This window comes from Ruegeria aquimaris (assembly GCF_025751555.1).
Lineage (GTDB): Bacteria > Pseudomonadota > Alphaproteobacteria > Rhodobacterales > Rhodobacteraceae > Ruegeria_B > Ruegeria_B aquimaris.
In genome coordinates this window covers 338,379-394,217 of sequence record NZ_JAOWLB010000002.1, presented here as the reverse complement: position 1 = coordinate 394,217, position 55,839 = coordinate 338,379, and the positions used below count along the sequence as shown (strand labels likewise).

The 55,839-nt window shown below is 64.3% G+C and carries 54 protein-coding genes (2 of these 54 running past the window's edge); 35 read left to right on the top strand and 19 right to left on the bottom strand.

What is annotated here, in order from left to right; translation table 11 throughout:
• The 3 genes from OE747_RS04695 to OE747_RS04685 form a co-directional block, all read right to left on the bottom strand.
• Positions 1 to 886: the 5' portion of a gamma-glutamyltransferase family protein gene (locus OE747_RS04695; protein ID WP_263827444.1), read on the bottom strand. 692 nt of this gene lie to the left of the window's left edge; 886 of the gene's 1,578 nt are visible here — the first part of the coding sequence; the start codon lies at positions 884 to 886; its stop codon lies beyond the left edge, outside the window.
• A gap of 287 nt (positions 887 to 1,173) precedes the next feature.
• Positions 1,174 to 1,617: an ATP-binding protein gene (locus OE747_RS04690; protein ID WP_263827443.1), complete on the bottom strand. Its 444-nt coding sequence runs from the start codon at positions 1,615 to 1,617 to the stop codon at positions 1,174 to 1,176.
• Positions 1,618 to 1,637: 20 nt separating this feature from the next.
• Positions 1,638 to 1,976, bottom strand: coding sequence for an STAS domain-containing protein (locus tag OE747_RS04685; RefSeq protein WP_263827442.1), 339 nt, complete (start codon positions 1,974 to 1,976; stop codon positions 1,638 to 1,640).
• A 98-nt stretch (positions 1,977 to 2,074) separates the two neighbouring features.
• Between OE747_RS04685 and OE747_RS04680 the strand changes: the two genes are divergently transcribed.
• Complete coding sequence (locus OE747_RS04680) at positions 2,075 to 3,247, top strand: acetyl-CoA C-acyltransferase (protein WP_263827441.1); 1,173 nt, start codon at positions 2,075 to 2,077, stop codon at positions 3,245 to 3,247.
• Between the two features lie 42 nt (positions 3,248 to 3,289).
• Here OE747_RS04680 and OE747_RS04675 read toward each other — a convergent pair whose 3' ends face one another.
• The gene (locus tag OE747_RS04675) at positions 3,290 to 3,910 is read right to left on the bottom strand and encodes a LysE family translocator (RefSeq protein WP_263827440.1); all 621 of its coding nucleotides are present in this window, start codon (positions 3,908 to 3,910) and stop codon (positions 3,290 to 3,292) included.
• Between the two features lie 4 nt (positions 3,911 to 3,914).
• Positions 3,915 to 4,280, bottom strand: coding sequence for a hypothetical protein (locus OE747_RS04670; protein WP_263827439.1), 366 nt, complete (start codon positions 4,278 to 4,280; stop codon positions 3,915 to 3,917).
• A 101-nt stretch (positions 4,281 to 4,381) separates the two neighbouring features.
• Between OE747_RS04670 and OE747_RS04665 the strand changes: the two genes are divergently transcribed.
• Positions 4,382 to 4,978 (top strand): TetR/AcrR family transcriptional regulator, encoded by a 597-nt coding sequence (locus OE747_RS04665; RefSeq protein ID WP_263827438.1) that lies wholly within the window; start codon positions 4,382 to 4,384, stop codon positions 4,976 to 4,978.
• Positions 4,979 to 5,048: 70 nt separating this feature from the next.
• Complete coding sequence (locus tag OE747_RS04660; RefSeq protein WP_263827437.1) at positions 5,049 to 5,501, top strand: GAF domain-containing protein; 453 nt, start codon at positions 5,049 to 5,051, stop codon at positions 5,499 to 5,501.
• Here the strand turns inward: OE747_RS04660 and OE747_RS04655 are convergent.
• Positions 5,478 to 5,750: a DUF1294 domain-containing protein gene (locus tag OE747_RS04655; RefSeq protein WP_263827436.1), complete on the bottom strand. Its 273-nt coding sequence runs from the start codon at positions 5,748 to 5,750 to the stop codon at positions 5,478 to 5,480. The genes OE747_RS04660 and OE747_RS04655 overlap by 24 nt on opposite strands.
• Positions 5,751 to 5,964: 214 nt before the next feature.
• Here OE747_RS04655 and OE747_RS04650 point away from each other — a divergent pair, with 214 nt between their 5' ends.
• From OE747_RS04650 to OE747_RS04615, 8 genes are all read left to right on the top strand, one after another.
• On the top strand, positions 5,965 to 6,534 hold the full coding sequence (locus OE747_RS04650) for a helix-turn-helix domain-containing protein (RefSeq protein WP_263827435.1): 570 nt from the start codon (positions 5,965 to 5,967) through the stop codon (positions 6,532 to 6,534).
• Positions 6,535 to 6,544: 10 nt separating this feature from the next.
• Complete coding sequence (locus OE747_RS04645; RefSeq protein WP_263827434.1) at positions 6,545 to 7,168, top strand: LysE family translocator; 624 nt, start codon at positions 6,545 to 6,547, stop codon at positions 7,166 to 7,168.
• A gap of 3 nt (positions 7,169 to 7,171) precedes the next feature.
• Entirely contained in the window at positions 7,172 to 7,543 is a 372-nt protein-coding gene (locus OE747_RS04640) for a GFA family protein (protein ID WP_263827433.1), read from the top strand.
• A 9-nt stretch (positions 7,544 to 7,552) separates the two neighbouring features.
• Positions 7,553 to 10,000 (top strand): GcvT family protein, encoded by a 2,448-nt coding sequence (locus OE747_RS04635; protein WP_263827432.1) that lies wholly within the window; start codon positions 7,553 to 7,555, stop codon positions 9,998 to 10,000.
• Entirely contained in the window at positions 9,997 to 11,064 is a 1,068-nt protein-coding gene (locus OE747_RS04630) for an alcohol dehydrogenase family protein (RefSeq protein ID WP_263827431.1), read from the top strand. Before OE747_RS04635 ends, OE747_RS04630 begins: the two co-directional genes overlap by 4 nt.
• Positions 11,061 to 11,957 carry a homocysteine S-methyltransferase family protein gene (locus tag OE747_RS04625; RefSeq protein ID WP_263827430.1) on the top strand — a complete coding sequence of 299 codons (897 nt, stop codon included), beginning with the start codon at positions 11,061 to 11,063 and terminating at the stop codon, positions 11,955 to 11,957. Before OE747_RS04630 ends, OE747_RS04625 begins: the two co-directional genes overlap by 4 nt.
• 11 nt (positions 11,958 to 11,968) lie before the next feature.
• Positions 11,969 to 12,952: a GlxA family transcriptional regulator gene (locus tag OE747_RS04620; RefSeq protein WP_263827429.1), complete on the top strand. Its 984-nt coding sequence runs from the start codon at positions 11,969 to 11,971 to the stop codon at positions 12,950 to 12,952.
• Positions 12,953 to 13,039: 87 nt separating this feature from the next.
• Positions 13,040 to 15,490: a GcvT family protein gene (locus OE747_RS04615; RefSeq protein ID WP_263827428.1), complete on the top strand. Its 2,451-nt coding sequence runs from the start codon at positions 13,040 to 13,042 to the stop codon at positions 15,488 to 15,490.
• 59 nt (positions 15,491 to 15,549) lie between these two features.
• Here OE747_RS04615 and OE747_RS04610 read toward each other — a convergent pair whose 3' ends face one another.
• Entirely contained in the window at positions 15,550 to 17,019 is a 1,470-nt protein-coding gene (locus OE747_RS04610) for a M20 family peptidase (protein ID WP_263827427.1), read from the bottom strand.
• A gap of 421 nt (positions 17,020 to 17,440) precedes the next feature.
• On the opposite strand from OE747_RS04610, the gene rarD reads away from it, so the two are divergent.
• Positions 17,441 to 18,331 (top strand): EamA family transporter RarD, encoded by an 891-nt coding sequence (gene rarD / locus OE747_RS04605; RefSeq protein ID WP_263827426.1) that lies wholly within the window; start codon positions 17,441 to 17,443, stop codon positions 18,329 to 18,331.
• Here the strand turns inward: rarD and OE747_RS04600 are convergent.
• Positions 18,313 to 18,960 carry an SGNH/GDSL hydrolase family protein gene (locus OE747_RS04600; protein ID WP_263827425.1) on the bottom strand — a complete coding sequence of 216 codons (648 nt, stop codon included), beginning with the start codon at positions 18,958 to 18,960 and terminating at the stop codon, positions 18,313 to 18,315. The two genes, rarD and OE747_RS04600, sit on opposite strands and share 19 nt — an antisense overlap.
• 62 nt (positions 18,961 to 19,022) lie before the next feature.
• Positions 19,023 to 19,433, bottom strand: a complete 411-nt coding sequence (locus OE747_RS04595; RefSeq protein WP_263827424.1) for a nuclear transport factor 2 family protein — start codon at positions 19,431 to 19,433, stop codon at positions 19,023 to 19,025.
• Between the two features lie 103 nt (positions 19,434 to 19,536).
• Between OE747_RS04595 and OE747_RS04590 the strand changes: the two genes are divergently transcribed.
• Positions 19,537 to 20,184 (top strand): RluA family pseudouridine synthase, encoded by a 648-nt coding sequence (locus OE747_RS04590; RefSeq protein ID WP_263827423.1) that lies wholly within the window; start codon positions 19,537 to 19,539, stop codon positions 20,182 to 20,184.
• A gap of 95 nt (positions 20,185 to 20,279) precedes the next feature.
• Here the strand turns inward: OE747_RS04590 and OE747_RS04585 are convergent, their stop codons facing one another.
• Positions 20,280 to 21,125, bottom strand: a complete 846-nt coding sequence (locus OE747_RS04585) for an alpha-1,2-fucosyltransferase (protein WP_263827422.1) — start codon at positions 21,123 to 21,125, stop codon at positions 20,280 to 20,282.
• Positions 21,126 to 21,360: 235 nt separating this feature from the next.
• Here OE747_RS04585 and OE747_RS04580 point away from each other — a divergent pair, with 235 nt between their 5' ends.
• The 3 genes from OE747_RS04580 (at position 21,361) to OE747_RS04570 (ending at position 24,962) form a co-directional block, all read left to right on the top strand.
• Positions 21,361 to 21,795: a glyoxalase superfamily protein gene (locus tag OE747_RS04580; RefSeq protein ID WP_263827421.1), complete on the top strand. Its 435-nt coding sequence runs from the start codon at positions 21,361 to 21,363 to the stop codon at positions 21,793 to 21,795.
• A gap of 213 nt (positions 21,796 to 22,008) precedes the next feature.
• Entirely contained in the window at positions 22,009 to 24,153 is a 2,145-nt protein-coding gene (gene pnp, locus OE747_RS04575; RefSeq protein ID WP_263827420.1) for a polyribonucleotide nucleotidyltransferase, read from the top strand.
• Positions 24,154 to 24,251: 98 nt separating this feature from the next.
• A complete protein-coding gene (locus OE747_RS04570; RefSeq protein ID WP_263827419.1) occupies positions 24,252 to 24,962 on the top strand; it encodes a glycosyltransferase family 25 protein in 711 nt (236 codons plus the stop codon).
• A gap of 7 nt (positions 24,963 to 24,969) precedes the next feature.
• Here OE747_RS04570 and OE747_RS04565 read toward each other — a convergent pair whose 3' ends face one another.
• Positions 24,970 to 25,626 carry an FkbM family methyltransferase gene (locus OE747_RS04565; RefSeq protein ID WP_263827418.1) on the bottom strand — a complete coding sequence of 219 codons (657 nt, stop codon included), beginning with the start codon at positions 25,624 to 25,626 and terminating at the stop codon, positions 24,970 to 24,972.
• A gap of 54 nt (positions 25,627 to 25,680) precedes the next feature.
• Complete coding sequence (locus OE747_RS04560; RefSeq protein ID WP_263827417.1) at positions 25,681 to 26,334, bottom strand: peroxiredoxin; 654 nt, start codon at positions 26,332 to 26,334, stop codon at positions 25,681 to 25,683.
• A 229-nt stretch (positions 26,335 to 26,563) separates the two neighbouring features.
• On the opposite strand from OE747_RS04560, the gene OE747_RS04555 reads away from it, so the two are divergent.
• Positions 26,564 to 28,003 (top strand): aldehyde dehydrogenase family protein, encoded by a 1,440-nt coding sequence (locus tag OE747_RS04555; RefSeq protein WP_263827416.1) that lies wholly within the window; start codon positions 26,564 to 26,566, stop codon positions 28,001 to 28,003.
• Positions 28,004 to 28,163: 160 nt separating this feature from the next.
• On the opposite strand, the gene tmpB is transcribed toward OE747_RS04555, so the two are convergent.
• Entirely contained in the window at positions 28,164 to 28,754 is a 591-nt protein-coding gene (tmpB, locus tag OE747_RS04550; protein ID WP_263827415.1) for a (R)-1-hydroxy-2-trimethylaminoethylphosphonate oxygenase, read from the bottom strand.
• Complete coding sequence (gene tmpA, locus OE747_RS04545; RefSeq protein WP_263827414.1) at positions 28,751 to 29,887, bottom strand: 2-trimethylaminoethylphosphonate dioxygenase; 1,137 nt, start codon at positions 29,885 to 29,887, stop codon at positions 28,751 to 28,753. Before tmpA ends, tmpB begins: the two co-directional genes overlap by 4 nt.
• A 99-nt stretch (positions 29,888 to 29,986) precedes the next feature.
• On the opposite strand from tmpA, the gene OE747_RS04540 reads away from it, so the two are divergent.
• The gene (locus OE747_RS04540; RefSeq protein ID WP_263827413.1) at positions 29,987 to 30,841 is read left to right on the top strand and encodes a LysR family transcriptional regulator; all 855 of its coding nucleotides are present in this window, start codon (positions 29,987 to 29,989) and stop codon (positions 30,839 to 30,841) included.
• A 54-nt stretch (positions 30,842 to 30,895) separates the two neighbouring features.
• Positions 30,896 to 31,249, top strand: coding sequence for a dihydrodipicolinate reductase (locus OE747_RS04535; protein ID WP_263827412.1), 354 nt, complete (start codon positions 30,896 to 30,898; stop codon positions 31,247 to 31,249).
• Positions 31,250 to 31,262: 13 nt separating this feature from the next.
• Here the strand turns inward: OE747_RS04535 and OE747_RS04530 are convergent, their stop codons facing one another.
• Together OE747_RS04530 and OE747_RS04525 are read right to left on the bottom strand one after the other, a co-directional pair.
• Positions 31,263 to 32,432, bottom strand: a complete 1,170-nt coding sequence (locus OE747_RS04530) for a benzoate/H(+) symporter BenE family transporter (RefSeq protein WP_263827411.1) — start codon at positions 32,430 to 32,432, stop codon at positions 31,263 to 31,265.
• 87 nt (positions 32,433 to 32,519) lie between these two features.
• Positions 32,520 to 32,702, bottom strand: a complete 183-nt coding sequence (locus OE747_RS04525) for a DUF1674 domain-containing protein (RefSeq protein WP_234144378.1) — start codon at positions 32,700 to 32,702, stop codon at positions 32,520 to 32,522.
• Positions 32,703 to 32,796: 94 nt separating this feature from the next.
• On the opposite strand from OE747_RS04525, the gene OE747_RS04520 reads away from it, so the two are divergent.
• The 7 genes from OE747_RS04520 to OE747_RS04490 all read left to right on the top strand — a co-directional run bounded on the left by OE747_RS04520 (position 32,797) and on the right by OE747_RS04490 (position 41,257).
• The gene (locus OE747_RS04520) at positions 32,797 to 34,068 is read left to right on the top strand and encodes an RsmB/NOP family class I SAM-dependent RNA methyltransferase (protein ID WP_263827410.1); all 1,272 of its coding nucleotides are present in this window, start codon (positions 32,797 to 32,799) and stop codon (positions 34,066 to 34,068) included.
• Positions 34,069 to 34,137: 69 nt separating this feature from the next.
• Positions 34,138 to 35,877 carry a heparinase II/III family protein gene (locus OE747_RS04515; protein WP_263827409.1) on the top strand — a complete coding sequence of 580 codons (1,740 nt, stop codon included), beginning with the start codon at positions 34,138 to 34,140 and terminating at the stop codon, positions 35,875 to 35,877.
• 22 nt (positions 35,878 to 35,899) lie between these two features.
• The gene (gene purH / locus OE747_RS04510) at positions 35,900 to 37,489 is read left to right on the top strand and encodes a bifunctional phosphoribosylaminoimidazolecarboxamide formyltransferase/IMP cyclohydrolase (protein ID WP_263827408.1); all 1,590 of its coding nucleotides are present in this window, start codon (positions 35,900 to 35,902) and stop codon (positions 37,487 to 37,489) included.
• Positions 37,489 to 37,962 (top strand): signal peptidase II, encoded by a 474-nt coding sequence (gene lspA / locus OE747_RS04505; RefSeq protein WP_263827407.1) that lies wholly within the window; start codon positions 37,489 to 37,491, stop codon positions 37,960 to 37,962. Before purH ends, lspA begins: the two co-directional genes overlap by 1 nt.
• A 50-nt stretch (positions 37,963 to 38,012) precedes the next feature.
• Complete coding sequence (locus tag OE747_RS04500) at positions 38,013 to 38,531, top strand: DUF3035 domain-containing protein (protein WP_263827406.1); 519 nt, start codon at positions 38,013 to 38,015, stop codon at positions 38,529 to 38,531.
• A 78-nt stretch (positions 38,532 to 38,609) separates the two neighbouring features.
• Complete coding sequence (locus OE747_RS04495; protein WP_263827405.1) at positions 38,610 to 39,950, top strand: M16 family metallopeptidase; 1,341 nt, start codon at positions 38,610 to 38,612, stop codon at positions 39,948 to 39,950.
• Complete coding sequence (locus OE747_RS04490) at positions 39,947 to 41,257, top strand: M16 family metallopeptidase (RefSeq protein ID WP_263827404.1); 1,311 nt, start codon at positions 39,947 to 39,949, stop codon at positions 41,255 to 41,257. The genes OE747_RS04495 and OE747_RS04490 overlap by 4 nt, the downstream gene beginning before the upstream one ends.
• A gap of 34 nt (positions 41,258 to 41,291) precedes the next feature.
• Here OE747_RS04490 and OE747_RS04485 read toward each other — a convergent pair whose 3' ends face one another.
• Genes OE747_RS04485 through deoC form a run of 3 tightly spaced genes read right to left on the bottom strand, consistent with a single transcriptional unit; the run spans position 41,292 to position 45,465 of the window.
• Entirely contained in the window at positions 41,292 to 42,104 is an 813-nt protein-coding gene (locus OE747_RS04485; protein ID WP_263827403.1) for an SDR family oxidoreductase, read from the bottom strand.
• A gap of 27 nt (positions 42,105 to 42,131) precedes the next feature.
• Positions 42,132 to 44,465 (bottom strand): aldehyde dehydrogenase family protein, encoded by a 2,334-nt coding sequence (locus OE747_RS04480; RefSeq protein ID WP_263827402.1) that lies wholly within the window; start codon positions 44,463 to 44,465, stop codon positions 42,132 to 42,134.
• Positions 44,466 to 44,475: 10 nt separating this feature from the next.
• Entirely contained in the window at positions 44,476 to 45,465 is a 990-nt protein-coding gene (deoC, locus tag OE747_RS04475) for a deoxyribose-phosphate aldolase (protein ID WP_263827401.1), read from the bottom strand.
• Positions 45,466 to 45,665: 200 nt separating this feature from the next.
• Between deoC and OE747_RS04470 the strand changes: the two genes are divergently transcribed.
• The 9 genes from OE747_RS04470 to OE747_RS04430 form a co-directional block, all read left to right on the top strand.
• Entirely contained in the window at positions 45,666 to 46,619 is a 954-nt protein-coding gene (locus OE747_RS04470) for a metal ABC transporter solute-binding protein, Zn/Mn family (protein ID WP_404818292.1), read from the top strand.
• 3 nt (positions 46,620 to 46,622) lie between these two features.
• Positions 46,623 to 47,426, top strand: coding sequence for a metal ABC transporter ATP-binding protein (locus OE747_RS04465; RefSeq protein WP_263827399.1), 804 nt, complete (start codon positions 46,623 to 46,625; stop codon positions 47,424 to 47,426).
• A 4-nt stretch (positions 47,427 to 47,430) separates the two neighbouring features.
• The gene (locus OE747_RS04460) at positions 47,431 to 48,636 is read left to right on the top strand and encodes a metal ABC transporter permease (protein ID WP_263827398.1); all 1,206 of its coding nucleotides are present in this window, start codon (positions 47,431 to 47,433) and stop codon (positions 48,634 to 48,636) included.
• Positions 48,633 to 49,562, top strand: a complete 930-nt coding sequence (locus OE747_RS04455; RefSeq protein ID WP_263827397.1) for a metal ABC transporter permease — start codon at positions 48,633 to 48,635, stop codon at positions 49,560 to 49,562. Before OE747_RS04460 ends, OE747_RS04455 begins: the two co-directional genes overlap by 4 nt.
• 267 nt (positions 49,563 to 49,829) lie before the next feature.
• Positions 49,830 to 51,695: a DNA mismatch repair endonuclease MutL gene (mutL, locus tag OE747_RS04450; protein WP_263827396.1), complete on the top strand. Its 1,866-nt coding sequence runs from the start codon at positions 49,830 to 49,832 to the stop codon at positions 51,693 to 51,695.
• Between the two features lie 57 nt (positions 51,696 to 51,752).
• Positions 51,753 to 52,991: a DNA recombination protein RmuC gene (locus OE747_RS04445; protein ID WP_263827395.1), complete on the top strand. Its 1,239-nt coding sequence runs from the start codon at positions 51,753 to 51,755 to the stop codon at positions 52,989 to 52,991.
• 95 nt (positions 52,992 to 53,086) lie between these two features.
• Positions 53,087 to 54,271 carry a glycine C-acetyltransferase gene (locus OE747_RS04440; RefSeq protein ID WP_263827394.1) on the top strand — a complete coding sequence of 395 codons (1,185 nt, stop codon included), beginning with the start codon at positions 53,087 to 53,089 and terminating at the stop codon, positions 54,269 to 54,271.
• A 14-nt stretch (positions 54,272 to 54,285) separates the two neighbouring features.
• Positions 54,286 to 55,314 carry an L-threonine 3-dehydrogenase gene (gene tdh, locus OE747_RS04435; RefSeq protein ID WP_263827541.1) on the top strand — a complete coding sequence of 343 codons (1,029 nt, stop codon included), beginning with the start codon at positions 54,286 to 54,288 and terminating at the stop codon, positions 55,312 to 55,314.
• Positions 55,315 to 55,371: 57 nt separating this feature from the next.
• A protein-coding gene (locus tag OE747_RS04430; RefSeq protein WP_263827393.1) for a PLP-dependent cysteine synthase family protein crosses the window boundary here: on the top strand, positions 55,372 to 55,839 show its 5' end (the start). It continues 489 nt past the right edge of the window; 468 of the gene's 957 nt are visible here — the first part of the coding sequence; it begins with the start codon at positions 55,372 to 55,374; its stop codon lies beyond the right edge, outside the window.

The window sequence follows — 55,839 nt, the reverse complement described above, 5'->3', positions numbered from 1 at the left end:
AGGCCAGCTTGGCGGCCTCGGCCTCGATATGGACACGTTCGGCCCCCAGCGGGTCCATCCCGGCGATGTCGAAATGCGACAGGATGTTCAGCAACAGGATCGCGGTCGCGCCCTGGCCGTTGGGCGGATGCTCGACCAGATCGACCCCGGCATAGGACCCTGCCACCGGGTCTGTCGGGGTGCAGGCGGTGGCGGCGAAATCCTCGACCGTGTGCACTCCGCCCAGCGCGTTCAGCGCGGCGACCATGTCTTCGGCCACTTCGCCGGTGTAAAACGCATCGCGGCCGTCGCGCGCGATGCGGCGCAACACCTCTGCCTGCCCGGGCGCTGCAAACATCTGCCCCGGTTTCGGGATCGTGCCACCGGGCAGGAACCAGCTCCGGGCCGCGCCCTGCAACACCTCGGCATCGCTGACCCAATCCGCCGCCACACGCGGGGCCACCGGTACGCCCGCCTCGGCATAGCGGATCGAGGGTTCCAGCACCGCATCGAGGCCGATGCGCCCCTCGGTCGCGCAGAGATGACAGAAGGCGTCGATGGCACCGGGGACGGTGACCGCCTCGGGCCCGGTCAGCGGCACTGCTGCCAGTCCCCGCGCCCGCAGCGCGGCGGCGCTGGCCGCCGCAGGCGCCCGGCCCGACCCGTTCATCGCGCGGACCTTGGTTTCGCCCGGCCGGTTGTAAAGCACAAAACAGTCGCCACCGATTCCGGTCATCTGCGGCTCGCAAATGCCCAGCAGCACCGCGCCCGCAATTGCCGCATCCATGGCGTTGCCGCCGCGTTTCAGGATTTCGATCGCGGTCTGGGCTGCCAGCGGGTGCGAGGTGGCGCACATGCCATTGGTGGCAAAAACCGGCGATCTGCCCGGCAGATGAAAGTCGCGCATCTGTTTGATCTCCTTCAGGTCCCGCCGACACTAGTCTGAGCGCGGGCAAAGTCCAATCCGAAGAGCAGACAGCGGTCGGGACCGGTGCGGGGCAGGATGTCCGGAGGAGGAGAATGCGTCAGGGCGCGTGCGCCCCTTGCATATAGTCCTCGACGTTGCGCACTGGGTGGGGGCTGTAACGCGCAACGTCGAGGGAAGCCATATGCAGCTACAGGATCTGTATGCCCCCGCATTGCGGCATGAATTCGGATCAATTGCGGCCAAACTTGGGCATTTACAAATTTTCGTCAGGTCTCCGGCTTTTCCGGCAGGTCGAACCGGAGCCACAGCAGGTTCTTGTCGCCGCGGCGTTCGTATTTGATCTCGCTGGCCAGTTGCCGGATCAGAAACCAGCCGAAACCGCCCTCGGGCAGATCCTCGGGTTCGACTGGTTCGCCGCTTGGCAGATCTCCGCCCGGCATCGGGCGGCCGCGGTCGTGAATGCGAATCTCCAGCCTGTCGGCGCGCAGATGGCAGGTGACATGGATCTGCCCCGCCTCGACACCGGCATAGGCATGCTCGACCACGTTGTTGATCGCCTCGGCCAGCGCGATCTCGACATCGCCTGTCCGCTCTTCCGAAATGCCCTGCTGGCGCAATTGCCCGGCGATGGCGCAGAGTCCGTCTCGGGCTTCCAGATCGTTGGCGCTGAAAGTCACGAGGAACCCTGCCCGATCCGTGTCCAAAGTCACGCTGTCATTCTCCCAACAGATTACTTCTGCCGCGCGGTCAACGCCTCGTCGAGCGTGGCGAAAAGGTTAAAGACGGTATCCATGCGGGTCAGCCGGAACACCTTGTCGACCACCGGCGTCAGGCCCGCCAGTTCCAGACGGCGTTCGCCACCCATCTGCTTCATCGCCGCGACAATGGCACCCAATCCGCTGGAATCGATGAATTTCACCTGCGACAGGTCCAGCACGACCCGCTCTGGCCCGGCCTCGGTCTCGCTGCGCATGTCCTCCTTGAACTGGATCGCCATCGCCGCGTCGATCCGCTCGACATTGACGGCAATGATCCGTGTGTCACCGGATACGGTGCTGGTCAGACTCATACTCCCCCTCCTCGGGTGGCTACTTTTCGCCGCACGAGGGTAGACGGCAATTCTTACCATTCGGTATTCAGGCGCAGAGCTTTCCTCAGGAGGACAGGATGAAAGAAGTTGTCATCGCCGGTGCCGCGCGCACACCGATGGGCGGGTTTCAGGGCATGTATGACGGCGTCAGCGCCGCCGAACTGGGCGGCGCCGCGATTCGTGCCGCGCTGGCCGGGGCAGGGGCCGCCAGCGTGGACGAGGTGCTGATGGGCTGCGTCCTGCCCGCCGGTCAGGGCCAGGCCCCCGCGCGCCAGGCAGGCTTTGCCGGTGGCCTCGGCGAAGAGGTGCCCGCCACCACGCTCAACAAGATGTGCGGCTCGGGCATGAAGGCGGCGATGATCGCCTTTGACCAGATCGCGCTGGGCCACACCGACACCATGATCGCCGGCGGGATGGAGAGCATGACCAATGCCCCCTACCTCTTGCCCAAGATGCGCGGCGGCGCCCGCATCGGCCATGGCCAGGTGATCGACCACATGTTCCTCGACGGGCTCGAGGATGCCTATGACAAGGGCCGCCTGATGGGCACCTTTGCCGAGGATTGCGCCGAGCATTACCAGTTCACCCGCGAGGCGCAGGACGAATATGCGCTGCGCTCGCTGCAAAACGCGCTGGATGCGCAGGCGTCCGGCGCCTTTGACGGCGAGATCGCCGCCGTCACCGTCAAGACCCGCAAGGGCGAGGTGGTGACCGATGCCGACGAACAACCCAAAAGCGCCCGGCCCGACAAGATCCCGACGCTGAAACCCGCCTTCCGCAAGGATGGCACCGTGACCGCGGCCAATGCCTCGTCGATCTCGGACGGTGCCGCAGCCCTGGTGCTGGCCTCGGCCGAGGCCGCCGCCGCCCAGGGCCTGACCGTGCGCGCCCGTATCCTCGGCCATGCCAGCCATGCACAGGCGCCGGGATGGTTCACCACCGCCCCGGTTCCGGCCGCCAGGAAGCTGCTCGCCAATATCGGCTGGAGCGTCGAGGATGTGGACCTGTGGGAGGTGAACGAGGCCTTTGCCGTGGTGCCGATGGCCTTCATGCATGAACTGGGCCTGTCCCGCGACAAGGTGAACGTCAACGGCGGCGCTTGCGCGCTGGGCCACCCGATCGGCGCTTCGGGCGCGCGGATCATGGTGACGCTGCTCAATGCGCTGGAAAAGCGCGGGCTGAAACGCGGCGTGGCCGCGATCTGCATCGGCGGCGGCGAAGGCACCGCCATCGCCATCGAGCGGGTCTGATCCGTTCGACAGGACACGCGCCGGAGCGATCCGGCGCGTTCCTCAGACCTCGGCGCGGCGCATCAGGGCCAGCGACCCGGCAACCCCGATCATCGCCAACCCACAGAACCGGCCCAACCACTGCCCCACCACGCGCCTGCCCTGGTGCCGCGAACAGGCGCCAACAGCGGCATAAAGGCTCATCACCAGCAGATCCGTCGCCACGAAGAGCGCCGCCAGCACCAGATACTGCCGCGCCGCAGGCTGGGTGGGGTCGATGAACTGCGGCAACAGGGCGGCAAAGAACAGATAACCCTTGGGGTTGGTGACTGCGACCAGAAAGCTGCGGCGAAAGACCGTCGTGGCGCGCTCCTGCGGGGCGCTCTCCATCGCGCCGGGCCGGGCCGCCCCTCGTATCAGCCGGAACCCGAGATAGGCGAGATAGGCCACGCCCGCCAATTTCACCAACCCGAACAGCAGGGCCGAGGCACTCAGCACCGCCCCCAGCCCCAGCGCCGCCGCCGTGATCAGCAGGACATCCGACAGGGCGGCGCCCATGATCCCCGGCACCGCGCCGCGCATGCCGCCCCGCGCCCCGTTGCCCAGCGCCAGCAAGACGGTCGGCCCGGGGGTGGTGATGGCGGCAAGGGCGGTCAGCAGGAAACCGGCAAGCATCAGGTCCATCGGATCAGGCCCCTTGCCGCGACAGTGCAGGGAACAGGCGCACCAGCACGGTGATTGCGGCCAGTTGTGCCGCGATCACGGCGGGCCAGATCAGCGGGAACTGCGGGTCGAGGTATTTCTGCGGCCCGAACGAAACCAGCGCACCCAAAACGACGAGCAGGGCCATCACCCGCCCGGCGCGGCTATCGCCCAGCACAATCGCTGCAACCGCTGCCGAGACCGAGGCGCCGATAAACGGCCCGATGCCAAAGAGCGGCGTTGCGATGGGCGGGTGCGGTGGCACCCCGGCATAGAGCGCGGACAGCATGATCAGCTGCAACAGGATCAGCACCACAAGGGCGGCAAGGCTGGGGCGGTCGGTCTGGGTCATGTCATTCTCCTGAATCGGTGTCATTGAAATGCGTAATTGTGATTACGGTTGCTGGTATCCGTAATTTGAATTACGGTTCAGGTCAAGCGAAAGGATACGCAATGAAGGACAACAGCCGCGCCGACCGCCAGCAGCAGATCGAGGAAGCGGCCTATGCCCTGCTCGAACAAAAGGGCTATGCGGGCACCTCGATGCAGGGGATCGCGCGGCTTGCACGCGCCTCGAACGAGACGCTCTACAGCTGGTATGGCGACAAGCAGGGCCTGTTCCGGGCACTGGTGATCCGCAACGCCGCCGAGGTGCGCGCGCAGCTCGAGGCCGATCTGGCCGCCGCGCGCCCGCCCCGTGATACCCTGGCCGCGCTGGGGCCGCGCCTGCTGTCTCTGTTGCTGGGTGACCGGGCGGTGGCGCTGAACCGGGCCGCCGCCGCCGACCCAAGTGGCGAGCTGGGCACGCTGATCGCGCAATCGGGGCGTGACAGCGTGATGCCGCTGATCGTGCAGGTGCTAAAGGCGGCGCGGGACGAGGGCCTGTTGCGTTTCGACGATGCCGGTGCGGCGGCGGGCCTTTACCTCGATCTGCTGGTGGGCGACCAGCAGATCCGCCGGGTGATCGGGCGCCTGCCCGCCCCGTCCGAGGCCGCGTGCCAGTCGCGCGGCGTGGCGGCAGTCACGCATCTGTGCCGCCTGCTGGGCTAGCGCGCCTCTTGCCTTTGCCCGCGCGCCACGCGATAGGCTTGTTTCACGCCAGACCCAGCGGAGCCTCGCCATGACCGTTGACTACAATACCCTCGCCAAGACCATCGCCGCCCTGACCGAGGGCGAGACCGATCCGGTGGCGCTGATGGCCACGATCACCTGCGAGGTGCATCATGCGGATAACCGGTTCAACTGGACCGGTTTCTACCGGGTGACCGAGCCCGGTGTGCTCAAGATCGGCCCCTATCAGGGCGGCCACGGCTGTTTGCGCATCCCGTTTGAAAAGGGCGTCTGCGGGGCCGCGGCGCGGACCGGTCAGGTGCAACTGGTGCCGGATGTCGATGCCTTTCCCGGCCATATCGCCTGCGCCTCCTCGACCCGGTCGGAACTGGTGCTGCCGGTTTTTGATCGGACCGGCGCGCTGATTGCGGTGTTCGACATCGACAGCGACCTGCCGGATGCCTTCACCGAAGAAGACGCCACCGCGCTGGGCGCGATCCTAAAGCAGGTCTTTGCCCAGTAGGATCACCAAGGCGGTAATCTGAAACAGCACGATCGACCACAGCCAGCGGCCAAAGGGCTGCTTGCGGGTCTTGTGCTGGAACAGCCAGCGCGACAACAACGCCGCCGGGCTGCCCCCCAGTGCTGACAGCCAGAGCAGCAGATGCTCCGGCACCCGGCCCCGGTTCCAGCGCGCACAGAGCTTGTCCCAGGCAAACAGCGCCACCGTCAGCCCGTTGAGGACCCAGAGATAGAGGATCGCGTTCCACATGGACGGGTCTTAGCGTTTGCCCGGTTGGAGATGCAAGGACCCGGGGCAAAAGGGGGCTCTGCCCCCGCCGCCGCAAGCGGCGACTCCCCCGGAGTATTTGCTGCAAAGTGAAAGGGCCTTTTCTGGGTTTCGTGAAATTTATGTTGAGTTTTTCACGAGAATCACGTCATCATGAAATTCTACAGTGATTTTTCACGAAGCTTGGGAGGCGCCGGTGAATACGCAAGCCCCGTCCAGCGCGACGCTTGGCGCCGATCTGCGCGCCCTGCGCAAGGCGCGCGGGCTGACGCTCAGCGAGATCGCGACGCGGCTGGGGCGCTCGGTCGGCTGGCTCAGCCAGGTGGAGCGCGACATGTCCGAACCCTCGATTTCCGATCTGCGCCAGATCGCGGGTTGCCTGGGCGTGCCGATGTCGATGCTCTTTGCCCATGCCGCCGCCCCGGCCGAGGAACAGGGTTATGTGGTGCGGGCAGGCGCGCGGCGCCCGATGGGCTCGGGCGAGGAGGGACTGATCGAAGAACTCTTGTCGCCGGACCTGACCGACGATTTCGAGATGGTGCATTCCACCTTTGCCCCGCATTCGCGGATGCAGACCCCGGCCAACCGCCCGACGCAAGAGGTGGGCTACATGCTGTCGGGGCGGCTGGAGCTGACCATCGGCGGCCGTCAGTTCTCGGTCGGGCCGGGTGACAGTTTCCGCATCCGCCACGAACCCTATCAATGGGCCAACCCCCATGACGAGCCCGCCGTGGCCGTCTGGGTGATCGCGCCACCGGTCTATTGAGGGCGCGGTCATGAGTTTCGAAGCCTGGACCATCTTCGCGCTGTTCTGGATCCTGTTCACCGCCACGCCGGGGCCGAACGCGGTCAACTGCATTTCGAACGGGATGAGCCTGCCCTTTGGCAAGGCGCTCTTGGGGGTGCTGGCGATCCTGACCCAGGCGAGTGCCTTTCTGCTGCTCTCGGCCCTGGGGGTGACGGCGCTGATCACCGCCTCGCCCAGCCTGTTTCTGGTGGCCAAGCTCGCAGGCGCCGGGTTCCTGATCTGGCTGGGCATCCGGGGCTGGCGCAATGCGGCGAAACCCGTGCCCACGGCGGTGCGCCCGGCGCGCCATGTCTATCTGCACGCGCTGGCCGTTGCCACGATCAACCCCAAAAGCGTGGCGGGCTATCTCGCCGCATTCTCGCAATTCGTGCAGCCAGATGTGCCGATCTGGCAGCAGATGAGTGTGATCATGCCCACCGCCCTGATCATCACCGCGCTTTGCTACACCACTTTCACGCTCTTGGGCGCCCTCATGGGCCGCGCGGCGCTGGGCGCGGTGTTCAGCACCTGGCTGCGCCGGGCCATGGCGCTCTGTTTCATCATCTATGGCGTGTTGCTGGGCACCAGCAGCGCACCCGCAACAAGGGGTTAGAGCATGATCAAAGGTTCCTGCCTGTGCGGCGATATCCGCTACGCGACCGAAGCCGCGCCGCAGGGCGCCTCGATGTGCCATTGCGGCCAGTGCCGACGGCAATCGGGTGGCGTCTGGTCCTCGGCCTTTGTGCCCGAGACGGACCTGACCATCACCGGCCCGGTCAGCTGGTTTGCCGCCAGCGACAGCGCCAAACGCGGCTTTTGCGCCCGCTGCGGCGCGTTCCTGTTCTGGAAGGCCAATGACGAGGACACGATCAGCTTTTCGCTGGGCTCTGTCGATGGCCCCACAGGTCTGCGCCTGACCAAGCACATCTTTGTCGCCGACAAGGGCGACTATTACGACATCGCGGACGATGCGCCGCACAAGGACTAGGGAGTGAACATGTCCGATTTTCCCAACAAGGCCCGCGTGGTCATCATCGGTGGCGGTGTGGTGGGGGTGTCCTCGCTCTATCACCTGGCCAAGAAGGGCTGGACCGATTGCGTTCTGCTGGAAAAGAACGAACTGACGGCGGGTTCCACCTGGCATGCGGCGGGCAACGTGCCGACCTTTTCGACCTCGTGGTCGATCATGAACATGCAGCGTTACTCGACCGAGCTTTACAGCCGTCTGGGGGCCGAGGTCGATTATCCGATGAACTACCACCAGACCGGCTCGATCCGGCTGGCGCATACACGCGAGCGGATGCAGGAGTTCGAACGCGCCGCCGCCATGGGCCGTTATCAGGGGATGGATATCCGAATCCTCACCCCCGACCAGATCAAGGATTATTATCCGTTCATCGAGACCCACGACATCGTCGGCGCGCTCTACGACCCGCACGACGGCGATATCGACCCGGCGCAGGTGACCCAGGCGCTGGCCAAGGGCGCCCGTGACATGGGGCAAAAGATCATCCGCTTCTGTCCCGCAACCGGCGTCACCCAGCAGGATGATGGCAGCTGGATCGTGCATACCGACAAGGGCGACATCGCTTGCGAATACGTGGTGAACGCGGCGGGATATTATGCCCAGAGGGTCGGCGAATGGTTCAAGCCCCATGGCGGGCGCACCGTGCCGATGATGGTGATGAGCCACCAGTACCTGCTGACCGAACAGATCCCCGAGCTTGAGGCCTGGTCCAAGGAGAACGGCCGCAAGCTGCCTCTGCTGCGCGATGTGGACGTGTCCTATTACCTGCGGCAGGAAAAGAACGGCATCAACATCGGCCCGTACGAGCCCAACTGCCGTGCCCATTGGGACGTGGACAGCGACCCGATGCCGGACGATTTCAGCTTCCAGCTCTGGTCGGACGATCTGGACCGGATCGAGGATATCGTCGCCGACGCGATGGAACGCGTGCCCGTCACTGCCACCGCCGGTGTCAGTCGCATCATCAACGGCCCGATTCCCTATGCCCCCGACGGATTGCCGCTGATCGGCCCGATGCCCGGTGTGAAGAACGCCTTCGAGGCTTGCGTGTTCACCTTCGGCATCGCTCAGGGCGGCGGTGCGGGCAAGGTGCTGGCGGAATGGATCGTCGATGGCCAGACCGAATGGGACATGTGGTCCTGCGATCCGCGCCGCTATACCGACTACACCGATCACGACTACTGCGTGAAAAAGGGCATGGAGGTCTATGGCAACGAATATGCCATGCACTTCCCCTGGCACCGCTGGCCTGCCGCGCCCGACAAGAAACTCTCGCCGGTGCATGACCGGGTCAAGGCGCAGGGCGGAGTCATGGGCGTCTATAACGGCTGGGAACGCGCCAACTGGTTCGCGCAGCCGGGCGATGACACGTCCGAGGAAAGCACCCACACCTGGGGCCGCTCGGGCCCGTGGGAGCAGCGGATCAAGGAGGAATGTCAGGCCGTGCGCGACCATTGCGGCGTGCTCGACCTGCCCGGCTTCTCGCGCTTTCTGGTCAAGGGCGCAGGTGCCGCCGAGGCGCTGCGCGGCCTGATCACCGGCGGCCTGCCCAAGGTGGGGCGAATGAACCTGGTCTACATCTCCGAAAGCCGTGGCCGCATCCTGACCGAGATGTCCTGCATCCGGCTGGGCGAGGACGAGTTTGTGATGATCACCGCGGCCACCGCGCAATGGCACGACCGCGATATCCTCTTGGGTGCCATGCCCGCCGGTGTCACGGTCGAGGATGTCACCACCACCCGCGACACGCTGATCGTCACCGGCCCGAAATCGCGCGAGATCCTCGCCAGCCTGTCGGACGCTGACCTGTCGCAAGGCTGGCTGACGCATCAGGCCGCCACCGTCGCGGGCCAGCCCGCCTTCCTGATCCGGGTCTCCTTTGCCGGGGAACTGGGATGGGAGGTGCACGCGCTCAACGAACACATGCCCGCGATCTATGATGCGATCCTTGGTGCCGGGGCCAAACCCTTTGGCATGTGGGCGCTGAACTCGCTGCGCCTCGAAAAAGGCTATCGCGCGTGGAAGGGCGACCTGTCGACCGATTACTCGATGCTCGAAGGCGGGTTGGAACGCTTCGTCAAGTTCGACAAGCCACAGGATTTCCCCGGTAAGGCCGCGATCCTGGCCGAGAAACAGCGCGGGGTGAAGAAAAGCTTCGTCACCCTGCTGGTCGAGGCCGGAGATTGCGACGCGCCCTATATGTCCTGCCTCTGGCATGACGGGCAGATCGTGGGCGAGACCACCTCGGGCGCCTGGGGTTACCGGATCAACGCCAGCGTTGCGCTAGGCATGGTGCGCGCCGATCTGGCGGTGCCGGGCACCGAGTTGGAGGTCGAAATCTACGGGCAGAAATGCCGCGCCGTGGTGCAGCCCGATCAACCGCTCTGGGATCCCGAAAACGAGCGGCTGCGCGCATGACCATCCCCGCAACCATGTCCGGCGTCCAACTGACCCGCCACGGCGGGCCAGAGGCGCTGGCGTGGTGCGATGACATCCCTGTCCCGGCCCCCGGGCCGGGGCAGATTCTGGTCCGGGTGCTGGCCGCCGGGGTCAACAATACCGACATCAACACGCGGATCGGCTGGTATTCCTCGGATGTAACCGGCGCCACCGACAGTGGCGAGACGGGCGAGGCGGGCGGCTGGGCCGGGGCGCTCAACTTCCCCCGCATCCAGGGCGGCGACCTCTGCGGCCGCATCGTCGCTCTGGGCGCTGGCGTGACCGATTGGACCATAGGCCAGCGCGTCACTTGCCAGATCAACCTGCCGCGTCCGACACCCGACAACCCCTTCGGCTTCGTGGCGCTCGGATCGGAACTGGATGGCGCCTTTGCCGAATACTGTTTGCTTCAGGCGGCTGACCTCTTCGACGTCACTACCTCGTCGCTCTCGGACATCGAAATCGCCGCCATGCCCTGTGCCTATGGCACCGCCTGGAACCTGCTGGCGCGCTGCGGCGTGGGGCAGGGCGAGGCGGTGCTGATCACCGGCGCCTCGGGCGGCGTGGGGCTCGCTGCCGTGCAACTGGCCGCGTATCTGGGCGCCACGGTCACCGCGATGACCGCGCCGACCAAGGCCGAGGCCGTCAGTGCCGCCGGGGCAAAAGCCATCCTGGGCCGCGACGACACGCCCCCGCTCGGCCATTTCGACCGGGTGATTGACGTGGTCGGCGGCCCGCTCTGGCCCGACCTGATCCGCGCCCTGAAACCCGGCGGGCACTATGCTGTCTCGGGCGCCATCGCCGGGCCGATGGTCACCGCCGACCTGCGCCAGATCTACCTGCCCGACATCACCCTCCACGGCGCCACCTACCAGCCGCGCGCGGTCTTTGCTGACCTGATCGCATTGATCAATACAGGCGCCATTCGCCCGCTGGTCTCGGCCACCTATCCGCTCGACCGGATCGCCGAGGCACAGGCCGAGTTCATGACCAAACGCCTGCCCGGCAAGATCGTCCTCATTCCGCCACAGGAGCACCCATGACCGACATTACCCTGCTTGATGGCTCCATCGGCCAGGAACTGGTCAAACGCGCGGGCAAGCGCCCGACGCCGCTCTGGTCCACCTCTGTCATGCTCGAGACGCCCGACCATGTCGGCGCCGTGCATCGTGACTATTTCGACGCGGGCGCCACCATCGCCACCGCCAACACCTATGCGGTGCTGCGCGACCGGCTGGAACCGGCCGGGATCGGCGACCGGTTCGCGGCGCTGATCGACACCGCGCTGGCCCAGGCCGAAACCGCCCGCGCCGCGCATGGTTCGGGCCGCATCGCGGGCGCGCTGGGGCCGCTCGGCGCCTCCTACCGCCCCGACATCTGCCCGCCGCCCGCGGAAGCCGAGGCGTATTATGCCGACAGCGTGCGCGCGATGAACGACCGGGTCGACCTGTTCCTGATCGAAACAGCCGCCTCGGTCGCTCAGGCCGAAGGCGCGCTCCGGGGCGCGTCCCTCGGCACCAAACCCGTCTGGCTTTCGGTCACCGTGATGGATGACGATGGCAGCCGCCTGCGCTCGGGCGAGGGGGTGGGCGAACTTGCCGCCATCGTCGCCCAGTACCAACCGCAAGCGGTGCTGGTGAACTGCTCCCGGCCCGAGGCCATGGCCGCCGCCCTCGACATCATCGCGGGCTTCGGCCTGCCCTTCGGCGCCTATGCCAACGGCTTCACCCGCATCACCGAAGGGTTCCTCAAGGACCGCCCCACGGTCGAGGCGCTCACCGCCCGCGTCGACCTCACGCCCGAGGCCTATGCCGATTTCGCCATGGGCTGGGTCGATCAGGGCGCCACCATCGTCGGCGGCTGTTGCGAGGTCGGCCCCGCCCATATCGCGCATCTGGCCCAGCGGCTCCGCGCCGCCGGGCACAGCATCGTCTGAGGACCCCCGCCATGACGGCCAAACGCAACCTGCGTCTGGTGAACCCGGACAAGAAGACCTGGCAATTCGATGTGCTCGTCGCCCCCGGCTTCGTGCTGACCGAACTGGCGGGCCTTGTCGATGTGCTGCGCATCGCCAACCGGGTCTGTCCCAACCCGCCGTTTGCCTTCACCTACCGCTCCCTGCGCGGCGGCCTGATCGAAAGCAGCAGCGGCGCCGTGGTCGCGACCGAGCGGGTGCCAAGCCAGCCGCAGGCCGATTACCTCTTTGTCATCGGCAATACCGACCCCGACCAGCCCGACCTGTCGCTGGGCCGGGTGGTGCAGGACTATACCTTTCGCGGCGCACAGGTGTTTCTGTTGGCCGAGGCCGCCAGCCGCTATATCAACGAACGCGGCAGCGCCGATCTGGCCACCCATTGGGAAAACGCGGCCTTTCTGCGCGAACGCGGCGCGCGCTTCGACGCGCGCTTTTCCATCGCCACCCAGCAGGGGCCGGTGATCACCTGCGCCGGAATGGGCGCCACCGTCGACGTGGCGCTTTCGGTCATCGGACGGCATATCTCGGGACCGGCCAAGATGACCGTGGCCGACATCATGCTGCATGAACATATCCGCGATTTTGGCGCGATGCAGCCGATGTCCGGCCTCAAGACCAGCGCCACCGGCGACGATGCGCTCGACCAGTGCGTCAAGATCATGCAGGCCAATATCGAAGACCCCCTGCCGATCAACGAGATCGTCGCCGCCCTGGATCTGTCGAACCGCTCGCTGGAGCGCAAGTTCAAGACCTATCTCGGCACCACGCCCAACAACTTCTACCGCGAGATGCGGCTGGCCAAGGCCAATACCCTGCTCTTGAACACCACGCTCAGCGTTCGCGAGATCGGGCTGGCCTGCGGTTTCCCCAACGGCTTCTCGGCGGTTTACAAGAGCTTCTACGGCATCACCCCCTTTGCCCTCAGACGACAGAAGCGAACCGCCGCGCAGCGGTGATTTCTGCAAGTCGCGTGACGTTTTTGATGGATTTCCTGTCGCCCACCCGTGCCATTCTCGGGCAAATCCCAAGATCCGGAGACAAACATGGCTGATCTTCCCACCCAGGCCCGCGTGGTCATCATCGGCGGCGGTGTCGTCGGCTGCTCGGTCGCCTATCACCTGACCAAGCTCGGCTGGAAAGACGTCGTTCTGCTCGAACGCAAGCAACTGACCTCGGGCACCACCTGGCATGCCGCGGGCCTGATCGGCCAGCTCCGTGCCAGCTCCAACATGACCAAGCTCGCCCGCTATTCGGCCGAGCTTTATATGGGGCTCGAGGCCGAAACCGGCGTTGCCACCGGCATGCGGCAGGTGGGTTCGGTCTCGGTCGCGCTCACGGGTGAACGGCTGGAAGAGCTCTATCGCAACGCCGCCATGGCCCGCGCCTTTGGCGTCCCGGTCGAGGAACTGTCGCCTGCCGAGGTCAAGGAGCGCTACCAGCATATCAACCTCGATGGCGTCACCGGCGGGGTCTGGCTGCCGACCGATGGTCAGGCCGACCCGGCCAATATCGCGCTGGCCCTTGCCAAGGGCGCCCGCCAGCGCGGCGCCGTGGTCAAGGAGCGGACCCGCGTCACCGGCATCGCCAAACAGGGCCGCCGGGTCACCGGCGTCGACTGGATCAGCGACGATGGCTCCGAACAGGGCCATATCACTTGCGACATGATCGTGAACTGCGCCGGTATGTGGGGCCACCAGGTGGGCCGCATGGCGGGCATCAATGTGCCGCTCCAGGCCTGCGAACATTTCTACATCGTCTCGGAACCCATCCAGGGCCTGACCCAGATGCCGGTTCTGCGCGTCCCCGACGAATGCGCCTATTACAAGGAAGACGCCGGCAAGATGATGCTGGGCGCGTTCGAGCCGAAATCGAAACCCTGGGGCATGGACGGCATTCCCGACACATTCGAATTCGACCAGCTGCCCGAGGATTTCGACCATTTCGAACCCATCCTCGAGGCCGCCGTGAACCGCATGCCGATGCTGGGTAGCGCGGGTATCCACACCTTCTTCAACGGACCCGAAAGCTTTACCCCCGACGACGCCTATCACCTTGGCCTTGCGCCCGAGATGGACAATGTCTGGGTCGCCGCCGGGTTCAACTCGATCGGGATTCAGTCGGCGGGCGGCGCGGGCCATGCGCTCAGCCAGTGGATGGACAGCGGCGAGAAGCCCTTTGACCTGGGCGATGTCGACATCGCCCGCATGCAGCCCTTCCAGGGCAACAAGCGCTATCTGGTCGAACGCTCGACCGAGACGCTGGGCCTGCTCTATGCCGATCACTACCCCTACCGGCAGAAAGCCACCTCGCGCGGGGTGCGCCGCACCCCATTCCACGAACATCTCAAGGCACAAGGCGCCGTGTTCGGCGAACTGGCGGGCTGGGAACGCGCCAACTGGTACGCGCGCCCGGATCAGGAACGCGAATACCGCTACAGCTGGCGGCGGCAGAACTTCTTTGACAACGTGGCCGAGGAACACAAGGCGATCCGCACCGGGCTGGGCATGTATGACATGTCCTCCTTCGGCAAGATCCGGGTCGAAGGGCCGGACGCCACCGCCTATCTGAACCATATCGCGGGCGGTCAGTTCGACGTGCCCGTGGGCCGCATCGTCTATACCCAGTTCCTGAACGCACGCGGCGGGATCGAGGCCGACGTTACCGTCACCCGCCTGAGCGAGACCGCCTATCTGGTGGTCACCCCCGCCGCCACCCGCTATGCCGATCAGACCCGGATGATGCGCCTCGTGGGCGATTTCCGCGTGGTGATCACCGACGTGACGGCGGGCGAGGGCGTGCTGGCGGTGATGGGCCCCAAGGCGCGCGACTTGATGGCGCGGGTCAGCCCTAACGACTTCTCCAACGACGTGAATCCCTTTGGCACCGCGCAGGAGATCGAACTGGGCATGGGCCTCGCCCGCGTCCACCGCGTGACCTATGTGGGTGAACTCGGGTGGGAGATCTACGTGTCCTCCGACATGGCGGGCCATGCGTTCGAGACCCTGTTCGAGGCGGGCCAGGACCTGGGCCTGAAACTCTGCGGCATGCATGTGATGGATTGCTGCCGGATCGAAAAGGCGTTCCGCCATTTCGGCCATGACATCACGCCCGAGGATCACGTGCTGGAGGCGGGACTTGGCTTTGCCGTCAAGACCGACAAGCCCGATTTCATCGGCCGAGACGCGGTGCTGCGAAAGAAAGACGAGGGGCTCAAGACCCGTATGGTCCAGTTCCGCCTGACCGACCCCGAACCGCTGCTCTACCACAACGAGCCGTTGATCAGGGACGGCCAGATCGTCGGCTACCTGAGTTCCGGCGCCTACGGCCACCATCTGGGCGGCGCCATCGGCATGGGCTATGTCCCCTGCGAAGGCGAAAGCGCGGCGGATGTTTTGGCCTCGACCTACGAGATCGACGTGATGGGTACCCGCATCCGCGCCGAGGCCTCGCTCGCCCCGATGTATGATCCCAAATCCGAGCGGGTAAAGGTCTAAAACCAGCACTCAGAGGCAGCGGGCCACCCGCAAGGGGATCCGCTGCCTAAGTGCCAGGATCAAAGATCGTTCAGATTGTCCATCAACTGATAGAAGAATCCGATCGTCTTGCCGTATTCGTCCACCAGAATCCGTTCGTTGACGCCATGGAACCCGGCGAATTCCTTCATCGATTCCAACTGAATACCGGTGATGGTGAACACATCCGGTGCAAAATCCCGTGCCTGGAAGTGTTTTGAATCCGATCCGCCGATCACAAAGAACGGCGCCACGATCAGATCTTTACCCCAAAGCTGACGAATGGTCTTTTCCAGCGCCCTGTAGGCGTCGCTGTCGGGATTGGCGACATTTGTCGCCGGGGTCGAGGCCGAGATATCGCGGATGGTGATCCGGTCGTCGTCGATTGCCTTGCGGACATGTTCGATGATCACCTCGGGCGTATCGCCGGGCATCGGCCGGAAATTGACAACCGCCGTCGCCGAAGGTGGCAGAACGTTATCCTTGATCCCGGCGTTGAACATGCTCACCGCGATGGTGGTATGCAGCATCGCCCGCGTGACCTGGTTCCCCGCCATCTCGGCGATGAATTCCTTTTCCAGATCGGTCATCTCGCCGTCCTTGCCAAAGGCGACCGCCGCATACATCGGCTGTTTGGCCTCGTCCAGCTCGGGGCCCATATAGCGATACTGATGGCGCACCGCCTCGTGTATTCGATATGGAAACTGCGCCGCTTCCAGCTTGGTGATCGCTTTGGCCAGAATGCCGATGTTCGACTCTTCGGGTGGCTGCGACGAATGCCCGCCAATGCCGTGCATGGCCAGTTCAAGGCTTAGATACCCTTTTTGGGCGATACCGATCAGGGCCGTGTTGTCGGGGATACCCGGAAACACCCCGGGGATCAGCGGTGCGGATTCGTCCAGCACAAAGGCGAACCGCTCGATGCCGCGCTCTTCCAGAACATCGGCGACATATTTTGCTCCTTCCGGTCCACCGACTTCCTCATCCTGACCAAAGACGAAATAGATCGTGCGTTTCGGCTGCCAGCCTTCGGCGATCCGCATTTCGGCGGCTTCCAGCATGCCATGGATCTGGTTCTTGTCGTCCAGCACACCCCGGCCCCAGATATAGCCATCCGCCACCGCACCGGAAAACGGTTCCTGATTCCATTGGTCGCGCGATTCTTCTGGAACCGGAACAACATCCTGATGCGCATAAAACAGCGCAGGCGGCAGGTCCGGGTCCGTACCTTCCCAGGTGTAAAGCAGGCTATAGGGGCGCGGATCGCCCAGGATCTCTCGCTTCAGCACCTTGTGAACATTCGGGTAAGCCTCGACCAGGAAGGCGTGATAATCATCGAACGCCTTGGTGTCGAAATCATCGCGGTCCTGGTTCGAGATTGTCGGAAACTGCACTCCTTTCGACAGCCGATCCACCGCGCCATCCAGATCGACCTCAATGGTGATCTGCTCGACCCCTTGCATCTGGAGCGAGGAAAACCCGCTATCTTGCGCGATGCCCGGTCCAGACATGGATGCGATGATAAGACCTGAGAGAGCTGATGCAAAAATTCTGGGGCTCATGTCGTTACCTCTGAAAACAAGTGAAGCGAAGTTGATTTGAAGAAGCCGTAAACCCGCTTCATTCAAACCTGTTCGAGTGGCGATATCAAAGACAATAATGCGGCAAGGTAACATCATCTCGATTTGCCGGAACAGGGGCCGGGCAAGACCCGGATCGCATGCGCGTTCGGCCCTGTGCAACCCTGTACAAAACGGTCAATCAGGGGTCTCGACCGCGTACAAAACGGTCAATTCGCGGTACAAATCCGGTTCGGATGCTGCGCCCCGATCTGCGACCCATCACGGGTCTTGATAGTGCGCACGTGGTTTTGTCGCTTTCCTTTTCCCGCCTTCGCCTGCACAACACCTGCACAAGTGAAGGAGATTGCGGATGACCCAGACCCAGAACGTGGATACCCCGCGCGGCTTGGCACTGGCCATCACGGCCTATCTCCTCTGGGGGTTTTTACCCTTGTATATGAAGGCGTTATCCCACATTTCCCCGGTCGAGGTGGTGGCCCACCGCATCGTCTGGTCGGTGCCCGTGGCGGGTATCCTGCTGATCGCTCTGGGCCGGACACGCGATTTGCGCGCCGCGCTGCGTAACCCGCGCATGCTCGGCATGGCCTGTGTGACGGCGGCGCTGATCTCGGTCAATTGGGCCATCTATGTCTGGGCCATCACCACCGGCCACGCGCTAGATGCAGCGTTGGGCTACTACATAAACCCGCTTTTCAGCATCGCCCTCGCAGCCCTTATCTTGGGGGAGAGGCTGACCCGCATACAAGGTCTTGCGATCATTCTGGCCGCCGCAGGGGTTGCCGTGCTGGTCTTCGAGGCCGGTAAGCTGCCTTGGGCAGCGCTCAGCCTGACGGTCAGCTGGGGCTTTTACGCTTTGTTCAAACGGTCTCTGCCCATCGGTCCGAACCAGGGTTTCCTGCTTGAAGTGCTGATCCTGACACCCTTTGCACTGGCCTTTCTCCTGTGGCAATCGGCGCAGGGGTTGGGGTCGTTTGGTGTCACGACACAAGATACGGTGCTTCTGGCCGGGGCGGGTGTGGTGACGGCAGTGCCGCTGCTGGTCTATGCCAATGGCGCGAAACTGGTGCGACTGTCGACCATGGGTATCCTGCAATACATCGCGCCCACGATGATCTTTATCACCGCCATCACCCTGTTCGGAGAAGAGATCGACCGTGGCCGCATGATTGCCTTCCCGATGATCTGGGCCGCGCTGGTGATCTATTCCGTGCCGATGCTGCGTCAGATGCGCCGCGCCTGAGCCGCGATCACCCGCGCCAGCCCCTCGGCCCAATGCGCATAGGCCAGCGCGCTGGGATGGTAGCCGTCCCGCGCCGCCATCGCCGGGTCGGGCGGGATCTGCGGACGATGGTGGACCGCTTGCGGATAGCGTTTCAGAGTCAAGGCAAGTTTCCGGTCAAGCCTTTGAGATTGTTGACCTAATACCCATGACAGCGGTTGCGGCAGAGCCGGGAACAGCGCCATGTCCGGCACGGACGTGACCACCACCAGCCGTGCCCCCAGTGGCCCGGTCAACAGATCCATCAGTGCCGCCTGCCGCGCCACGAATTGCCGGGCCGAGGTCGCGCGGGTGGTGTCATTCACCCCCAACGAGGTCACCACCACGTCGAACGGGCCGGGCAGGGCGCCCAGCCGCGCCAGCGTATCGCGGGTGGTGTGGCCGGTGGTCGCCTCGAGCCGCCAGTCGACGGAGAACCTTCGCGCCAGCCGCAACACCAGTTGCCCGCTCAGCGCCAAGTCCTGACTGTCCACGCCAACCCCCGCAGCGGCGCTGTCGCCCGCAATCAGCAGGCGCAGCGCTGGGCCTGACCCCGCCCGTCCCGCGCGCGGCCCCGCTGGTTCGGCCAACAGCTGCGCCTTGCGCCGCACCGCCAGCCCCTGCGCCGCAAGGACCGGCAGCAGGGGAATACGCAGGATCTGGTCTATGCCAATCAGCTAAGTGCCTCGCGAAACTTGAGGAATCGCGCATCGGTCATTACCCGCGCGTTCATCGCATCGCGCAGGGCGCCCACGGTCTTGTAGGGGCGCATGACCACTTCGAAGTCCTGGATCAGCCCATTGTCGTTGAGGGTGATCAGGTCGACGCCCACCGCGTCCAGATCGCCGACCTTGCATTGGAACTCCAACGCCCAATCCTTGCCTCCGCCCATGACCCGGCGATAGCGAAAGTCGGAGAACACCTGGCCCACGTGACCCAGAACCGCTGCCACGGCGTCGCGCCCGGTCCAGGTCTTGTAATAGGTCGGCGGCAGGAAACGGACATCCTCGGCCAGCAACGCGTGGATCAGGTTTTCGTCGCCCTTGGCCACGACCTCCTGCATCCGGGTGATGGTGGGGTGCATCTGGTTTCTCCTCTCGATGGTTCGGCCTCAGCCTTGCGCTGCCACATCGCCAGCGCAAGCGCGACGTTGCGGGAACCCGCCGTCTGCGCTAGGGCATGCGGCCATGAGCCAAGACTATACGCCCCCCCAAGACCCGCTGGACGTGATCCACGAAGACGCCGAACTGATCGTGGTCAACAAACCCGCGGGCCTTTTGTCCGTGCCGGGCCGTGGCGAGCATCTGGCCGATTGCCTGCTCAGCCGGGTTCAGGCGGCGTTTCCCGGTGCGCTGCTGGTGCATCGGCTCGACCGGGACACATCGGGGGTGATGGTCTTTGCCCAGACCCCGCACGCGCAGCGCAACCTTGGCCGCCAGTTCGAAGAGCGCAAGACGAAAAAGACCTATGTCGCAAGACTTTGGGGCAGGCTTGAGCCCAAGACCGGTACCGTCGATCTGCCGCTGATTGTCGATTGGCCCAACCGGCCGCGCCAGATGGTCTGCCATGAAACGGGGCGCCCTGCGGTGACCGACTGGCGCGTCTTGCGCTACGAGGGCGACACCACCCGGGTTCGGCTGACGCCGCAAACCGGCCGGTCGCATCAGCTACGGGTGCATTGCCAGGCGCTCGGGCATCCGATCCTGGGTGACCCGTTCTACGCCACCGGCCCTGCGCGCGATTTCCCGCGCCTGATGCTGCATTCCGAGGAACTGCGCCTGAAACACCCCGAAAGCGGCCAGTCGATGAAGTTCCGCGCCTCGGCGCCGTTCTGATCCCGCCAAGCCTATTCACTTTGCCGAAAATACTCCGGGGGAGTCGCGCAAAGCGCGGCGGAGGCAGCGCCCCCTCTGACCGGTAAGACAAACGCTCAGACGGTGATCCTCATCCAGTCCGGCGGCAGGATGTCGGGGTTGCTCAACTTGGAGTCGCCGAACCAGCGGGTGGGGCCTGCGACCCGTTTTTCCGGGTTGCTATTGAGCCAGGCCGCCCACCACGAGAAAGAGGAATTGCCGATGATGTTGTGTCGGCACAGGCTCATCAGGCGCATGTCCTCGAAATCGGTCTCGGGTCCGTTGAAATCGACAACCACCTTTTCCACCGGCAAGGGCAGATTCGCCTTGGCCCAATCCGGGTCATCGGAAAACACATAGACCACCGGCTCGCCCCTGACATCGCGCATAACTGCGGCAAGCGCTGCTTCATAGTAGCGCTGGTCGCACAGCGCATGCGCGGCAAGGGCAACATAATCACCGCGCCGGACATGCAGCGAGATCGCCTCGGTTCCGGCGATACGTTCGGCCATGTCCTCGTTGCGACTGTCACTGAACGGGGGAAAGGTGAAATCCGACCGGATGCGGTGGCTGATATGTTCGAAATAGCGCTCGGATTGCCAGTACCCGTGCAGATAGGCGCCATCGCCCCAGGTCTCGATCTGGGGGTTGTAGCCAAGCCCGCGCTCGCGCCGGAACCTCGGGCGCGCGCCAAACGCGCGCCACAGGCCATAACGCAACGCCCCGTCCCGTTTCAGCGGCGGCAGGTGCTCGGGTTCGGCCAGATTCAGATTGAACACCCGGGTCAGCACACCTTCGCCGCGTGCCTCGGCCTCGCGGCTGTCGATGCCCACGCGCGTACAGAGCCGCGCCGCCAATCCGGCGGCGGCGGCGTATTGGAACATCTGGTTGCCGAGACGGCCGTGCAGGCGTGCTGTGATCATGAGGTCCCCGGGTTTCTTCGGCCTGTTTAGGGTCAAATGCCGCCCCGTACCAGCCTCGTTGACAGAAGGCCTGCGCGCACCTATGCAAGGTCCAGGTTCGGGTTCCCTGCCGCTCGCGGCCCTTGGGGCTATGGTGAAACCCGGTCTCAGACGATCCTTGCCCCTTTCCCGGCGCATGGATGGCAATGCGAGCCCCGTCCGATCTGATGCGCCCGTTTGGGAAAACGAGGCAATGATGAAAAACGATCAAGAGATTGCTCCGATCGGGGAGCTGAAGGCGCAGGCCAAGCGGCTGCGCGAAAAACTGCGTGATGCCGGTACCGGGTTGAGCCACGCACAGGCGCTGGAACTGGTGGCGCACCAGCATGGTGCGCGCGACTGGAACACGCTTGTGGCACGAGCGGGCAACCGCTTGCACCTGCGGGTTGGCGACCGGGTCAGCGGCGACTACCTGGGCCAGCCTTTCACGGGCGAGATCCGGGGGCTGACGGTGATCGGCGACGGTGCGCACAGACGGATCACGCTGCATTTCGATCAGCCGGTCGACGTGGTGACCTTCGACAGTTTCTCGGCCTTCCGGCAACGCGTCAGCAGCGAGATTGGCTGGGACGGCAGGTCAACCCGCTGCACATCGGACGGGCGGCCGCAGCTGGTGGTTCGCCCGGTCTGACCGGTTCCGACCCCGGCGCGCGCTGGTTCCCGCCAGCCGCGCCGGTTTCTCTTTCAATCCGCAGAAAAACACTGTATGCGCGCACAATCTGAGACGTGGTGCCCCGACCCCGGCACCGTGAAGGAAATGATAACGGGGTCGGCGGCAATGGGGCCGCCATTGAAACGGGAGACCCGGGATACGCCTGGGAGTGCTCCCATCTAGGATACGCACATGTTTGATGTAACGACGAAATCGATGCAGTGGGGCGAGGAAACGCTTACACTGGAAACGGGCAAGATTGCCCGTCAGGCCGACGGTTCGGTGATCGCCACCTTGGGCGAGACCCGCGTGATGGCCAACGTGACCTTTGCCCGCGAGCAGAAACCGGGCCAGGACTTCTTTCCCCTGACGGTTCACTATCAGGAAAAATACTATGCCGCGGGCAAGGTGCCGGGCGGTTTCTTCAAGCGCGAGGCGCGCCCGACCGAGAAGGAAACGCTGACCGCGCGTCTGATCGACCGGCCGATCCGCCCGCTGTTCGTGCCGGGCTTCAAGAACGAAGTGCTGGTGATGTGCACCGTGCTGAGCCACGACCTCGTAAACGATCCCGATATCGTTGCGATGATCGCCGCCTCTGCCGCGCTGACCATCTCGGGCGTTCCCTTCATGGGTCCGATCGCGGGCTGCCGCGTGGGCTTTGTCGATGGCGAATATGTCCTGAACCCGACCGTCGACGACATGCAGGACCTGCGCCTGAACCCCGAACAGCGTCTGGACCTGGTTGTTGCCGGGACCAAGGACGCCGTGATGATGGTGGAATCCGAGGCCTATGAGTTGACCGAGGCCGAGATGCTGGGCGCCGTGACCTTTGCGCATGAGCAGATCCAGCCGGTGGTCGACCTGATCATCGCCTTTGCCGAACAATGCGCCAAGGAACCGTTCGACTTTACCCCGCCGGACTATTCCGACCTCTACGCTGCCGTCAAAGCCGCCGGTGAAGAGCAGATGCGCGCCGCATTCGCCATCACCGACAAGCAGGAGCGCACCGCAGCGGTTGCCGCCGCGCGTGAGGCCATCAAGGCCGCCCTGACCGAGGAACAGCTGGCAGACGGCAACCTCGGCTCGGCCCTGAAGAAGCTCGAAGCCGGCATTCTGCGTGGCGACGTGGTCAAGGGTGGCAAGCGGATCGACGGTCGCGACACCACTACCGTGCGTCCGATCGTGGCCGAGACCGGCCTGCTGCCGCGCACCCACGGGTCTGCGCTGTTCACCCGGGGCGAGACACAGGGTCTGGTCGTGACCACGCTGGGCACCGGCGATGATGAACAGTTCATCGACGCGCTGCACGGCAATTTCAAATCGAACTTCCTGCTGCACTACAACTTCCCCCCCTACTCGGTGGGCGAGGTTGGCCGCGTGGGCTCGCCCGGCCGTCGTGAGATCGGCCATGGCAAGCTGGCCTGGCGCGCGCTTCAGGCGGTGCTGCCGGCGCCGACCGACTTCCCCTATACCATCCGCGTGGTGTCCGAGATCACCGAGTCCAACGGCTCGTCCTCGATGGCATCGGTCTGCGGTGGGTCGCTGTCGATGATGGATGCGGGCGTGCCGTTGAAATCCGCCGTTGCCGGTGTGGCCATGGGCCTGATCCTGGAAGACGACGGGTCTTATGCGGTTCTGACCGATATCCTGGGTGACGAAGACCACTTGGGCGACATGGACTTCAAGGTGGCGGGTACCGAAAACGGCATCACCTCGCTGCAGATGGACATCAAGGTCGCGGGCATCACGCCCGAGATCATGGAGAAAGCCCTGTCGCAGGCCAAGGATGGCCGGATGCACATCCTGGGCGAGATGAACAAGGCGCTGTCCGGCGCGGCCGACTTCTCGGTCCATGCACCGCGCATCGAGACCATGCAGATCCCCACCGACAAGATCCGCGAAGTGATCGGCTCGGGCGGCAAGGTGATCCGCGAGATTGTCGAAGTGTCTGGCGCCAAGGTCGACATCAACGACGATGGCATCATCAAGATCGCCTCGCCCAACGGCGACTCGATCAAGAAGGCCTATGACATGATCTGGTCCATCGTGGCCGAGCCCGAAGAAGGCCAGATCTATACCGGTAAGGTCGTGAAGATCGTCGATTTCGGCGCCTTCGTGAACTTCTTTGGCAAGCGCGACGGTCTGGTGCACGTGTCCCAGATCGAAAACCGCCGCCTGAACCATCCCTCGGACGTTCTGAAGGAAGGTCAGGAAGTGAAGGTCAAGCTTCTGGGCTTTGACGATCGCGGCAAGGTGCGCCTGTCGATGAAGGTTGTCGATCAGGAAACCGGCGAAGAGATCGTGCCGGAGAAGAAAGAGGCCTCTGAGGCGGAATAAGCCTCTGGTCTTGCAGAGACGGAAAGGCCCGGACATCCTGTCTGGGCCTTTTTCATTCGGGCCGCGTATTTGGACTGGCGGCGACAAGGAGGTCCGGCATGGATCTGATCGGTTTCGTCATTCATCTGGAACGCGCCAAGGACCGGCGCGCGCAAGCTGAGACGCTGGTGGAGCAACTGCCGTATGCCGCGCTGTTGCCTGCCGTCGATGGTGCGGCGCTGGCGCCAGAGGCGCGGGACCGGGCCTTTCGGTCCGGGATTCTGCAACCCGTCTATCCCTTTGATCTGCGCCCGGGCGAGATCGGCTGTTTCCTGAGCCACCGCGCCGCCTGGACCCGGTTGATGGAAAGTCACGCCGAGGCCGCGCTGATCATCGAGGATGACATGGCGCTGGAGGCAGGGTTTGATGAAGCGCTGGCGCTGGCGCAGCGCCATGTGGCGCAGATGGGCTATATCCAGTTTCAAACCCGTCCGGTGACCGCGCCCGCGATAGATCAGCAAGGGCAATCCGTTCTGATGCAGCCTGAACTGACTCCGCTGCGCACCTCGGGCCAGCTGGTGGCGCGCTGGGCGGCGGAACGGCTGCTGGCCCTGACCGAACCGTTTGACCGGCCGGTGGACACCTTCCTGCAAATGCATTGGCATACCGGACTGCGGCTGGGGGTGATCAGCCCGTCGGGCCTGAGCGACCGGACCGGGGCCATCGGCGGCAGCACCATCGGCGCGAAAAAGAGCCTTTCCGAGCGGCTGACCCGCGAATGGCATCGCGCGCGCTATCGCGCGGCGGTGCGGCGGTTGTCACGGGGTTGAGGGCACCTCAGCGCAGGCGCCATTCCTCCCAGATGAACGGGTAGCACCAGGCGCAGTCATGGGTTTCCGCCAGCCGCGCGCAGATCGCCGCGCGGGTCTCGATCAAAGCCGGTTCGAACAGGTGAAACTGAACCTGAAGCCGCGCGATGCGGTGCATCAGCCCGCTGTCCAGCAGGGCGGGCAGCAGATCGTATTCGCCGCCCTCGATATTGACCTTCATCAGATCGACCCGCTCCAGCGCCAACTCGTCAAAGACCGCGCCGACAGGGCGCACTGGTGCCGAGAGAGCGCCGCCCTGACCGCCAAAGGCCGAGGAGGCATCGCCATCGTCGCTGAGCGTCAGGGTACCCTCGGCCCCGCCCATGGCGAAATCATGCACCATGACATTCGGCCGCTCCGCGAATTTCGACCGCAGCGCGCTGGCAAAGCGAGGGTGGGGTTCGAACACGTGCACCTGTGCCTTGGGTTGAACGGCAAGAACGCGGTCGGCCCAGCCGCCCTCGAAACCGCCGACATCCAGAACCACCGCGTCCGGGGGGAGGTCGTCATAGGTATAAAACCGGGTCTGCAGCGCGTTGTCGGCGCGCCAGGCCTTGAGCCCGGCATAATGCTCGGCCTTCCAGGGGTTGCGGCGCAGGTCGAGCCAGCGTTTCAAAGAGGCCATGGCATGCGTCTTTCTTGGTTGGCGGGCGCAGGTCACCCCGCGCCCGCGATGGGCTTAGCCCGGGTTTTTCGCAAACCGCAGATAGGGCAGTTTGATGTCCAGCGCACCGTATTTCTTTTCGGCGGCGGCATTGTCCAGCGCCAGTGCGACGATCACGTCCTGGCCGGTCTGCCAGTTGGCGGGGGTGGCCAGCGGCTGCTGATAGGTGCGCTGCAACCCGTCCAGCGCGCGCAGCACCTCGGCAAAGTTGCGCCCGACCGACATGGGATATGTCATCGACAGTTGCAGCTTCTTGTCAGGGCTGATGATGAAGACCGAGCGGACCGTGGCGCTGTCTGCGGGGGTGCGCCCGTCGGGTAGATAGGCGTCGGCAGGCAACATGTCAAAGGCCTTGGACACTGCCAGCCCCTCGTCGGCGATGATCGGGAAACCGGCGCTGGTGCCGGCAAAGCTCTCGATGTCGCCTTTCCATTTCTTGTGATCCTCGACCCCGTCGACGGACACGCCGATTACCTTGGTATTGCGCTTGGCCCATTCATCGGCCAGTTGCGCGACGGCGCCGAATTCGGTGGTGCAGACCGGGGTGAAGTCCTTGGGATGCGAGAACAGGATAGCCCAGCTGTCGCCGATCCAGTCGTGAAAGCTGATCGTGCCCTTGTCCGTCTCGGCGGTAAAGTCGGGAACGATATCGTTGATGCGCAAGCCCATGGCTTTCTCCTTTGATACAAAAGCGAGTCGTCTGTCGCCAATCTAGTCAGTGCCGCGCCGGGGTTACATACCCGTGACAAGGTGCCGCCGCCGATACCGGCCATGACCCGTGATTCCATAATTTGATCAAATTATTCACCCTCCCTCTTGTCGTTGTCAGGGTAGAGTGACAAAGTACCTGCGATTCCCGACCGACCGGTCGAAAACAGCCTGATCAGGAGAGGCAGACATGCTTGAGAAACGCGAGTTCTATATCAACGGCAAATGGGTCGCGCCTGCCGTCGCCAATGATTTCCATGTGATCAACCCATCGACCGAAGAGCCGTGCGCCGTTATCTCGCTGGGCTCCGAGGCTGATACCAACGCTGCTGTCGCAGCTGCCAAGGCTGCCTTTCCTGCCTGGATGGCGACCCCGGTTGCCGAACGTATTGCCCTGGTCGAGAAGCTGGTGGAGGTCTACAGCCGTCGGGGCGAGGATCTGGCACAGGCGATGTCGCTGGAAATGGGTGCACCTATTGACATGTCGCGCACCCAGCAGGTCGGCGCCGGCATTTGGCACCTCAAGAACTTCCTGACGGCGGCCAAGAACTTTGAATTCGAACGCCCCTTGGGCGATCATGCGCCGAATGACCGGATCATCTATGAGGCGGTGGGCGTTGCGGCGCTGATCACGCCCTGGAACTGGCCGATGAACCAGGTCACGCTCAAGGTGGGCGCGGCCGCGATCGCCGGATGCACGATGATCCTGAAACCGTCCGAGCAAAGTCCGCTCAACGCCATGGTCTTTGCCGAGTTGATGGACGAGGCGGGCTTCCCGGCCGGTGTCTTCAACCTCGTGAACGGTGACGGCGTTGGTGTCGGTTCGCAACTCTCCGGCCACCCGGATGTGGATATGGTCAGCTTCACCGGGTCGACCCGTGCCGGTATCGCCATTTCCAAGAACGCCGCCGAAACGCTGAAAAAGGTGCATCTGGAACTGGGCGGCAAGGGTGCCAACGTGATCTTTGCCGATGCCGATGACAAGGCGGTCAAGCGTGGCGTCCTGCACATGATGAACAACACTGGCCAGAGCTGTAACGCGCCCAGCCGGATGCTGGTGCAACGCCCGATCTACGATCAGGCGGTGGAGACCGCAGCAGAAGTCGCCAAGAGCGTCACTGTTGGCAATGCGCTTGACGAAGGCCGCCATATCGGTCCGGTCGTCAACGAGCTTCAGTGGAACAAGATCCAGGGTCTGATCCAGAAGGGCATCGACGAAGGCGCGCGGTTGGTCGCGGGTGGGCTTGGCCGTCCAGAAGGGTTCAACAAAGGCTATTTCGTGCGCCCGACCGTGTTCGCGGATGCCAACAACCAGATGACCATCGCGCGCGAGGAAATCTTTGGCCCGGTCCTGACCATGATTCCCTTCGACACCGAAGAGGAAGCCATCGAGATTGCCAATGACACGCCCTATGGCCTGACCAACTATGTCCAGACGCAGGATGGCGCCCGCGCCAACCGCATGGCCCGTGTCCTGCGGTCGGGCATGGTCGAAATGAACGGCAAGTCGCGCTCGGCCGGGTCGCCCTTCGGCGGGATGAAGCAATCCGGCAAGGGCCGCGAGGGGGGAGTCTGGGGGCTGGAGGACTTCCTCGAAGTCAAGGCCGTCGGTGGCTGGGCCACCGAGTAACTGCCCTTGACCGCAAGGCGCTTTCGCCAAAGGTTCGGCCTGCGGCGAGGGCGGACGCCTCCGGCGGGAGTATTTTGAACCAGAAAGAAGCGGCAGGTCTGTCTGCTTCTTTCTGGTCGGAAATACTCCGGGGGTCTGGGGGCTGGCCCCCAGTCTGCGGTCAGCCTATCCCGAGATGCCTGTCGACCATGCGCTGAACCATCGGCGCGAAATGGTCGAATCCTGGGGTTTCCATGTCCGCGCGCTTGCCAGCCTCGTCCAGATAGCGGACCTGGATGATCGCCTTGAGGTTCGGGTTGGTCTCGAATTCCGCCACCTCTTCGGCGCTCATCGGGCCGCCCTGCAATTGCAGCGTATGGACCGAGGCGGGCGACAGGCGCGCGAAATACTCGGGCCGGGTGGCGCAGAGATAGCGTTTGGCCGCCACGTGGTACTTGACACAATCGGTGATCACCGGCGGGAAGAACGGCGCCAGCACCGCCTCGCCTGCATCCTCGTGGTGGCGGTCCTCGGTGTCTGCGGGGTGGTAGGTGCCGAATTCCGAGGTGAAATGCCCGATATCGTGCAGGAGCGCGCCGACGATGATTTCCTCGGGCAAGCCGTTCTGTTCGGCGATGGTCGCGCCCTGCAGCATGTGCTGGGCCATGGTCACCGGTTCGCCGAGATATTCCTCGCCACCGCGGCGGGCGAAGATATCGGCGAGGAAGGCCACGATGTTGCCGTGATCCAGACTTGTGAAATCCGGTTTCATTCCGCCGCCTCCGGATGCACCGCATCCATCGCGGCGAGGGTCGAGAGCAATCCGTCCTTGTCGGCGTAGCAGCCTTGCAGCCAGCGTGACCCGGCACCGGAATAGCCGGTGCGCGCGTGCAACACGCGGGTGTTGTCGACGATGAAGCATTCGCCCGGTTCCAGCTTGAACGCGACCCCCATCGCCGGGTCGTCGATGAACTCCGCCAACTGGCGATAGGCGGCGTAATAGGCCTCCATCCTGTCGAAGGGGATATCCACGAACGGGGCCGACGAGCGGTTGTTGAACCGGATCGCCATCATCTGGCCGTCGGGGGACAGTTCGATCATCGGGCGCCGCGCGCGCAGACAGACCCCGTCCGAGCCCCGGTATTCGAACCGGGCCGGATAGCCACAGAGCAGCGCGAACCCTTCGGGATTGGCATCCCGCAACCTTTCTGCCGCGCGAAAGCCGTCGACGACGATACTGTCGCCGCCCTCGGCGCTGTTTTCCAGGCAATAGAGGATTTGCAGCGTCGGCACCGGGTCGCGATAGGGGTTGTCGGTATGAGCCTGAAGGCCCAGCCCGGTATAGGCGAGGTTGGTGGGGTTCACCTCGGTCCGCACCTCGAAGTAACGCCCATAGTTTGTTTCCCGCACATACCCGAAGAGGTCTGCCACCTTGAGCAGTGCGCCGGGTTCGGTGGGCCCGCCAGTCAGCCGGGCAAAGCCGAATTCTGCCACTGCCGCCAGCCAGTCGCGCTTGATCGCCGGATTGGTATGCATGCTGCCCCAGTCGGCGCTGGGCGCGGCGATCCCGTTTTCCCAGGTGGTGATGCCCGGAGCAGTCCAGCCCATCGGGTGGTCGTGATCCCGGTCATAGGCATGCACAGCCAGCCAGTCGGCCGGATAGGTGACGGTCTTGTTCTCGGGCTGAAAGGTCACCGACAGCGCGCCGCCGACCAAAGAAGCGGTGCTGATGGACAGGTCGGCCGGAATGTCGCCGATTGTGATCAGGCGCTGGCCGTTGCCAGGCGCGCGGGTGTCCGGGTCCAGCGCATTGTCGCGCAGCCAGATGGCGTGAAACCGGGCAGTTGTGCCGTCGGAAAACTCCAGGGAAACGATCTGGTCGGTATGGGTGACCTGGCGCAGCATGGGGACTCTCCTTTGTCGCGCATTTGCTGACTTGAGAGATACCGCAGCAAATGGCATCAAGACAGCTATGCCTTCTTGTGGCTTAGGGTTGGAAAATCTATGGCAAAGGCACGTATTGGATTGCCGCCGCTGGACTGGTTGCGGGTGTTCGAAGCGGCTGGCAGGCTGGGCGGTTTCGCGGCGGCGGCGCGCGAATTTGGTCTGACACAGGCGGCAGTCAGCCAGCGCATCGGGAATCTGGAGACCTGGCTGGGGCGGGCACTGTTCGTGCGGGGGCCGCGTGGTGTCACATTGACCATCGAAGGGGAGAGCTACCTTCCGCTGGTGCAAGAGAGTCTGACAGCGCTGGAGCGCAATACCGAGGACCTGTTCGGCACGGCGCCGCGTGAATTGCGGGTAGCGGGCCTGCCTTCGCATGTACAAATGCTAGTCGTTGCTCGCGCCGGGCCGTTCTTGACGCGCAACCCGGATGTCCGGCTGGTGACGGATTCCGTGGCGCAGAGGGCCAGTTTCGATGACGAACGGACCTGGCTTCAGGTTCGCTATGGCAAGGGGAACTGGCCGGGACGAGAGGCGCGCCTGATCGCGGGCGAAGTCCTGGCGCCGATGGCCGCCCCTGGTGTCGATTGGTCTGCGGGCATGATCGAGCTGCGCGGCGAAAGACCCGGATGGAGCGAGTGGACCCGGTTTGGCGAGGACACCAAAGGTGCGCCGACAAGGTTAAGTGTTGATTCGATGGAACATGCGCTGGGGGCGGCCGAGGCGGGTCTGGGCGTGGTGCTAGGCTCCATCCCGCTGGCAAGGGCTGCTTTGGACAGTGGGAGGCTCTGCAGGCTGGATCAGTCGGAAATGCCAACCCGTGACGGCTATTGGCTGACCTGGCCAGCGGATCGTCTTGGTGGGCGACGCATGCGAACCCTTGTCGAAAGCTTTCACGCGGCAATCTGCGGGTGATCCGGTTGTGTGGTCGGGGCGTAGAAAGACTGCACATCAAACGAAGGATTCGCGATGTTACCCCGGATTTTTCTTTGCTCGATCCTGTTCGCCGCGCCTGCGGCTGCTGAATATGCCCGGGTCGAGGACGCTCAGAGTTTTCGGGCCCTTGTCGCGGGCAAGACCCTGACCCGGCCGCTTGTCCGGCTCGAGGTGACCACGGATGGAGAGATCAGGGGCACCGGCGCCGCCTGGCCCGTCGAAGGCAATTGGGTTTGGCAAGATGGTTATTTCTGCCGCGACCTGATCTGGGGCGGCAGCGATCTTGGCTACAATTGCCAGGAGGTTCGCGTGAGCGACGGCAAGATCCGGTTTACGTCGGATCGCGGTGCGGGTGAGTTCGCCGATTTCCGCCTGCGCGTAGATTGATCCGTTCCGGATTTCAGGCGCGTCGCCGCAGACGCAGGGTGATGGCCTGCATCAGTCCGCCGATGACCAGGCCCCAGACCGCGGCGCTCAAACCCAGAATGGTGATGCCCGAGGCGGTGATCAGAAAGGTGACAGCAGCGGCCTGGCGGCAATCGGGCTCTTCCAGCGCGGCCAGCGCCGATCCGGCAAAGACACCCAGCAGCGCCACACCTGCCACCGTTCCCAGAACCAGCGTGGGTGCCAGAGCGGCAAAACCGGCGATAACCCCGGCGAAGAGGCCCAACACGCAATAGAACAGTCCGCCCATCACCGCCGACCAATAGCGCTGCGTCGGGTCCGGGTGGCTCTCTTCGTTGGCGCACATGGCGGCGGTGATCGCGGCCAGACAGGTGGCCGGAGAGCCAAACGGCGCCGACAGCATGCTGGCTGCGCCGACCCCGGCCACCAGCGGCGCCGGGCGCGGCTGATAGCCATAGGCGCGCAGCACCGCCAGGCCGGGCACGTTCTGGGTTGCCATGGTGACGATGAAAAGTGGCAGTGCGATATTGGTCAGCGCCTCCAGCGAAAAGACCGGGGTGACCCAGACCGGCGCGGCGACCAGCGTTGCGGGCGCCGGAATGTCAAAGCCCGCGTTGACGGTGACGACCAGCGCCGCGGCGATTACCGCAGCGGGCACGGCAAAGGGGCGGCTGATCTGGCCGACGATGAACCAGGTCAGCAGGATCGGCAGGGCGAGATAGGGGATTTCCGCCAGCGCCTGGAACGGCCGCAGGCAGAGCGAAAACAGAACCCCGGCCAACATGGCCTGGGCAATCGGGCCGGGGATTGAGGCGGTCAACCGGCTGAGCGGGCGCCACCAGGCCGCGATCACCGTCAAAGCGCCCGCCATGATGAACCCGGCCACCGCCCCGCCAAACCCGTCTTCTGGCATCGCTGACACCGCCAGCAATGCGGCGCCCGGCGTGGACCAGGCGACAGAAGCGGGGGCTTTGGTCCAGAGGCTCAGAACGATTCCGGTAAGGCCCATGGAGAGCGCCGCGAACATCAGTCCCGAGGCGGCTTGCGCCGGATCGGCGCCTACACCCGCCAGACCCTGCAACACGATGGGAAAAGAGCTGAAGAACCCCACGATGGCCACGACAAGGCCGGTCGAGACGGTTTGCAGCGGAGGTCTGAAGGCCATGAAAACTCTCTGTCGCCCCTTGGGCCAATCTTGCTTTGCGGCAGAGAGTGCGGTCTGGGTCGCCGGGTTGCAACCGAAACGCGACAATCAGAAGTCGATGGCGATGCCCTTTTTTTCCCAGTCGCCATAACGGGCCGGGTCCGGCCCGTCGCGCCCGCCCAGTTCCTTGGGCAGCGGCTTGGCCTCGGCTTCGGCCTTGCGGCGGCGTTCCTCGGCCTCGGCCAGGGCGCGTTGGGCGGCGGGGGGCAAGTCTGTACGCGGCTCGCTCATGGCTTTGCTGTTCCTTTCGGTCTTTTATCCTGATACACGCCCGCGTCCGCCCTTGGCAATGCGGGCGGATGGTCACAACCGGACGAGGCACCCCATGGCGGACAGCGCGACACAGGCGCGGCAAAGCGCGATCTATCTGCTCGACCAGATATTGGGCGAGGAGCGGCTGTTGTCCGAATGTCTTGGCGCCGGGGCGCTGGACCGGTTGCCGCCCGAGGAACGCGCCCGCGCCCAGCGGCTGACGCTTGACACCCTGCGTGGGTTGGAACGTGCCGACCGGCTGCTGAAACCGCATCTGCAAAAGGCGCCACCGCTGAGTGTGCGCAATGCGCTGCGGTTGGGGACGGTCGAACTGGCCCATGGTGAGGCCGCGCATGGCGTGGTGCATTCCATGGTCGAAATAATCGGCCGCTCGCGTCGGCACGGGCGGCTCAAGGGGTTGGTCAACGCGGTGCTGCGCAAGGTGGCCGCTGACGCGCCCGAGGCATGGGGGCGGCTGCGGGTGCCGCGCCTGCCGCGCTGGCTGCGCGATCCGCTGGTTCAGGCCTGGGGCGCGCCTGCCGTTGCGGCGATGGAGGCGGCGCATTTTGCTGGTGCGCCGCTTGACCTGACGCTGAAACCCGGAGCGCCCGCGCCGGGTGGCGAGGTGCTCCCGACCGGTTCGGTGCGCCTGTATGATGCGGGTCAGGTCTCGACATTGCCAGGCTTTGCCGCCGGGGATTGGTGGGTGCAGGATGCCGCCGCCGCGCTGCCGGTGCGACTGCTCGACCCGCAACCGGGCGAGAGCGTGCTGGACCTGTGTGCCGCGCCGGGGGGCAAGACCATGCAACTGGCCGCCGCGGGGGCGCGGGTCACCGCGCTCGATATCTCCGAAGGTCGGATGGCCCGCGTGCGCGAGAACCTTGCCCGCACCGGGCTGGGCGCCGAAACGGTGGTGGGCGATGTGCTGGAACAGGGCGGCCAATATGACGCGGTGCTGCTGGATGCGCCCTGTTCGGCCACCGGCACAATCCGGCGTCACCCCGACCTGCCCTTGGCGAAGGACGGTTCCGAATTTGGGGCGTTGATCGAGTTGCAGACACAAATGATCGCCCATGCCTGGACCCTGGTGAAACCCGGCGGGCGCATGGTGTTCTGTACGTGCTCGCTGCTGCCGGACGAGGGCGAGGTGCAGGTCGAGGAGGCGCTGACGCTCTATCCCGATATGGCCGTTGACCGCGCCGCGCTGGACCTGCCCGGCATCGATCCGGCCTGGATCACCGAGGAAGGCGGCCTGCGCCTGCGCCCGGATTACTGGCCCGAACGTGGTGGGATGGACGGGTTCTATATGGCGCTCCTGCGCAAGGCGTCCGACTTGCCGGAATAACCGGTGACTCGCGGCGACTGTGCCGCTATCCTCTGCCGCAAACGCCAAAGAGCGTGAGAGGCAGAGCGCATGTCCGGGTCGCATAAAATCGCAAACGGATGGACACGGTTCCAGAACCGTCTTTATGCGCGCCTGAGCCAGAGACAGAAATCGGTGCGGGGCTTTGTTTCGCAGCCCGAACCGCGCACTGTCGGATCTTTCGCCCGTGGACGGCAGCTTGTGGCGGGCAATCTTCTGTTCGCAGGCTATCTCGTCGAATCGCCGACCATCAGCCTGTGGGAGGTCGCGACCCCAAACGCCGCTTTCGAGGACGAAAGGCAAGGGTTCGCCTGGCTCGACGATCTGGCGGCTGTCGGTGATCCCCGTGCCCGCGAAAAAGCGCAGAGCTGGTTGTGGGGCTGGATCGAAACGCACGGCAGGGGGCGTGGCCCGGGGTGGAGCCCCGAGCTTGCCGGACGGCGCGTTATCCGCTGGATCAATCACGCATTGTTCCTGTTGCGCGGCGCCGAACCGGAACAAAGCCGCGCCTTTTTCCGATCCCTGGCACAACAGACCTGGTTCCTGTCCAAGCGCTGGCCGGCGGCACAGCCGGGTTTGGGTCGGTTCGAGGCGCTTACCGGGCTGATCTATGCTGGTCTTGCCCTGGAGGGGCTGGAAGAATTGGCAGATCCGGCGGTGCGGGCGCTGGCCCGCGATTGCGAAAGCCAGATCGACAAGGAAGGCGGCCTGCCCACCCGTAATCCCGAAGAACTACTCGAGGTCTTCACTTTGCTCACCTGGGCCGCTGCCGCGTTGCACGAGGCAGGGCGTGGTGCGCCGCACGCCCATACCGCTGCGATCGAGCGGATCGCGCCGACCCTGCGCGCCCTGCGCCATGCCGACGGGCAACTGGCGCGGTTTCACGGGGGTGGCCGTGGGTTGGAAGGACGGCTTGATCACGCCTTGGCCGCCAGTGGCGTGAAGCCAACCCATGCCGAAGGGCTGTCGATGGGCTATGCCAGATTGTCGGCGGGGCGGACCAGCGTGATCATCGACGCCAGTCCGCCGCCGCGCGGCGAGGTATCTTACAATGCGCATGCCTCTACTCTGGCATTCGAACTCACTTCGGGGCGCAGGCCGCTGATCGTGAACTGTGGTTCCGGCTCCAGCTTCGGGTTGGAATGGCGCCGCGCCGGGCGGGCGACACCTTCGCACTCGACGCTGTGTCTGGACGGCTATTCAAGTGCCAGATTGGGTGATCCCGACAAAAATTCGGAGCGCGAGGCGCTGATAGATGGGCCGAGCCAGGTGCCGGTGGAAACCTCTGAAACCATGGATACGTCTCGGTTTCAGGGTGGCCATGACGGGTTTGCGCGGGTGTTTGGCCTGACCCATGCGCGTACCCTGGACCTGAGCCATGATGGGCGCAGTCTGGCTGGTGAAGATATGCTGCTGGCCATGGACGACGCCGCCAAGCGGCGATTTGACAACGCCATGGACGCCTCGGTGCTGTCCGGAGTGGGATTCGATATTCGTCTGCATCTGCATCCCGAGGTCGATGCAGCGGTGGATTTGGGTGGCGCGGCGGTCTCAATGGCGTTGAAAAGCGGTGAGATCTGGGTTTTCCGTCATGATGGCAAACATAAATTATCTTTGGAGCCAAGTGTTTACCTTGAAAAAACCCGCCTGAAGCCGCGCGCGACAAAACAGATCGTTCTATCCGGGCGCGCAATGGAGTATGCGACGCGCATCCGGTGGACGCTGAGCAAGGCGCAGGACACCGCGATTGCCATTCGCGACCTGAACCGGGACGAACCCGAATTCGACTGATCCGCATAAGGACCCCGAGCAAATGACCGACCTTTCCCCCGTGCGCCGCGCGCTTCTTTCCGTTTCCGACAAGACCGGACTGATCGAGCTGGGCCAGGCTCTCGCCGCGCGCGGGGTCGAGCTGTTGTCGACGGGCGGTACCGCCAAGGCGCTGCGGGACGCTGGGTTGACGGTGCGCGACGTGGCCGAGGTGACCGGTTTCCCCGAGATGATGGATGGCCGGGTCAAGACGCTGCACCCGATGGTGCATGGCGGCCTGCTGGCGCTGCGCGACAATGCCGATCATGTGGCAGCGATGGAGCAGCACGGTATCGCGGGTATCGACCTGCTGGTCGTCAACCTCTACCCGTTCGAGGCGACCGTCGCCAAGGGTGCGGATTATGACGACTGTATCGAGAACATCGACATCGGCGGCCCGGCGATGATCCGTGCGGCGTCCAAGAACCACGCCTTTGTCAACGTGGTGGTGGATGTCGCGGATTATGATGCCCTGCTGGCCGAGATGGCCGCCAATGACGGCCAGACCTCCTATGCCTTCCGCCAGCGGCTGGCGCAAACTGCCTATGCCCGCACTGCCGCCTATGACGCCGCCGTCAGCAACTGGATGGCGGGTCAACTGGAATTGGAGGCCCCGCGCCGCCGCGCCTTTGCCGGCGAGCTGAAACAGACCCTGCGCTATGGCGAGAACAGCCACCAGCAGGCGGCGTTCTATACCGATGGCTCGAACCGCCCGGGCGTGGCCACCGCGCGCCAGTTGCAAGGCAAGGAACTGAGCTACAACAACATCAACGACACCGATGCGGCGTTCGAACTGGTGGCCGAGTTCGCCCCCGAGAACGGCCCGGCCTGCGCCATCATCAAGCATGCCAACCCCTGCGGCGTGGCGCTGGGTACGACCCTGTCCGAGGCCTATCAAAAGGCGTTTGACTGCGACCGGACCAGCGCCTTTGGCGGGATCGTGGCGCTGAACCAGCCTCTGGACGCGGAAACCGCTGGCAAGATCGTCGAGATATTCACCGAGGTGGTGATCGCCCCCGGCGCATCCGACGAGGCCATCGCGATCTTTGCCGCCAAGAAGAACCTGCGTCTGTTGCTGACTGATGGCCTGCCCGATCCGCGCCAGCCGATCGTGGCGATGAAACAGGTGGCCGGTGGCATGCTGGTGCAGGACAAGGATGTGGGCCATGTCGACGTGGCCGATCTCAAGGTTGTGACTAGGAAGACTCCGACCAAGGCCCAGATGGCAGACCTGCTGTTTGCCTGGAAGGTCGGCAAGCACGTCAAGTCGAACGCGATCGTCTATGTCAAGGACCGTGCCACCGTGGGGGTCGGCGCGGGCCAGATGAGCCGGCTCGACAGTGCTAATGTGGCCGCGGCCAAGGCGCAGCGCATGGCCGCCGAACTTGGTCTGACCGAAAGCCCGGCCAAGGGCTGCGCGGTGGCCTCGGATGCGTTCTTTCCGTTCCCGGACGGGCTGTTGGAGGCGGCGGCGGCTGGTGGCACTTGCGTGATCCAGCCCGGCGGCTCGATGCGCGATGACGAGGTGATCAAGGCGGCCGATGATGCCGGGCTGGCCATGGTTTTCACCGGCATGCGGCATTTCCGGCACTGATGCGGATGCGGGCGCTTTTCTGGGCCGGGTTCTGGGCCTTTCTGCTGGATCAGGCCAGCAAGTACCTTGTCATCTATGTCATGGACGTGGCCCATCGCGGCAGCATCGACGTGCTGCCGCCCCTGCTGCGGTTTCGTTATGGCGAGAATCGGGGCATCAATTTTGGCCTGTTCCAGGGCGAAAGCGATGCTTCCAGATGGGTGTTGATCGGCCTGTCCCTGGTGATCTGCGCAGTGGTCGTGATCTGGCTGTCGCGCGGAAAACCCTCGCGCCTTATGATGATCAGCGGTGGTCTTCTGATCGGCGGTGCGCTCGGAAATGTGATCGACCGGTTGCTTTATGGATATGTGCTCGATTTCCTCAACATGTCCTGCTGCGGAATCGAGAATCCGTTCGTCTTTAACGTTGCCGATATCTTTATCTTTGCGGGTGCGGCGGGCCTGATCCTGCTGGACGGTAAAAAGCCCTCGTGACGGGGGCGGGGATATGCGATAAAACCCCTCGAAACAGGCAGGAGTTGACCATGCGCGCGCCGCTGGCTTTGATCATGATCGCTACCGCAGTTGCGGTTTCGGGCTGCTCGAGCAAGGGCCTGCGCGACATTCGTCCGCAGGGTTCGGGCCCCGACGAATTTGGGGTGCTGCCGGTCAAGCCCTTGACGCAACCCAAGGATTACGCGGTCTTGCCTGCCCCCACGCCGGGTGGTGCGAACCTGACCGACCCGAATCCGCTGGGCGACGCGGTGGCGGCACTGGGCGGAAAAGAAACCGCCTTGGTGCCCGGTCAGGGTGTTCCGTCGTCCGATCAGGCGCTGATTACCGCATCCAGCCGCTATGGCGTTCCGGCCAATACCCGCGTGGCGCTGGCCGAGGAAGACGCGGCCTTCCGCAAGCGGCAGGGGCGCTGGACCCGTCTGCGCCTGTTCCCGGTCGACCGGTACGAGCAGGCGTATCGCAAGAACGCGCTCAACCCGTTCGATCAGACCGAGGCGTTCCGCCGCGCAGGAGCCGCAACGCCATCGGCGCCGCCCGAGGATGAATAATCCTTAATTTTACGTCAGCGCGTCTTGAACACCGCCGGACCCGTCGTAGGTTGTCGGCTAAAGACATGGAGGATGCGTATGGCCCGGGCTCTAGCTCTTGCCGCCGCCCTGTTTGCCGCGCCGCATCTTGGGGCGGCCGAAGGGCAGGAGACAGTCACGACCTTTACTTTGGACAACGGAATGGACGTCGTGGTGATCGAGGATCACCGCGCGCCCGTGGTGCAGCACATGGTCTGGTACCGGGCCGGATCAGCAGACGAGCCGGTGGGGTCATCTGGGGTCGCGCATTTCCTGGAACACCTGTTGTTCAAGGCGACGGACACGCTTGAAGCGGGTGAATTGTCGGCCACCGTCGCCGCCAATGGCGGGACCGACAACGCATTCACCTCGTATGACTACACCGCATATTTCCAAAGGGTCGCAGCCGACCGGCTGGAGTTGATGATGCGGATGGAGGCGGACCGGATGCGCAACATCCGCCTGACCGAGCGCGATATCGTGACCGAGCGCGACGTGATACTGGAAGAGCGCAATCAGCGCACCGAGAACAATCCGCGCGCCTTGTTCGGCGAACAGATGGACGCGGCGCAATTCCTCAACCATCGCTATGGCGTGCCGGTGATCGGTTGGAAACACGAGATGGAAACGCTCGACATGGACGATGCGCTGTCCTTCTACCGGACCTACTACACGCCGAATAACGCCATCCTTGTGGTCACCGGCGATGTGGAACCGGAGGCGGTGCGCACGCTTGCCGAGACCTATTACGGGGTGATCCCTGCCAACCCTGACCTGCCGGAACGGTTCAGAACGCAAGAGCCGCCGCAAACGGCGGCGCGCAGGCTGACCTTCAAGGATGCGCGTGTTGCGCAACCCTATGTGCAGCGCTCGTATCTTGCGCCAGAACGTGACAGCGGCGCGCAAGAGACTGCCGCAGCCCTTTATCTTCTGGCCGAACTTCTGGGCGGTGGCACCACATCCTATCTGAACGAGAAGCTGCAATTCGACAGCCAGACCGCGATCTATACCGGCGCCTTCTATGGCGGCATGTCGTTGGACGATACGACCTTTGACCTGATCGTGGTTCCGGCGCAGGGGGTGTCCCTGCAAGAGGCCGAAGACGCGATGGACAAGACACTTGCCGATTTCATCGCCGAAGGTGTGGATCAGGCAGATCTGGATCGGATAAAGATGCAGTTGCGCGCCGCGCTCATCTACGAGCGGGACAACGTTGACGGCATCGGCAACCGGTATGGCGCGGCGCTTGCCAGCGGCTTGACGGTTGAGGATGTGCAGGCCTGGCCTACTATCCTGCAAGCGGTGACCGGTGAGGATATCATCGCTGCGGCACGAACTGTGCTGAAGCCCGAGGCATCGGTCACTGGCTGGCTGATGAAAGATGCGGAGGTGACGCAATGAACCGCCTGTTTGCCTGTGCTATTGCCCTGATCATCGTCTTGCCCGCATGGGCCGAGGTCAAGATCAAGGAAGTCACGTCGCCCGGCGGCCTGAACGCATGGCTGGTCGAGGATCACTCGATCCCCTTTACCGCGCTGGAGATCTGGTTTCAGGGTGGCACATCGCTCGATACACCGGGAAAGCGCGGCGCGACCTATCTGATGACGGGCCTGATCGAGGAAGGCGCCGGGGATCTTGACGCGCGCGCCTACGCGCGGCGGCTCGAAGAGTTGTCGGCGTCGTTCGGTTTTGACGTAACCGATGACACCCTGTCGATCTCGACCCGTTTCCTGACCGAAAACAGGGATCAGGTGATCGAGTTGCTGCGCACGACCCTGCATGCGCCGCGGTTCGATCAGGATGCAATAGATCGGGTGCGGGCGCAGGTGATATCGGGCCTCAGATCGGACGAGACGAACCCTAACAGCATTGCCGGTGCGGCGCTGTCGGCAGCTGTCTATGGCGAGCACCCCTATGCAACCGAGGGCAAGGGCAGCATCGAAAGCGTTTCGGCATTGACACGGGACGATATCGTCGCCGCCTTTGAGGGGGCTGTGGCGCGGGATCGCGTCTTTGTCGGGGCCGTGGGGGATATCACCGCCGAGGAACTGGGTGCCGTGCTGGATAGGCTTCTGGCTGATCTGCCCGAAACCGGCGCGCCGATCCCTGAAAAGGCCAAGACCAGCATTCCGGGCGGAGTTGAGATTGTGGATTTCGACACGCCACAATCCGTGGCACTGTTCGTCCAGCAGGGCATCGACCGGGACGATCCGAAATTCTTTACGGCCTATATCCTGAACCACATCATCGGTGGCGGCGGGTTCGAAAGCCGGCTGATGCAGGAAGTGCGCGAGAAACGTGGTCTGACATACGGGGTCTATTCCTATCTGCTGCCCAAGGATCTGGCGTCGATCTACATGGGGTCCGTCGCTTCGGCCAATGACAAGATTGCCGAAGCCGTTGCCGTGATCCGAGACGTATGGGCTGATGTGGCCGCGAATGGCGTATCCGCCAAGGAGTTGGAGGATGCCAAGACCTATCTGACCGGGGCCTATCCGTTGCGATTCGATGGCAATGGGCGCATTGCCAACATCCTTGTGGGAATGCAGGTCCAGGGTTTGCCGATCGAGTATATCGCCACCCGCAACGATCAGGTGAACGCGGTCACGCTGGACGAGATCAACGCCTTTGCCGCCGAGTTTCTCGACCCCGAGGGGCTGAGTTTTACCGTGGTCGGCAAACCCGTGGGATTGGACAGCACCAACTGACGGGCGGGCCACCGGTCCCGGTGGCCGCCGCGTTTCACCCGCGTTTCGGCATCGCGCGCAGCATCTGGCCGATCATCTGCCCGGCCCGGCCCGAGCCACGCTGATACAGCGCGCCATCGACCGATAGAACCGTTCCGCTGATATAGGCGGCCATGTCCGAACCGAGGAACAGGCAGGCATTGGCCACGTCCTGCGGCTGACCCCAGCGGCCCAGCGGCACATCTTTCTTGAAGCTTTTCTCTGCCTCGGGGCTGGGGGCCAGCCGCTTGGCACCTTCGGTTCCTTCTATGAAACCCGGCACGACCGAGTTCACCCGGATCCCTTCTGGCCCCCATTCCAGACTCAGCGTGCGGGTGATCTGGTCGACGCCCGCCTTGGCGGCGCAGACATGCGCCTGCCCCTCGTAGGGCAGCCAGGATTGCGGCGCCGAGATGTTGATGATGCTGGCGCCGGGGCGTTTCAGATGCGGATAGGCGCCCTTCATCACATGCACGGTGCCCATCAGGTCGATGTCGATCACCGTCTTGAAGGCGTTGATCGACATGTCCGCCGTCAGCGCAGGAAAGTTGCCCGCCGCGCCCGAAACCAGCACATCGAATTCACCGAGTTGATCGCGGAACGCTTGCAGGCCCGCGGCCACCGCCTCGGCATCGCGCACATCGAAGGATGCGCCGAGGGCCTCTTGCGCCCCTGCGGCGCGCAGTTCGGTCACGGTGTCGTCCACCTTGTCCTGGCTGCGGCTGGCCACGGCCAGCCTTGCGCCGGCCCGGGCAAAGGCCAGCGCGATGCCGCGATTGATGCCGCTGGTGCCGCCGATCACCACGACGGTCTTGCCGATGAAATCCATGTAGAGCCTCCCTTGGGCAGGGATGCCCTATTCTCCGTAGGGCACCCAGATGTTCTTGATCTCGGTCGCAGCCTGAAGGAAGCGCTTGCTATGGTCCACGCTCCAGTCAAGGGACGTTGCGTTATTGACCCAGGTCCGTTTCAGGTTGCCCGAAGCCGCCTTTTCGATCTCGGCCGACAGATCGGTCGAGGAGAAGGACCAGACCGCATCCACGTTCAAGTGTGATGCCAGCGGCTTGGCCAGCTCCGCATGGCTGCCGGTCAGGATGTTGACCACGCCTGCCGGCACGTCCGAGGTGTCGAGGATCTGGTAGAAGTCGGTGGCCGCCAGCGGATAGGGCTCGCTTGCCGCCAGCACAACGCGGTTGCCCATCGCAATCGCGGGCGCCATGACCGAGACAAGGCCCAGGAGCGGCGCCTCGTCCGCGCAAAGCGCGCCGATCACGCCAACCGGCTCCTTCATCGCCAGCGCCACGCCCCGGATCGGCACGCCATGCACCTGGCCGTCATACTTGTCGGCCCAGGCGGCGGCGGTGAACAGACGCTGGATGCTGGCCTCGACCTCCTTTGCGCCGCTGCGCTTGCCGGTCATAGAGTCGATGCGATGGGCGAATTCGGCGGCGCGGGCCGACAGGTTTTCGCCGATGTAATAGAGGATCTGCGCGCGCAAATGGCCGGTGGTTCTGGCCCATCCGGCGGCACCTGAGGCCGCTTCGACCGCGTTGCGCACATCCTTGCGGTTGGCCAGGCCCACATGACCCAACAGGCCGGATTTGCCCCAGACAGGTCGGGAATAGCCACCATCGGGACGCGCCTGTTTGCCCCCGACATAAAGCTTCGCCGTGCGGTCGATCGGATCGACCGGGGCGCCATGGCCACTGGCAGGCTCGATCCGGGCCAGCGCCTTGCGCTTGCCCTTGGGCCGGGTATAGGCGGCCAGCCCCTCCCACCCGCCTTCACGGCCAAAGCCGCTTTCGCGGACACCGCCAAAACCGGCGGCGGCATCAAACAGGTTGGTGGCATTCACCCAGACCACACCCGCCACCAGTTTCGGCGCGATGTCGAGCGCAAGGTTCACATTCTCGGTCCAGACCGTGGCGGCCAGCCCATAGCGGGTGTTGTTGGCCAGTTCCACCGCCTCGGCCGGGGTGCGGAAGGTGGTCGAGACGAGGACAGGGCCAAAGATCTCTTCCTGCATCAGCGGGTCGCTGGTCGACAATCCGGTGATCAGGGTCGGGGGATAATAGCAGCCGTTTTCGGGCAGGGTGCAGGCGGCACGGTGCACCTGTCCGGCCGTGTTGCTGGCAACCATCCGCTCTATGGTCTGCAACTGCACCGGATCGACCACCGCGCCGACGTCTATGCACTTGTCCAGTGGATTGCCCAGCCGCAGCCCGTCCATCCGGGCGCGCAGCTTGGTATGAAAGCGGTCAGCGATGCCCTCTTGCACTAACAGGCGCGACCCGGCGCAGCAGACCTGGCCCTGATTGAACCAGATCGCATCGACCAGCCCCTCGATGGCGCTGTCGATATCGGCATCGTCAAACACGATATAGGCGGACTTGCCGCCCAGTTCGAGCGTCAGCTCCAGCCCCCTCCCGGAAGTGGCCTCGCGGATGCGGCGGCCCACGGCGGTGGAGCCGGTAAAGGCGATCTTGTCCACATCCGACGCCACGATCATCTCGCCCACGCCGCCGTCGCCGGTGACGATGTTGACGACGCCCTTGGGCAGACCCGCCTGCTGGCAGATATCGGCAAACAAGAGCGCGGTGAGCGAGGTGTACTCGGCGGGTTTCAGCACCACGGTGTTGCCCATGGCCAGCGCCGGGGCAACCTTCCACGCCAGCATCAGCAAGGGGAAGTTCCACGGGATGATCTGACCGCAGACGCCCAATGGCTCGGCATCGGGCAGCTCGCTTTCCATCAACTGCGCCATGCCCGCATGATAGTAGAAATGCCGCTGCGCCAGCGGAATGTCGATATCACGGCTCTCGCGAATGGGCTTGCCGTTGTCGAGGGTTTCCAGCACGGCGAACAGACGGCTGTGCTTCTGCATCAGCCGCGCAATGGCATAGAGGTATCGCGCCCGGCCCGCGCCACCCAGCGCGGCCCATTTCAGCTGCGCCTTGCGGGCGGCGGCAACGGCGGCATCCACATCGGTTTGGGTCGCCTGGGTCAGCGTGGCCAGAACCTCGCCGGTGGCGGGGTTGCGGCTGTCGAACCCGTCACCCGGCGCGGTAAAGGCGCCGTCGATGAAATGGCCGAACCGGTCGCCCTGATCGACCAGCCAGGCCAGCGCCTCGGCGGCGCTTTCGGGGGCGGGACCGTATTCCATGGTGTCGAAGAGTTCCTTGATGGTCATTGTCTTGTCCTCAGCCCATGGGATGGCGGTAGCCCGCCGAATAGGCGCCGGTCACGTGATGTTCCAGCTGCCGTTCGATATCGCCCAGCAGCGACGAGGCGCCAAAGCGGAACAGGTCCGGTTGCAGCCAGCGGTCGCCCAGCTCATCCTTGATCAGCGCCAGATAGACCAGCGCGTCCTTGGCCTTGGAAATGCCCCCAGCGGGCTTGTAGCCGACCCGGTATCCGGTGCGGTCGTAATAGTCGCGGATGGCGCGGATCATCACCAGCGACACGGGCAGGGTGGCGTTGACGCTTTCCTTGCCGGTGGAGGTCTTGATGAAATCCGCCCCCGCCATCATGCAGACCAGCGAGGCGCGCGCAACGTTGCGCAAGCTTCCCAGCTCTCCGGTTGCCAGGATCGCCTTGACATGGGCATGACCACAGGCCGCGCGGAACGCCTTCATCTCGTCATAAAGCGCCTGCCAGTCGCCGGTCAGCACATGGCGCCGCGAGATCACGATGTCGATTTCCTCGGCACCGGCGGCCACGCTTTCGCCGATCTCGGCCACCCGCAGGTGAAAGGGCGACAGGCCGGCCGGAAACCCGGTGCTGACGGCGGCCACCGGAATGCCGGTGCCCTTGAGCGCCTCGACCGCCGTTTCGATCATGTCGTGATAGACGCAGACCGCGCCGGTGGTAATCGGGCCCATGCCCATCGTCTCCAACAGCGCGGGTGACACCGGTTGCTGCGCCTTGGCGCAGAGCCGCCGCACCCGTCCCACCGTGTCATCGCCCGACAACGTGGTCAGGTCGATCAGCGTGATCGCTTTCAGCAGCCAGGCAGCCTGATGATCCTTTTTCACCGAGCGCCTGCCGGGCAGCGTCGCCGCCCGCCGCTCGATCGCCGAAGTATTGGCCTGCACCGCGCGAACCCAGTCGAGGTCCAGTTCCATGCCGGGGTTTCGCGGCTCGGTCACTTGCGGCAGATGCGCGGTGCGCTCAAGGCTCTGCGTTTCCATCTTCACATCCTTTGGGAGGTTCCCGGCCAAGGTCGCATGACCTGCGACAGAATGGCAAGCGGAGGCAGGCGGGTCGCGGCGTCAAAATTTTACCTTTCGGACAAAACTATCCTTTCTTGCGAATAATTCTCAATTGCGTTGACTTAGTTGCGAATGGTTCTCATATTCATCTGCATGAGAGTTGGATTTCGAGGTATGCGATGATTCGCCGTGGGTTCCTTGCCGCACTTGTCCTGACATGCAGCCTGCCTATGGCCGCTTGGGCCGACGCGCCGTTGCGTGTGGTGGCGACCACCGGCATGATCGCCGATGCCGCCCGGCAGGTCGGCGGCGATCTGGTCGAGGTCACCGGCCTGATGGGGCCGGGCGTCGACCCGCATGCCTATCGGCAAACCCGCAGCGACATCGTCGCCATGACCCGCGCCGATCTGGTGCTGTGGCACGGCCTCTACCTCGAAGCGCAGATGGAGAGCTTTTTCCACGATCTTGGCCGCAAGCGTCAGGTGGTTGCCGTGGCCGAAGGCATCGAGCCCGCGCGCCTGCGCGCCCATGACGACTATGCCGACAAGTTCGACCCGCATGTCTGGATGACCCCGGATCTGTGGCGCGAGGTGGTCGCCGAGGTCGCGCGTGCCCTGACCGAGACCCGCCCCGAGGCCGCCGAGACCTTTGCTGCAAATGCCGCCCGCCATATCGCCGATTTGGATCGGTTGTCCGACTACGCCGAAACGGTTCTGGCTACGGTGCCCGAGGGCAAACGGGTGCTGGTCACCGCGCATGACGCGTTCGGCTATTTCGGGCGGTCCTATGGGTTTGAAGTTCTGGGCGTGCAAGGCATCTCGACCCAGTCCGAGGCGGGGCTGAACCGCATCGCGGAACTGGTCGACACGCTTGTGTCGCGCAAGATCACGGCGGTCTTTGTCGAAAGCTCGGTCTCGGACCGCTCGGTTCGGGCGCTGATCGAAGGCGCCGCGGCACAGGGGCATCAGGTGCAGGTGGGCGGCGAGCTTTTTTCCGATGCGATGGGGCCTGACGGCTCTTATGAGGGGACCTATCTGGGCATGCTCGATCACAACATCACCACCATCGCCGCCGCATTGGGCGGGCAGGTGCCGGCACGCGGCATGGATGGCAAATTGTCGGCGGGGTTCTGAGCGATGATCGAACTGGCCGCAGATAAGGGTATCCGTCTGTCGGATAACAGCATCGCCTCCAGCCCGCTGGCGGTGCGCGGGCTGACCGTGTCCTACGGGCAGAAACCGGCCGTGTTCTCGGTGGACATGACGGTGCAGCCGGGCGCGATGACGGCGATCATCGGGCCGAACGGGGCGGGGAAATCGACCCTGCTCAAGGCGGCGCTGGGCATCGTCAAGCCGCTGTCGGGGCAGGTCACCGTGTTTGGCCGCCCGCTTGAGGAACAGCGCGCACAGATCGCCTATGTTCCGCAGCGCGCCAGTGTCGACTGGGATTTCCCGACCCGGGTGATCGACGTTGTTCTGATGGGGCTATATCGCGAACTTGGCCTGCTTGGCCGCTTGCATGCGCGGCACAAGGCGCGGGCGCTCGATTGCCTCGCGCGCGTCGGCATGCGCGATTTCGCCGACCGGCAGATCGGCCAATTGTCGGGTGGCCAGCAGCAGCGGGTGTTCCTGGCTCGCGCGCTGGCGCAAGACGCCGATCTTTATCTGTTGGACGAACCCTTTGCCGGTGTCGATGCGGCGACGGAAAAGGCGATCATCTCGGTTCTGAAGTCGCTGAAAGAGGCCGGGCGCACCGTGGTCGTGGTGCATCACGATCTGGCCACGGTGAGCGACTATTTCGACCATGTCTTCCTGATCAACACCCGCCGCGTGGCCGAAGGGCCGGTGGCCGAGACCTTTACCGCCGACCATCTGCAAGCCGCCTACGGCGGACGGCTGGCAACGGCGCAGGTCGACCAACTGGCGCGCGTGTTGGGCTGATCCGATGCTGCGCGACGCGCTCTTGCTGCAACTGGGCTATAACGCCACGCTGGTCGCGGTTGGTGCGACCTTGTTGGGCATTTCGGCCGGGGTGACCGGCACCTTCCTGTTCCTGCGCAAGCGCGCACTGGTCAGTGACGCGATCAGCCATGCGACGCTGCCCGGCATCTGTCTGGCCTTTCTGCTGATGGTGGCGCTGGGCGGCGACGGGCGCAGCCTGCCGGGCCTGCTGGCTGGATCGGCGCTCTCGGCCTGGATCGGGCTTTTGTGCCTGAACTGGTTGACACGCAACACGCGCCTGGCCGAAGACGCGGCGATCGGCGCGGTGCTGTCAGTGTTCTTCGGCTTCGGCATTGTGCTGCTGACGGTGATCCAGACTCTGGGTGTTGGGCGTCAGGCGGGGTTGGAGGGGTTCCTGCTGGGGTCTACCGCGGGCATGCTCTGGGCCGATGCGCTGGTGATTGCGTTGGGCGGCGCGGGTACGCTGGCGCTGATCCTGCTGATCCGCCGCCCGATGACGCTGGTGGCCTTTGACCCTGAATATGCCGCCGCGCGCGGGGTGCCGGTGCACCGGGTCGATCTGGCGATGATGGGGCTGGTTATGGCGGTCACCGTCATCGGGCTGAAGATCGTGGGCCTGATCCTGATCGTGGCGCTCTTGATCATCCCGCCGGTCACCGCGCGGTTCTGGACCGAGCGCTCGGATCGCGTGGTGCTGCTAAGCGGGTTGACCGGCGGTCTGGCGGGTTATCTGGGTGCGGCGATCTCGGCCTCGGCCCCCAATCTGCCCACCGGGCCGATCATCGTGCTGGTGGCCTTCGCCTTCTTTGCGCTGTCGCTTCTGGTGGCACCGGGGCGCGGGGTGCTGGCCGCGCTGTTGCGCCACCTGCGGTTCCAGCGCCGGGTACATCTGCGGCAGGGGCTGCTGGCGCTGGCGCAGGGACAACCGATCTATGAACAACTGACGCTGCGACTGTTGCGCCGTGCCGATCTGGTACGCGCGGACGGGGTGGCCACAGATGCGGGCCGCGCGCGTGCAGCCAAGGCGCTGCGCGACGAAAAGCGGTGGCAGATCGTGCGCGCCGACCACGCCCATGAAGCCGCGGCCGCGCTCTATGACGGGTTGCGCGACATCGAGACTGTGCTGACCCGTGACCAGATTGCCGAAATCGACAGCCGCATCGGCGGCCCGCAGGAGGTCCTGGCATGAACGGTTCCGAGTTTGTCCCGCTGTCACTGACACCGCTGTTGATCGGCGTTCTTGCCGCCGTGGCCTGTGCCCTGCCCGGCAATTTCCTGGTGTTGCGTCGGCAGGCGCTGATCGGCGATGCGATCAGCCATGTGGTGTTGCCGGGCATCGTGGTCGCCTTTCTGTTGACCGGAGTCATCGCCGCCTGGCCGATGATGCTGGGCGCTGCCGGGGCTGCCGTGGTCGCGGTGGTGCTGATCGAGGCGATCCGCCGTCTAGGCCGGATCGAGCCGGGCGCGGCGATGGGCGTGGTCTTTACCACCATGTTTGCCGCCGGGGTGCTGCTGTTGGAGCAGACCGACACATCGACCGTGCACCTGGATGTGGAACATGCGCTTTACGGCAATCTGGAAAGCCTGATCTGGCTGGATGCCACCGGCTGGGCCTCGCTGCTCGATCCGGTGGCCCTGGCCGGACTGCCGGTGGAACTGGCGCGCATCCTGGTCACGCTGATCGGGGTGGCAGGCTTCATCTGGCTGTTCTGGCGGGCCCTGAAACTCTCCACCTTTGACGCAGGGTTTGCCCGCACGCTGGGCATCCGCACCAATCTGTTGGGCCTTGCGCTGGTCATCGTCGCGGCGGTTGCGGCGGTTGCGGCCTTTGACGCGGTCGGCTCGATCATCGTCATCGCCATGTTCATCTGTCCGCCCGCCGCAGCGCGCATGATGACCAACACGCTCGAAGGGCAGGTGGGGTGGAGCGTTATTTTCGCCATCCTCTCGGCGGTGCTGGGCTATGTGCTGGCGGGCTACGGGCCGCTGTGGCTGGGTGCGCGCGACGCGGTTAGTGCGGCGGGCATGATCGCGACGATCTCAGGTCTGATTCTGGCGCTTGCCGCCCGCTTCGGTCCCTGCCGGACACGAAGCGGTGCACCGGTTCAGGTCTGAAACAGCGCATAACCACCAGAACTTTCATCATTTCGGCCAATCCCTACCGGAGTACCCTGCTGCCTCTGGAAAGCCTTGGTCCAACAGCCTAGCTATGGACGGCTGGAAGGGTCAGTTGGGGCTGGCCCGCGCCACCACTCACGCGCTGTCCGGTGTTGCGGCCGATTGACCATGCTGAAACCGGCATGGTGATCCATCCGAATACCGGGCAGCGTTCGCCATCAAACCGGTGGCAGAATCGCGCGCCAACATGCTAGGTGTAGGGGTATGGCAAACCTGAACCCCAATATCAGCGATTCTCGACCGGTCATTCGGCAACTCGATGAAACCGCGATCAATCGGATCGCGGCAGGCGAAGTGGTGGAGCGTCCGGCCTCGGCGGTCAAGGAACTGGTCGAAAATGCCATTGATGCCGGGGCCACGCGCATCGGCATCGACCTGGCGGATGGTGGCAAGACGCTGATCCGGGTCACCGATGACGGCTGCGGTATGACGCCCGATCAATTGCCATTGGCATTGGCTCGCCATGCGACGTCCAAGATCGACGGGTCCGACCTTCTCAACATCCACACTTTCGGGTTCCGGGGCGAGGCGCTGCCTTCGCTGGGCTCGGTCGGGCGGCTGACCATCACCAGCCGCGCCCCGGGCGCCGAGGCCGCCAGTATCCGTGTCTCGGGCGGCCGGGTCGACCCGGTGAAACCCGCCGCCCTGCGCGCGGGCACCGTGGTGGAATTGCGCGATCTCTTCTTTGCCACGCCAGCGCGGCTCAAATTCATGCGCACCGACCGCGCCGAGGCGCAGGCGGTGACCGATACGGTCAAGCGGTTGGCCATGGCCGAACCCTCGGTTTCCTTCACCCTGCGCGACGTCTCCGATGGTGTCGAGGGGCGGCTTGTGTTCCGCGCCGATGCGGAAACCGGCGACCTCTTTGACGCGCTGCGCGACCGGCTGGGCCGGGTGATGGGGCGCGAGTTCACTGACAACGCCCTGCGCATCGACACGATGCGCGAGGGGTTGCGGCTCTACGGCTATGCGGCTTTGCCCACCTATTCGCGTGGTGCGGCGGTGGCGCAGTATCTTTTCGTCAACGGGCGCCCGGTGCGGGACAAGATGCTGACCGGAGCGCTGAGGGCGGCCTATTTCGACTTTCTCAGCCGCGATCGGCACCCGGCGGCAGCCCTGTTCATCGACTGCGATCCGACCCTGGTCGACGTGAACGTGCACCCGGCAAAATCCGAGGTGCGGTTTCGCGATCCCGGCGTGGCGCGGGGGCTGATCGTCTCGGCCCTGCGGCATGCCTTAGCCGAGGCCGGGCATCGTGCCTCGACCACCGTGGCCGGTGCGACGCTGGGAGCGATGCGGCCGGAACAGACCGGCGCGCGCATCTACCAGATGGACCGGCCCTCACCCGCCGCGCGCGCAGCCGCCTATCAGGCACAGGCGCCCGGGTTTGCCGAACTCTCCGGCAGCTATAGCGGTCGCATGGTCGAAACCGATCTCGGCGAGGACGCCCGCAGGGCGGAGGAGCCAGCCGCCGAAACCCCGCCCGAATCCCTGCCGCTGGGCGCGGCGCGCGGGCAGGTGCACGAAAACTACATCATCGCCCAAACCGCCGATGGCATGGTCATCGTCGACCAGCACGCCGCGCATGAACGGTTGGTCTATGAGAAACTCAAGCGTCAGATGGCCGAGAACGGCGTTGCGGCGCAGGCGCTGCTGATCCCCGAGATCGTGGAGCTTTCCAACGCCGATTGCGCGCGTCTGCTCGATCTCTCCGACGATCTCTCGCGCCTTGGCCTGATGATCGAGCCCTTTGGCGGCGGTGCGGTTGCGGTGCGTGAAACCCCGGCGATCCTGGGGCCGGTGGATGCGGGCGCGATGCTCCGCGATATCCTCGACGAATTGGCCGATCAGGGCGAAAGCGCCACGCTTCAGGCCCGGATCGAGGCGATCCTGAGCCGGGTCGCCTGTCACGGATCGATCCGGTCGGGCCGCCGCATGCGGGGCGAAGAGATGAACGCGCTCTTGCGCGAGATGGAGGCGACGCCCCATTCCGGCCAATGCAACCACGGGCGCCCCACCTATGTGGAACTGAAACTCAGCGATATCGAGCGGCTGTTCGGACGCAGTTGATCCGGGTGGCGATCCCGGATAGGAGTTGAAAACAAAACAAGAACAGGCGAGCGGACCATGATTCAGATCGGCGATCACAGCTATTCCTTGCAGGACCCTATCGTGATGGCGGTTCTGGGCGCCGCTGCTATCGTGCTGTTGATCCTGCTCATGCTGTTTCTTGCGCTACGCGCCGCTAACCGCTCGGCCCGGACGACCGAGCCGATGGCGCAGCAACTCGCCTTTCTGGGCCAGAACGTGCAGCAACTGAGCATGGGGCAGGAACAGTTGCGGGGCGGACTGGCGCATGTCTCGGACGCGCAGGCCAACGCGCAGGTACAAATGATCCAGACGGTCGAGGCGCGGTTGTCCGCCGTGCAGCAGCACATGAACGACCGGCTGGCCGACAATGCCATGCGCGCGCAACGTGCCCTGACTGAGATGCAGGAGAAGATGAGCACCACCCTGCATGGCAGCTCTAAACAGACCGCCACCTCGCTGACGCAATTGCAGGAACGGCTGGCGGCCATCGACAAGGCGCAGGACAATATCACCAAGCTGTCGGGCGATGTGCTGTCGCTTCAGGACATCCTGTCCAACAAGCAGACTCGCGGCGCGTTTGGCGAAATCCAGCTCAACGATATCGTGTCCAAGGCGCTGCCGAGTGACAGCTATTCCCTGCAACATACGCTGTCGAACGGGCGGCGGGCCGATTGCCTGATCCACCTGCCCAATCCGCCCGGCCCGATCGTGATCGACAGCAAGTTCCCGCTGGAGGCCTATGAGGCGTTGCGCCGGGCCGAGACTCCGCCGCAACTGGCCGAGGCCGCGCGCCAGATGAAAACCGCCGTGCGGGCGCATATCAAGGCAATCTCGGAGCGATACATCATCGAGGGCGAAACCGCCGATGGCGCCCTGCTGTTCCTGCCGTCCGAGGCGGTCTATGCCGAGTTGCACGCCAATTTTGCCGATATCGTGCGCGAAGGCTTCGCCGCGCGGGTCTGGATCGTGTCGCCCACCACCTGCATGGCGACGCTCAACACCATGCGCGCCATTCTCAAGGACGCGCGGATGCGCGAACAGGCCGGCGCCATCCGCAAGGAGTTGAGCCTGCTGCACAAGGATGTGGAACGGCTGGGCGACCGGGTCGAGAACCTGGACCGCCATTTCGGGCAAGCGGCCAAGGATATCTCGGAGATCAAGATCAGCGCCGACAAGGCCGGGCGGCGGGCGCAGCGGCTGGACAATTTCGATTTCGAGGAACTGGCCCCCGATCCGGTGCCCAATGTGGTACCTTTGGGCAAGCAAGAGCGTTGATGTCCAGTTTCACGGATTTTTGTCCAACATAGTGAATTCCCCTATTTCGGAATCATATCCGTTATGCTAGACATTGCCTCAAATCGGAGGTCGCAATGTCCCAATCCTTTCTGTCCCATCTCACCGATACGCTTGCCCAGATCGAGGCCGAGGGCCTCTATAAACGCGAGCGGCTGATCACCTCACCTCAGGGCGGTGAAATCACCGTCGGCGACCGGCAGGTGATCAACCTGTGCGCCAACAACTATCTGGGTCTGGCCGATCACCCGGCCTTGATCGCCGCCGCGCGCGACGCGCTGGAGCCCAAGGGGTTCGGCATGGCCTCGGTCCGCTTCATCTGCGGCACGCAGGACATTCACCGCGAATTGGAGCAGCGGCTGGCGCGGTTCCTGAACAAGGATGACGCGATCCTGTTCGCCGCCTGTTTCGACGCCAATGGCGGGCTGTTCGAACCGCTTCTGGGGCCTGAGGACGCGATTGTCTCGGACGCGCTCAACCATGCCTCGATCATCGACGGGATCCGGCTCTGCAAGGCGAAACGCTATCGCTATGCCAACAGCGACATGGGTGATCTTGAGGCGCAGCTGAAACAAGCCCGCGCCGATGGCGCGCGGCATGTGATGATTGCCACCGATGGTGTGTTCTCGATGGATGGCTATCTGGCCAACCTGCCCGAGATCACCCGGTTGGCGCAGCAATATGATGCGGTGGTGATGGTCGATGATTGTCACGCCACCGGGTTCATGGGGCCGCATGGCGCGGGTACGCCCGAACATTTTGGGCTGGACGTGGATATCCTGACCGGCACGCTGGGCAAGGCGCTGGGCGGAGCCATCGGCGGCTATATCGCCGGTCCGCAGCCGGTCATCGACCTGCTGCGTCAGCGGGCGCGGCCCTATCTGTTCTCTAACTCGCTGCCACCTGCCATCGTGGCGGCCGGAATTGAGGCGATCCGGCTGGTCGAAGAGGGCGCCGACCTGCGCGCGCGGCTGTTCGACAATGCCCGCTATTGGCGTGCCGGGCTTACTGACCTGGGCTTTGACCTCTTGCAGGGCGAACACCCGATCATCCCGGTGATGCTGGGTGAGGCCAAGCTGGCGCAGGACATGGCGGCGCGCCTCTTTGACGAGGGTGTCTATGTCTCGGGCTTTTTCTTTCCGGTGGTACCGCGCGGACAGGCGCGTATCCGCACCCAGATGAACGCCGCCCTGACACGAGCGGAACTGGACCGCGCGCTGGCCGCGTTTGCCACCGCAGGCAAGGCATTGGGGGTGATCTGATGCGACCCAACACGATGAAAGCGCTGGAAAAATCCAAACCGGAAGAGGGGCTGTGGATGGTGCAGGCACCGGTGCCCGAGATCGGCCCCGACGATGTGCTGATCAGGATCAACAAGACCGGCATCTGCGGCACCGATATCCATATCTGGAACTGGGACGAATGGGCCGCCCACACGGTACCGGTGCCGATGATCACCGGCCACGAATTCGCGGGCGAGATTGTTGAGCTTGGCCGTGATGTCACCGGCCTCAGCATCGGCCAGCGGGTTTCGGGCGAGGGGCATCTGATCGGCACCGACAGCCGTCAGAGCCGGGCGGGCAAGTTCCACCTGGACCCGGGCACGCGCGGGATCGGTGTCAACGTGCAGGGGGCCTTCGCACAATATCTGCGCCTACCCGCCTTCAACGTGGTGCCGCTGCCCGACGATATCCCCGACGAAATCGGCGCCATCCTCGACCCGCTGGGCAATGCGGTGCACACGGCGCTGAGCTTTGACCTGTTGGGTGAGGATGTGCTGATCACCGGCGCAGGCCCGATCGGCATCATGGCTGCGGCGGTGGCCAAGCACGCGGGCGCCCGCCACGTGGTGATCACCGATATCAATGCCGACCGGCTGAAACTGGCGCAGCATGTGGTGCCCAGGGCGCGTACCGTGGATGTCACGCGCGAAGAGCTGGCTGATGTGAAGCATGAGCTGGGCCTGAAACAGGGGTTCGATGTGGGGCTGGAAATGTCGGGGTCGCAAGCGGCGCTCGACCAGATGGTCGAGGCATTGGTGATGGGCGGCAAGATCGCGCTGTTGGGCATTCCGCCGGGCAAGTCGCCCGTGGACTGGTCGCGCATCGTGTTCAAGGCGATCACCATCAAGGGTGTCTATGGCCGCGAGATGTTCGAGACGTGGTACAAGATGATTGCCATGTTGCAGAACGGGCTGGACGTGTCCCGGGTGATCACCCATCGGTTCAAGGTCGATGAGTTCCGCGAGGGGTTCTCGGCGATGAAATCGGGATTGAGCGGCAAAGTGGTTCTGGACTGGACCTGAGCGCCGGGTACTGTGCCTCTGGACCCAGGAGCAGTTCAATACGATGAAGAGGTTCTGATGGCGCTGAATTCGATTGTCGAGGCGATTGGAGGGACACCCGCCATCTGGCTGGACCGGATGGTGGCGGCGCGCGGGTTGCAAGGGCGCATTCTGGCCAAGCTCGACTATCTGAATCCTGGGTTCTCGAAGAAGGATCGCGCGGCGCTTGGAATTATCTCTGCGGCTGAGGCCGATGGTTCGCTGCGGCCCGGCCAGACTGTGGTGGAACTGACATCCGGCAATATGGGGACGGGTTTGGCTATTGTTTGTGCCATTCGTGGATACCCGTTTGTTGCGGTGATGAGCCGGGGCAACTCGGCAGAGCGGGCGCGCATGATGGCGGCGCTTGGGGCCGAAGTGGTTCTGGTCGATCAGGCGTCTGGTTCTTTGCCCGGGCAAGTGTCCGGAGCTGATCTTGCGCTGGTGGAAGAAGCAGCGCGACGGATCACGATGGAACGCGTGGCGTTCCGGGCCGACCAGTTCCAC

Excerpts from the sequence above, each read along its gene's own strand:
- rarD (WP_263827426.1), top strand. The coding sequence starts at position 17,441 with ATGACCCAGACCCAGAACGTGGATACCCCGCGCGGCTTGGCACTGGCC.
- OE747_RS04645 (WP_263827434.1), top strand. The coding sequence starts at position 6,545 with ATGAGTTTCGAAGCCTGGACCATCTTCGCGCTGTTCTGGATCCTGTTC.
- OE747_RS04440 (WP_263827394.1), top strand. The coding sequence starts at position 53,087 with ATGTCCCAATCCTTTCTGTCCCATCTCACCGATACGCTTGCCCAGATC.
- OE747_RS04525 (WP_234144378.1), bottom strand. The coding sequence starts at position 32,702 with ATGAGCGAGCCGCGTACAGACTTGCCCCCCGCCGCCCAACGCGCCCTG.
- OE747_RS04640 (WP_263827433.1), top strand. The coding sequence starts at position 7,172 with ATGATCAAAGGTTCCTGCCTGTGCGGCGATATCCGCTACGCGACCGAA.
- OE747_RS04490 (WP_263827404.1), top strand. The coding sequence starts at position 39,947 with ATGAACCGCCTGTTTGCCTGTGCTATTGCCCTGATCATCGTCTTGCCC.
- OE747_RS04665 (WP_263827438.1), top strand. The coding sequence starts at position 4,382 with ATGAAGGACAACAGCCGCGCCGACCGCCAGCAGCAGATCGAGGAAGCG.
- OE747_RS04530 (WP_263827411.1), bottom strand. The coding sequence starts at position 32,432 with ATGGCCTTCAGACCTCCGCTGCAAACCGTCTCGACCGGCCTTGTCGTG.
- OE747_RS04570 (WP_263827419.1), top strand. The coding sequence starts at position 24,252 with ATGGATCTGATCGGTTTCGTCATTCATCTGGAACGCGCCAAGGACCGG.
- OE747_RS04670 (WP_263827439.1), bottom strand. The coding sequence starts at position 4,280 with ATGACCCAGACCGACCGCCCCAGCCTTGCCGCCCTTGTGGTGCTGATC.
- tmpA (WP_263827414.1), bottom strand. The coding sequence starts at position 29,887 with ATGCTGCGCCAGGTCACCCATACCGACCAGATCGTTTCCCTGGAGTTT.
- mutL (WP_263827396.1), top strand. The coding sequence starts at position 49,830 with ATGGCAAACCTGAACCCCAATATCAGCGATTCTCGACCGGTCATTCGG.
- OE747_RS04585 (WP_263827422.1), bottom strand. The coding sequence starts at position 21,125 with ATGATCACAGCACGCCTGCACGGCCGTCTCGGCAACCAGATGTTCCAA.
- OE747_RS04655 (WP_263827436.1), bottom strand. The coding sequence starts at position 5,750 with ATGTGGAACGCGATCCTCTATCTCTGGGTCCTCAACGGGCTGACGGTG.
- OE747_RS04495 (WP_263827405.1), top strand. The coding sequence starts at position 38,610 with ATGGCCCGGGCTCTAGCTCTTGCCGCCGCCCTGTTTGCCGCGCCGCAT.
- OE747_RS04500 (WP_263827406.1), top strand. The coding sequence starts at position 38,013 with ATGCGCGCGCCGCTGGCTTTGATCATGATCGCTACCGCAGTTGCGGTT.
- OE747_RS04680 (WP_263827441.1), top strand. The coding sequence starts at position 2,075 with ATGAAAGAAGTTGTCATCGCCGGTGCCGCGCGCACACCGATGGGCGGG.
- OE747_RS04455 (WP_263827397.1), top strand. The coding sequence starts at position 48,633 with ATGAACGGTTCCGAGTTTGTCCCGCTGTCACTGACACCGCTGTTGATC.
- OE747_RS04460 (WP_263827398.1), top strand. The coding sequence starts at position 47,431 with ATGCTGCGCGACGCGCTCTTGCTGCAACTGGGCTATAACGCCACGCTG.
- OE747_RS04540 (WP_263827413.1), top strand. The coding sequence starts at position 29,987 with ATGGCAAAGGCACGTATTGGATTGCCGCCGCTGGACTGGTTGCGGGTG.
- pnp (WP_263827420.1), top strand. The coding sequence starts at position 22,009 with ATGTTTGATGTAACGACGAAATCGATGCAGTGGGGCGAGGAAACGCTT.
- tdh (WP_263827541.1), top strand. The coding sequence starts at position 54,286 with ATGAAAGCGCTGGAAAAATCCAAACCGGAAGAGGGGCTGTGGATGGTG.
- OE747_RS04685 (WP_263827442.1), bottom strand. The coding sequence starts at position 1,976 with ATGAGTCTGACCAGCACCGTATCCGGTGACACACGGATCATTGCCGTC.
- OE747_RS04620 (WP_263827429.1), top strand. The coding sequence starts at position 11,969 with ATGACGGCCAAACGCAACCTGCGTCTGGTGAACCCGGACAAGAAGACC.
- OE747_RS04480 (WP_263827402.1), bottom strand. The coding sequence starts at position 44,465 with ATGACCATCAAGGAACTCTTCGACACCATGGAATACGGTCCCGCCCCC.
- OE747_RS04445 (WP_263827395.1), top strand. The coding sequence starts at position 51,753 with ATGATTCAGATCGGCGATCACAGCTATTCCTTGCAGGACCCTATCGTG.
- OE747_RS04560 (WP_263827417.1), bottom strand. The coding sequence starts at position 26,334 with ATGGGCTTGCGCATCAACGATATCGTTCCCGACTTTACCGCCGAGACG.
- deoC (WP_263827401.1), bottom strand. The coding sequence starts at position 45,465 with ATGGAAACGCAGAGCCTTGAGCGCACCGCGCATCTGCCGCAAGTGACC.
- OE747_RS04485 (WP_263827403.1), bottom strand. The coding sequence starts at position 42,104 with ATGGATTTCATCGGCAAGACCGTCGTGGTGATCGGCGGCACCAGCGGC.
- OE747_RS04630 (WP_263827431.1), top strand. The coding sequence starts at position 9,997 with ATGACCATCCCCGCAACCATGTCCGGCGTCCAACTGACCCGCCACGGC.
- OE747_RS04555 (WP_263827416.1), top strand. The coding sequence starts at position 26,564 with ATGCTTGAGAAACGCGAGTTCTATATCAACGGCAAATGGGTCGCGCCT.
- tmpB (WP_263827415.1), bottom strand. The coding sequence starts at position 28,754 with ATGAAACCGGATTTCACAAGTCTGGATCACGGCAACATCGTGGCCTTC.
- lspA (WP_263827407.1), top strand. The coding sequence starts at position 37,489 with ATGCGGATGCGGGCGCTTTTCTGGGCCGGGTTCTGGGCCTTTCTGCTG.
- OE747_RS04660 (WP_263827437.1), top strand. The coding sequence starts at position 5,049 with ATGACCGTTGACTACAATACCCTCGCCAAGACCATCGCCGCCCTGACC.
- OE747_RS04580 (WP_263827421.1), top strand. The coding sequence starts at position 21,361 with ATGAAAAACGATCAAGAGATTGCTCCGATCGGGGAGCTGAAGGCGCAG.
- OE747_RS04615 (WP_263827428.1), top strand. The coding sequence starts at position 13,040 with ATGGCTGATCTTCCCACCCAGGCCCGCGTGGTCATCATCGGCGGCGGT.
- OE747_RS04590 (WP_263827423.1), top strand. The coding sequence starts at position 19,537 with ATGAGCCAAGACTATACGCCCCCCCAAGACCCGCTGGACGTGATCCAC.
- OE747_RS04470 (WP_404818292.1), top strand. The coding sequence starts at position 45,666 with ATGATTCGCCGTGGGTTCCTTGCCGCACTTGTCCTGACATGCAGCCTG.
- OE747_RS04595 (WP_263827424.1), bottom strand. The coding sequence starts at position 19,433 with ATGCACCCCACCATCACCCGGATGCAGGAGGTCGTGGCCAAGGGCGAC.
- OE747_RS04635 (WP_263827432.1), top strand. The coding sequence starts at position 7,553 with ATGTCCGATTTTCCCAACAAGGCCCGCGTGGTCATCATCGGTGGCGGT.
- OE747_RS04520 (WP_263827410.1), top strand. The coding sequence starts at position 32,797 with ATGGCGGACAGCGCGACACAGGCGCGGCAAAGCGCGATCTATCTGCTC.
- OE747_RS04610 (WP_263827427.1), bottom strand. The coding sequence starts at position 17,019 with ATGTCTGGACCGGGCATCGCGCAAGATAGCGGGTTTTCCTCGCTCCAG.
- OE747_RS04535 (WP_263827412.1), top strand. The coding sequence starts at position 30,896 with ATGTTACCCCGGATTTTTCTTTGCTCGATCCTGTTCGCCGCGCCTGCG.
- OE747_RS04515 (WP_263827409.1), top strand. The coding sequence starts at position 34,138 with ATGTCCGGGTCGCATAAAATCGCAAACGGATGGACACGGTTCCAGAAC.
- OE747_RS04675 (WP_263827440.1), bottom strand. The coding sequence starts at position 3,910 with ATGGACCTGATGCTTGCCGGTTTCCTGCTGACCGCCCTTGCCGCCATC.
- OE747_RS04625 (WP_263827430.1), top strand. The coding sequence starts at position 11,061 with ATGACCGACATTACCCTGCTTGATGGCTCCATCGGCCAGGAACTGGTC.
- OE747_RS04565 (WP_263827418.1), bottom strand. The coding sequence starts at position 25,626 with ATGGCCTCTTTGAAACGCTGGCTCGACCTGCGCCGCAACCCCTGGAAG.
- OE747_RS04465 (WP_263827399.1), top strand. The coding sequence starts at position 46,623 with ATGATCGAACTGGCCGCAGATAAGGGTATCCGTCTGTCGGATAACAGC.
- purH (WP_263827408.1), top strand. The coding sequence starts at position 35,900 with ATGACCGACCTTTCCCCCGTGCGCCGCGCGCTTCTTTCCGTTTCCGAC.